This is a genomic window from Corynebacterium sp. 32222D000AT (genome assembly GCF_053546955.1).
The window spans coordinates 1-55,324 of sequence record NZ_JBPPVW010000014.1 but is presented as its reverse complement, the minus strand read 5'-3'; the positions used below and the strand labels follow the sequence as shown (position 1 = coordinate 55,324).

The window sequence follows — 55,324 nt, the reverse complement described above, 5'->3', positions numbered from 1 at the left end:
TCCGGCTCGGGCCTGGCCGGGGTCCTGGGTGCGCTGGCCGTTCTAGCGCTGGTGGCCGCCGGCGCGCTGTTCTTCCTGTGGCGCAACGCCGCCAGCGAGGCGGACAAGCCCGCGCCGAAGCCGGTGACCGAGACGGTCACCCACACCACGCAGCAGCCGACCACCGTCACCGAAACCGAGACCACCACGGATAGCTCCGGCGAGGGCGAGAGCCTCCGGGACCGCGGCCGGGATCTGATCCCGTCGGAGGTGCCGGATGACCTGTTGCCGGAGAACACCGAAGACATGGATGTCGAGGGCTGGCTGCAGGATCTCTTCGGCGAAGGCGGAGCACTGGAAAACCAGTAGAGGCAGCTAGACTTAGCCACTATGACTGGCACGCAAGACAATTCCCCCGCCCGCGCGACCGACGCCACCGAGGTGGCGCGGGCAGTCGCAAGCGAACTAGCTAATCACCTCACCGACGTGGTCATCTGCCCGGGCTCCCGCAACGCGCCGCTGTCGCTGGCGCTGATTGCCCAGCCGGGCATCCGCGTCCACACCCGCCTGGACGAGCGCGCCGCCGCCTTCCTGGCGCTGGGCATGGCGCGCGTCCAGCGCCGCGCGGTCGGGGTCGTGATGACCTCTGGCACCGCGGTGGCGCACACGCTGCCGGCGATGATCGAAGCCTCCTACGCGCACCTGCCCCTGGCCGTGATTTCGGCCGATCGCCCCGCGCGCCTAGTCGGCACGGGTGCCTCCCAGACCATCGAGCAGCAGGGGATTTTCGGCCGCTACGCCGAGACCACCCAGGTCACCACGGTCGAAGACGCCGCCAACATCGGCGAGCGCTTCGCCCGCGACCAGCAGGTCCACATCAACGTCGCGCTGGACAACCCGCTGGTGGGAGAGCAGCTGCCGGAGCCGGGCGCTGCCCCGGCGAGCGCGCCGCGGGCATCGAGCGCGGGCTGGGTCGACCACGGCGAGGTGGAGATCGACTTGAGCCGCAACACCCTGGTCATCGCCGGCGACGAGGCCTGGGCCGTGGAGGGCCTGGAAGACGTGCCCACCATCGCCGAGCCCAGCGCCCCGGCGCCGTACCACCCGGTGCACCCGGCGGCGGCGCACATCTTCCGCCGCGCCCAGGTCAGCGCGAACGACTACGTGGTCAACACCAAGGTCGATCAGGTCATCGTGGTCGGCCACCCGACCCTGCACCGCGCGGTGCTGGCGCTAATCAATGATCCGGACATCGAGCTGGTCACCCTCTCGCGCACCGCGGACTTCACCAACCCGCGCGGGGAGCACGCCCGCCGCGGCACCCGGGTGAAGGTCACCGGCGAGGTCAGCCGCGAGTGGTACCGCATCTGCCAGGGCGCGGCCGAGGTCGGCGCCGAGGCGGTGCGCTCCGCGCTGGAGAACGAGGACTACGGATTCACCGGCCTGCATGCGGCCGCCGCCGTCGCCGACACCCTGGCGGTGGGCGACTACTTCGTGGTGGGCGCTTCCAACCCGGTGCGGGACGCCTCCCTGGTGGGGCTGCCCTTCGACGGGGTGGAGACCTACTCCCAGCGCGGCGTCGCCGGCATCGACGGCACCGTGGCCCAGGCCGTCGGCATCGCGCTGGCCGGCCAGTCCCTGCACGCGGACCTGCCGCGGGCCCCGCGCACCGTGGCGCTTCTGGGAGACGTCACCTTCCTCCACGACGCCTCCTCGCTGCTTATCGGGCCTGATAACCCGCGCCCGGAAAACCTGACCATCGTGGTGGCCAACGACGACGGCGGCGGCATCTTCGAGACCCTCGAGGTCGGCCAGGAGGGCCTGCGCGGCTCCTTCGAGCAGGCCTTCGGCACCCCGCACGAGTCGGACATCGAGTCCCTGGTCCACGGTTACGGCGCCGACTACCGCCGCGCCGAGACCCCGCAGGAGCTCCTCGACGTGCTAGCGGAGCTGAAGGAATACTCCGCCGGCGTGACCGTGGTCGAGGCCCGCACGACCCGGGAAACCCGCCGCGGCCTGAACGCGGCCATCCGTTCCCACGCGGGCGAATAGGTAGATCCACCCCATGCAGCAGAGACGCCACCGTCCCGCCATCCTGCGCCGGCGCGGCCGCCAGCTCATCTTAGGCGCCTACGCCGTGATGATCGTCGCCTCGATCGCGCTGGTGATAGGCCCCTGGCTCAACGACCGGGAGATCAACCAGAACCCGGGGCGGGCCCTGGCGACCGTCACGGACATCGACTGGCTGCGCACCACCGTCGACTTCCAGGACGAGTCCGGGCTCTACCACTCCCCGGAGACCGGGCTGCTCTACCCCTCCGGGCTGGGCGAGGGGCAGCGCGTGTGGGTGTCTTATTCCACCGCCGACCCGGAACTGGTCAAGGTGGAGGGCCGCGAGTGGACCCTGGCGGTCATTCCGGCGCTGTCCGTGTGGGCCGTGTCCACGGCGGCGGCTGCCGTATTGTGGTGGTTGTTAAACCGGGCAACCCGGGGTGTTAATAAAAATTAACCTCAAGTTCGCGCCCGGGCCACCAGCGGTTGAGTTTGATGAACAAGGATGAGCGTATGCGAGTAGCCATTGTTGCGGAATCTTTCCTCCCGAACGTCAACGGCGTGACCAACTCGGTCCTGCGCGTGCTCGAGCACCTGCACGCCAACGGGCACGAGGCCCTGGTGGTCGCGCCGGGCGCGCGGGACGGCCAGGAAGAGATCGCAGACTACTTGGGTTTCCGCATTCGCCGCGTGCCCACCGTGCGGGTGCCGCTGGTGGACTCCTTGCCCGTCGGCGTGCCGACCACGGAGGTGCTCGGCAGCCTGCGCGAGTTCCAGCCGGACATCATCCACCTGGCCAGCCCCTTCGTCCTGGGCGCGGCCGGGGCTTTCTCCGCCCGGCAGCTGCGCATCCCGGCCGTGGCGCTCTACCAGACCGACGTGGCAGGCTTTGCCACCAAATACCACGCCTCCGCCCTGGCGCACGGCGTGTGGGAGTGGCTGCGGATCATCCATAACTCCTGCCAGATGACCCTGGCGCCGTCCACGCCCACCATCGAGGACCTGGAAAAGCACAACGTGCGTAACGTCCGCCGCTGGGGCCGCGGCGTGGACGCGGAGCTGTTCCACCCCTCCAAGCGGGATGAGAAGCTGCGCCGCAGCTGGGATGCCAGCGGCAAGAAGAACATCGTCGGCTTCGTGGGCCGCCTGGCCGCCGAGAAGGGCGTGCACCGGCTCAGCGCGCTCAACGACCGAGACGATATCCAGCTGGTCATCGTGGGCGATGGCCCGGAGCGTCCCCTGCTGGAGGCCCAGCTGCCCACCGCGGTCTTCACCGGCGCCCTGAAGGGCGAGGAGCTGGCGCGCGCGTACGCGAGCCTCGACCTGTTCGTCCACGCCGGGGAGTTCGAGACCTTCTGCCAGTCCATCCAGGAGGCCCAGGCCTCGGGCGTGCCGACCATCGGCCCGCGCGCGGGCGGCCCGGTCGACCTCATCGACGAGGGCTACAACGGGCTGCTGCTGGACGTGGACACCTTCATCGAGGATCTGCCGCGCGCGGCCGAGGCCCTGCTCAACCCGGAGATCCACGCGGAGTTGTGCGCCAATGCCCGGGAGTCCATCCGCACCAAGACCTGGGAGGGGCTGTGCGAACAGCTCATGGGCTACTACGCCGAGGTGCTGGAGGAGACCCGCCGGGTGCCGCTGACCATCCTGGGGCAGCGCCCGGAGCTGCCGCGTTGGGCCGCGCGCGCCCTCGGCGCCCGAGTGGCCTAGACTAGACAGCCGTGGCTAAGGCAAATCTGGACAAGCAACCCTTCGACGTCGCGCACATGTTTGACGCGGTCGGGGAGAAATACGATCTGACCAACACGGTCCTGTCCTTCGGGCAGGACGCCGGTTGGCGCAAGCGCACCCGCGAGCGCCTCAACCTGCAGCCGGGCGAGAAGGTCCTCGACCTGGCCGCCGGCACCGCGGTGTCCACCGTGGAGCTGTCCAAGTCCGGCGCCTGGTGCGTGGCGTGCGATTTCTCCCGTGGCATGCTGGCCGCCGGCCGCGACCGCAACGTGCCCAAGGTGGCCGGCGACGGCATGCAGCTGCCGTTCGCGGACAACACCTTCGACGCGGTGACCATCTCCTACGGCCTGCGCAACATCCACGACTTCGAGCTGGGACTGCGGGAGATGGCGCGCGTGACCAAGCCCGGCGGGCGCCTGGCGGTCGCGGAGTTCTCCAAGCCCGTGGTGCCGGTCTTCGGCACGGTCTACAAGGAGTACCTGACCCGCCTGCTGCCGCCCATCGCCCGCGTGGTCTCCTCCAACCCGGAGGCCTATATCTACCTGGCAGAATCCATCCGCGCTTGGCCGGACCAGGAGGAGCTGGCCCAGGCCATCAACGCCAACGGCTGGTCTAACGCCGGCTGGCAGAACCTCACACTCGGCATCGTGGCGCTGCACTCGGCCACCAAGCCGGAGGAATAAACCTTTTAAGCCGCGTCCCAGAGCGGGGAGCCGCGCCGGGCGCTGGAAACGGTGTGGCCGGCTAGCTGCCAGGCGCGGGCGATGAGATCGCGGTCCTGCTCGGTGACCAGGTTGCCCATCAGGCGCGCGGCCGCAGGCATGAGGGCCCGGCCCACCGGCCCGCGCAGGCCCACCGGGCCGACCACGGGCAGGAACTGCGGGTAGGTCAAAAGGCGGGCGGCGGTACGTGCCAGGACGAAGGCCTCGCCGTAATCCGCGCGCAGCCGGTCCGGCCAGGCCAGGGTGAAGTCCTTCGGGCCCAGCATCTCCACCGCGCTCCGGGCGGTTTCCAGCCCGTAGTCGATGCCCTCGCCGTTGAGCGGGTTCACGCAGGCGGCCGCGTCCCCGATGAGCATCCAGTTGTCGCCCGCCACGTGGGAGACCGCCCCGCCCATGGGCAGCAGGGCCGAGGTCACCGCCTGGGTGGGGCCCAGCTGCCAGTCGGCGCGCTGCTGCTCGGCGTAGTGCTCCAGCAGCTTCTTGGTGTTGATCTTGGCCGGACGCTTGTCCGTGGACAGCGCCCCGCAGCCCAGGTTGACCTGGCCGGATTCGGTCCCCAGCGGGAAGATCCAGCCGTAGCCGGGCTGGACGGTGCCGTCGTTGTCCTTCAGCTCCACGTGGGAGTGCATCCAGGGCTCGTCCGCAAAGGGGCTGTCGCAGTAGGAGCGCGCGGCAATGCCGTAGACCTCCCCGCGGTGCCAGGTCCGGCCCAGCTGCTTGCCGAAGGTGGAGCGCACCCCGTCGGCCACGATGACCCAGCGCGGGCGCACCGTCTGCTCGCCCACCCGGAAAGACTCCACGCGGTTGCCGGCCAGCTGCGGATTGGTGGCCGGCGCGCCGAGCAGGGGAGTGGCGCCCGCGGCGACGGCGGCCTCGAAGACCAGGTTGTCGAAGTCGTGGCGCGGCAGGGCGGAGCCCTCCGCGCACGGGTACGTGCTGGGCCAGGGGGCGGTGACGTGCCCGCCGTAGCCGTGCAGCTTTAGCCCAAGGTTGCGGTAGCCCGGGTTGACCGTGATGCCCAGCTGGTCCAGCTGGTGCATGGCCCGCGGGGTGAGCCCGTCGCCGCAGGTCTTGTCGCGCGGGAAGGAGGCGGTATCGACAAGCAGCACCTCGTAGCCGGCGCGGGCGGCGTGGATGGCGGCGGCCGAACCGGCCGGCCCGGCGCCGATGACCGCCACGTCGCAAGTCAGTGGGGAAGATGCGGGGATGTGCTGAGTCTGTGCCGACATGCCCCCTATTGTCGCATGCGCGCTTGCCCGCCGACCCCTCGAGTATGTCTAAAAACGAGTATTGGACTACGGTTGAGGGAGTTAAATTAGAGTATCGACCCCAAGGATCGCCTCCATGACCAACGGCCCGACATCGTCTCACGGCTCCTCGCAGTCCGTGGACTTGGGAGACCCCCAGCTGAACCAGCGCGTGGGGGCAGGCGTGGCAGCCGTCGAAGAATTGCTGCGCACTGAGATTACTCAGGGAGAGGATTTCGTCCACGAAAAGGCTCTCTACCTCGCGGAAGCCGGCGGCAAGCGCTTCCGCCCAGTCATGGCTTTGCTAGCCAGCGAATACGGCCCCGAGCCCGGCTCCGCCCGGGTGGTCAAGGCCGCCACCTCCGTGGAGATGGTGCACGTGGCCACCCTCTACCACGACGACGTCATGGACGAGGCAGAGCGCCGCCGCGGCGTGGAATCCGCCAACTCCCGCTGGGACAACTCCGTGGCCATCCTGGCCGGCGACGCCCTGCTGGCGCACGCCTCCCGCCTGATGAGCCAGCTGGACACCCACACCGTCGAGCACTTCGCGGAGACCTTCCAGACTCTGGTCACCGGCCAGATGCGCGAGACCATCGGGGCGGGCGAGGCGAACGCCATCGAGCACTACCGCGCCGTTATCGAGGAAAAGACCGCGGTGCTCATCGCCTCCGCCGGCTACCTGGGTGCCTACCACGCCGGCGCCGCCCCAGAGCACGCGCAGGCTCTCAAGCGCATCGGCAGTGCCGTCGGCATGATCTTCCAGATCGTCGACGACATCATCGACATCTTCTCCGACCCGGAGGAATCCGGGAAGACCCCGGGCACCGACCTGCGCGAGGGCGTATTCACCCTGCCGGTGCTCTACGCCCTGGAGGAAGACAGCCCCGCGGGCGAGCAGCTACGCGAGCTGCTCACCGGCCCGCTGGAGGACGACGCCACGGTCGAGCGCGCCATCGACCTGCTGCGCCAGTCCGCCGGCCGTCAGAAGGCCCTGGACGACGTGCGCTACTACCTGGACCAGGTGGATACCGAACTGGACCGCCTGCCGGACAACTCCGCCACCACGGCGCTGCGCCAGCTGGCCAGCTACACCGTTAAGCGCGTGGGCTAAGGCCTGCCCGCAAAACTCGTCGCGATAGCCCCCTTGCCTGCCGATTTGTGTCGGGCAGGGGGTTTCGTAGTAGAGTAACTACTCGCACCAAGGTGCACGCCAGGTTGCCCGAGCGGCCAAAGGGAGCGGACTGTAAATCCGCCGGCATTGCCTTCAGAAGTTCGAATCTTCTACCTGGCACCAACAACAACTCCCCTTCACTTTCGTGAAGGGGAGTTTTCTTGTGCCCGCGGATCCGGGACGAGTTCTTCTTTCCTAGCGGGAGCCGGCCAGGCCGCGGCGGACAAGCAGCGGGCGGATGTCCTTGTCGTGCCCGCGCCACTGGCGGAAGGCGTCGGTGAAATCGCGGGAGGCGCCCGCGGACAGGATCTGCTCGCGGAAGGCCTGCCCGGCCTGGCGCAGGGACTCCGCGTCGCGGAAGAGCTCGAAGCCGTCGGCGTCGAGGGCCTCGGCCCACAGGTAGGAGTAGTAGCCCGCGGAGTAGCCGCCGGCGAAGATGTGGTTGAAATACGTCGAGCGGTAGCGCGGGGCGATCCCGGTCTCGTCCAGGCCCACCTTCGCCAGGGCCTCCTGCTCGAAGTCGGCGATGGCCTCCGGCGTGGCGACCAGCTTCTCCGCCTCGGCGGCCGGCAGGCTGTGCCAGGCCAGGTCGATGACGGCCGCGGCGAGGTATTCCACCGTGGCGAAGCCCTGGCCGAACTCGCGGGCGCGCCCCAGCGCCTCCAGCGTCTTGTCGGGGATGGGCTCGCCGGTGTCCACGTGGAAGGCATACGCCTTCACCAGGCGGGGATCCAGCGCCCAGTTCTCATTGATCTGGCTGGGGAACTCCACCCAGTCCCGCGGCACGTTCGTGCCGGAGAAGGTCGGGTAGCGCACGTCGGAGAGCAGGCCGTGGAGGGCGTGGCCGAACTCGTGGAAGACGGTGTGCAGCTCGTCCTGGCTCAGCAGCACCGGCTGGCCGGCCGGCGGCTTGGACAGGTTCATCACGTTGACTACCACCGGGCGGGTGCCAAGCAGGCGGGACTGCTCCACGAACGTGCTCATCCAGGCCCCGCCGCGCTTGGAAGGGCGGGTGAAGTAGTCCGTCAGCAGCAGACCCAGGCCGGTGCCGTCGGCATCCACGACCTCCCAGACGTCCACGTCCGGGGCGTAGCCGACCAAGTCCGGGCGCGGGTGGACCGTCACACCGTAGAGCATGTGCGCGGCCTGGAAGACCCCGTCTCTTAAGACCAGGTCGAGCGGGAAGTACTTGCGCAGCTCCTCCTCGTCGAGGGCGTAGTCGCGCTCGCGCACCCGGGACTGCCAGTAGGGCCAGTCCGCCGGGCCGAAGTCCGCGTCGTGGAAGCCGGCTTCCTCGCTCAACAGCTTGCCTTCGGCGGCGGCGTTGGCCGCGGCCGCCGGCGCCAGGTCCGCCAACAGCTGCCGGGCCGCGTCCGCAGTACCCGCGGTCTCCTCCGCGATGACGTAGTCCGCGTGCGTGGCATAGCCCAAAAGCTCCGCGCGCCGGGCGCGCAGCCGCACCATCTCGGTCAGCACCGCGCCGTTGGATTCCGCCCCGCGCTGCTGGGAGGCCTTCCAGAGCTTTAACCGGGAGGCCGGGTCTGCCAGGCGCGCCTGCTCGGCCTGCTGGGTGGGCAGCTCCAGCGGCAGCACGAAGCCGGTGCGGCCCGCCTGGGCGGCGTAGTCCCGGGCCGCGGCCACGCGTTCTTCCGGCAGGCCGCGCAGCTGCTCGGCGCTGTCGAAGCCCACGGCCAGCCGCTTGGTGTCGTCCAGCAGGTGGCGGCCAAATTCCTCCGACAGCGCGGACAGGCGCTGGTTCAGGCGGGTTAGCTCCTCCTTTCCGGCGGCGTCCAGGTCCGCGCCGCGGCGGGCGAAAGAGCGCAGGAGGTAGTCCAGCAAGCGCTGGGACTCGGGATCCTCGGGCGCGGTGACCGCCTTCAGCCGGGTGTAGAGCTCATCGTTCTGGTAGACGGCGTCGAAGTGGGCCGAGAGCTCCGGGAAGAGCTCGCCGGCCAGCTCCTGCATCTCCGGCGTGGAGTCGGTGCCCAGCAGGTTCGCGAAGTAGCTGACCACCCGCTCGAGGTCGCGGCCAGAGCGCTCCAGCGCCTCGACCGTGTTCTCCCAGCTGGGATCGGCCGCGGCGATAGCGGCCACTTCCGCGTCGTGCCGGCGCAGCGCCTCGTCGAAGGCCGGGCGCACGTGTGCAAAAGAAATCGCGGCGAAATCCGGCAGCTGGTAATCCAGCTTCGAGGGCTCAAGCAGCGGGTTGGCGGCTAACTCCGCGGGATCCGCGGTGCGAGCCTGGGCCGCGGAATCAGAATCGGCGGGGTGGGAGGGTTGGTGAGACACAATCTTTCCTTTCTACGGCGGCGGCGCGGCAAGCAGCTTTCCGGCCTGGGCAAACACCGGCCTTCGTAGCCAGCGCTGCAGCCGCAACGGCAAGGCCACCACGCTACGCCGGGTGCTGGGGCAGGGGCGCTAAAATACATCAAAGCTAGCACAACTGTGACCCGCGCTACACGGACTTCGGGGCGACCCGTAACGCCGGGACGGACGCAGTGCAGCGCGGGGATTTCCGGGACGTGTCCCCGCCCGCGCTCGGCAGTGGCCGGAGGAGGGGCGCAACCAAGGCGAAAACAGGCGTTTTTAGAAGCCGTAAAAATGGTGTCTGTGCTGCCGATTTGTGAAAGTTTTAGGAATCGGGTTATTGTTATCAAGGCTTCAACGCGAGAGGGGCGGTAAGAATTACCGCTTGTCTTAACGAGGCTGTGCCCCCTTAGCTCAGTCGGCAGAGCGTTTCCATGGTAAGGAAAAGGTCGACAGTTCGATTCTGTCAGGGGGCTCTGTTCGTTTCTAGGGTATTATCCAACAGTGCCCTTTAAGGAAGCGGTCACTTGGCGGTGTAGCTCAGTGGTAGAGCAAGCGACTCATAATCGCTGTGTCGCGAGTTCAATTCTCGCCATCGCTACCGGGAACAAAAAGCGCCCTCGGGCGCTTTTTTATTACCGATCTCCACCGAAAATGAGGGCGGTTTATTTATTAACCCGCTACTCTGGTAGGGTAGTCCGTGCTGTTTTAAAAGCAGTACGCTTAGGGGCGTGGCGCAATTGGTAGCGCAACGGTCTCCAAAACCGTAGGTTGCAGGTTCGAGTCCTGTCGCCCCTGCCAAACTTATTTTCTAGCGAGGAGTTTAGACGTCGTGAGCGATAATCAGCGGCCAGATGCTGGCGCACAGCGCCCCACCGGCAAGCGTCAGCGCTCCGGCGCCTCCACGACCTCCTCTGCTGACTACGCCAAGAAGCACGGCGGCCAGGTCGCTACCGCGCGCCCGCAGGATGAAAAGCCGGGCAATGGCGTGGCCTCCTTCCTTCCCGAGGTTGTTACCGAGGTCAAGAAGGTCGTCTGGCCGACCGGTAAGGAAATGGTCCAGTACACCCTGGTGACCTTCGGCTTCCTGATCGTGCTGACCGCTCTGGTCTGGAGCGTCGACACGCTGACCGGCCTCGGAGTTGAGTGGGTACTGACTCCTTAGTACACTAGGTAAACAGCAAGCTAGAAAGCTTAGTCCCGCCGCTTCCCGATGATGGGGAGGGCGGGATAATTTATTAGCCCACCGCCTATAATCGGTGGCACGCGAAACCCCAAGGTGAGGAAGAATCCAGTGAGCGAAGACAACAACCTCGAGAACTCCGTCGAGTCGGCCCTGTTGGAAAGCATCCAGGACAAGGCTGCCGACGCCGCCGAGAGCGCCGAAGGCACCGAGAACGCGGACGGCGTCGACAACGCCGCTACCGCCGAGACCGGCGAGGGCGAGGCCCCGGCCGCGGCCGAGGGTGCCGAGAACGTGGACGGCGCCGCTACCGCCGAGTCCACCGACGCCGCGCAGGCTGAGGGCCAGGCCGAGGAAGGCGCCGAGGGCGAGGAAGAGGTCGACCCGGAGGCGGACTACCGCCGCCGCCTGCGAGCTTTCACCTCCGAGCTGAAGAAGCGCGACGGCAAGTGGTACATCATCCAGTGCTACTCCGGCTACGAGAACAAGGTGAAGACCAACCTGGACATGCGCGCCCAGACCCTGGGCGTGGAGGACTCCATCTTCGAGGTCATCGTCCCGGTCGAGCAGGTGCTCGAGGCCAACAAGGACGGCAAGAAGAAGATCGTCAAGCGCAAGCTGCTGCCGGGCTACGTCCTGGTCCGCATGGAGCTCAACGACGCGGCCTGGTCCGTGGTCCGCGACACCCCGGGCGTTACCTCCTTCGTGGGCAACGAGGGTAACGCCACCGAGGTCAAGCCGCGCGAGGTTGCTAAGTTCCTGATGCCGAACGACACCGCCGCGAAGACCGGCGAGGCCGCCGCCAACGCCGCCGAGGGCGAGCAGGTCGTGGCCATGCCGGAGAAGGAAGCCAAGAAGAAGATCGCCCACGACTTCCAGGTGGGCGAGGCCGTGACTATCCTGTCCGGCCCGCTGGCCTCCGTGTCCGCGACCATCTCCGAGATCGACGAGGAGACCGGCAAGATGCAGGGCCTGGTCTCCATCTTTGGTCGCGAGACCCCGGTCGAGCTGTCGCCGACCGCTATCGAGCGCATCAACTAAAACTCACCCCAGTCTCCCGCTGGCGCGGAGCTCCGTGTCTCGCCAGCGCGGAGACAAACCGGGATTTGGGTCTGACAGGGCCCGTCCCGTAATATTGACCGGCGTGTGTGGCCAAGTGCCGCATACGCCGTTATTCGTTCATCCCCGGTGGCCGAACCGAAAGAGGGGAAGCATCCGGACGGCACCCGTTATTCATCGTGGCGGGCGTGCCGGTAACTAGGAAAGAGGTAATTCGATGGCTAAGAAGAAGGTTTCTGGCTTCATCAAGCTGCAGATCGAGGCTGGCGCCGCTAACCCGGCCCCGCCGGTTGGCCCGGCACTGGGTGCCCACGGCGTCAACATCATGGAGTTCTGCAAGGCTTACAACGCCGCAACCGAGAACCAGCGCGGCAACATCGTGCCGGTGGAGATCACCGTCTACGAGGATCGTTCCTTCGACTTCAAGCTGAAGACCCCGCCGGCAGCGAAGCTGCTGCTCAAGGCCGCCGGCATCAAGAAGGGCTCGGGCGTTCCGCACACCGACAAGGTTGGCTCTGTCACCTGGGATCAGTGCAAGGAAATCGCTCAGACCAAGTTCGAGGATCTGAACGCCCGCGACATCGAGAACGGCGCCCGCATCATCGCCGGTACCGCCCGCTCCATGGGCATCACCGTCGACGGCGCGCCGGCCTAAGAAACAACTGCATGTGGTAGGGCTAGCTCCGGCCCGCCAAAGACCACACCACCCTTTATTCAAGAAAAGGACTGCTAATAATGAGCACCAAATCCAAGGCTTACAAGGCCGCCGCGGAAAAGGTTGACTTTTCCCGCCTGTACCGTCCGCTAGAGGCCGCCAAGCTGGCCAAGGAGACCTCCTCCAAGAACTTCGACGCCACCGTCGACGTTGTCCTGCGCCTGGGCGTTGACCCGCGCAAGGCCGACCAGCTGGTCCGCGGCACCGTCTCCCTGCCGAACGGCACCGGTAAGGACGTCCGCGTGGCCGTCTTCGCCGAGGGCGAGAAGGCTACCGAGGCTGAGCAGGCGGGCGCCGACATCGTCGGCACCGAGCAGCTGCTCGAGGCCGTCAACGCCGGCAACCTGGACTTCGACGTGGCCATCGCCACCCCGGACCAGATGGCCAAGGTCGGCCGCGTGGCCCGCGTCCTGGGCCCGCGTGGTCTGATGCCGAACCCGAAGACCGGCACCGTGACCAACGATGTGGCTAAGGCCATCTCCGAGGTCAAGGGCGGCAAGATCTCCTTCCGCGTGGACAAGGCTGCTAACCTGCACGCCATCCTGGGCAAGGCTTCCTTCGACGCGGAGAAGCTGGCTGAGAACTACGGCGCCCTCATGGACGAGATCCAGCGCCTGAAGCCTTCCTCCGCGAAGGGCGTGTACATCAAGCGCGCCACCATCTCCACCACCTCCGGCCCCGGCATCCCTGTCGATGCCTCCGTGGTGAAGGACTACGCAGCGGAGTAAATCCCCGCCTCGCGTCACGGCGCCATGCTCACAGTGAGCGTGGCGCCTTTTGGCGTTTTGTAGCCCGCCCCGCTTTCCGACGCCGCGCCGGGGGCCTTCCATTCCGCTTCGGCGCCGCGTCCCGCCCTACGCGGCAGGCTCGTCGATTGCGTCGAGGATCCACTCGCCGCCGTCACGGACGACGTTTTTGGCCAAGGGAATCTGGTGCGAGGCGGATTCAAGGATGTGCATGAAGTACCCGGCGGTGTTGGGAATGGCGATGGTATCGCCTACGGCCACGCCCTGTGGGAAGTCCATCTTGCGGCGCATGATGATCTCGTCCTCGATGCAGTAGGCGCCCACCAGGTAACCCGTGCGCGGGTGGCGCTCGCCCTGACCGGTGGGAACGAGGAAGGGGTCCAGCAGGATGTCATCCGCGGCGGTGCGGCACTGCGTGCGGTTCATGGCCACGCCGATGAGCGGCAGCCCGTCGGAGCGCTGCTTGAGGAAGAACACGGTGGTGAGGATCATCCCGCAGCCGTCGAGGAGGCTGCGCCCTGGTTCCAAGTGGAGGGCGATGGAGCGAGAGGACAGCGCCGTGGCGGCAGTGCCATAACCTGCTACCTCGCCGCTGAGCAGCGCACGGAGCCATTCTCCTCGGGTGGGGCTTTGCCAGAACGGGTAGGTGTTACGCAGCGGGTCGGACTTCCAGGTGAATTGCTCACCCTCGCCAGCGCGCTGCTGGTCGATGCGGCTCAGGTAGTGCTCCCACTGTTGTGGGGATTCCAGGTAGCTCATGGGCACGCCGCCACCAATATCGATGAAGGAGGCGGGGTGGCCTTGTGCACGCATAGCCTCGATCAGGGCGACGGCCTCGCCGAGCGCGGTGCGCCGGTCGGCTTCGGAGTAACCGTGCAGGTGCACGTGCACGCCGACCACCGTTACGTTCGCGGGCCAGTCGGCGTGGAGCCAGGTTTCTAAACGCTCGCCGAAGCGCGTGGGCGGCAGGTGCTGCGGGTTGGGGGCGAGTCGCGGGGCGACCTTGGCGGGGCCAAGCTTGCCGATGCTTGCTAGTTCCCCCATGTTGTCGCAAGAGATGACCACCCCGGCCTTAACCGCGGTGCGCAGCAGCTCCTCGTTCTTGATGGCGGCGCTGAGGATGATCTTTTGGGGCGCGACCCCGGCAGCGAGGACTTGGCGCAGCTCATCGAGGCTGGCTACGTCCACGCCGTGCCCGGCCTCCCGCGCGGCGGCGACGAAGGCCAGAGCCTTGTTGGCCTTGCGGGCGAAAAAGACCTTGGTCTCAACGCCAAGGTGGGAGCCGGCATCGACGAGCTCGGCGGCGTTGCGGCGCAGGGCGGAAGTATCCAGGACGTTGACCGGCGAGCCGAAGCGCTGGGTGAGCTCGGCTACCTGGGAGGGATCGGCGAGCAGATCGCGCATCCACGGCTCGAGGCGCGCGGCCAAGGGGACGGTACCGTGGATGGGCAGCGGCGAGTGCGGGTGGGAGGTCATGGCTTTCCTACTTTCTCCGCCCAGCGGGGGATGTCGGTGTGGTTGTCGCGGCTCAAGGAATCGTGGCCAGGGAGGATCTTTTCGTTCCTGCGGCCAATTTCTACCACGCCCGGAACGTCCGAAAAGGGGGTCGGGCGGCCCTGTGGGGCGATGGTGGCGTCGATGAGCAGGTCGATGTCCGGGGCGGGGCCGGTCGAGCCGCCCATCCACTCGTCGATCGTTTCGGGGCGGGCGAGGTAGGTGGTATCCACCTGCCCGGAATCGAGGGCATCGGCGAGCACTTGCGCGGTGATGGGTGGCGGCCCGAACGACACCCGCTCGAGGGTGCGGGCGAGCTCCGCGAACCCGGGGATGACCCCGTCGTGGGCGTGGTGGTCGACGAAGTTATTGAACAGGCCGCGGAAGGCCACGCCGATGGCTCCGGCCGCATGGAGCGGTGCGTCCCCGCGGGCGACGCGGAGGGAATGATGGAATTCGGCAACGGCGTCACCGGTGAAGTCCTCGCCGTCCAGCACGTGGTGCAGCTGCGCGGCGGCAAAATCACCCAGGGTGAGGGCGGCATCGATCAGCACCTTCCGCACTTCGGCGGCGGAGCCGGCGGTGCGGGCCGCGGCGTGCAGGTAAGAGGGGAACTCAGGGAGCGGGGGTTTGACCTCCATGAAGCGGCCGCTGCGGGAGACGGGGTAGATGGTCTCGGCCTCCGGGTAGCGCAGGCACACGTCGATAAAGCTCAGCGCTGCGCCGCGGGTGCCGATTCGCCTAGGGCTGGTGGGGAGGTCGGCGCCGAAGTACAACCCGGTGACCGGCACGGCGCTGGGCCGGTGGTGGAGGGCCGTCGGGTGATCGTGGGCGTGACCCGTGCAGACTAATACCTCGTCGAAGCGTGCCTGCGCGATCTCGGCGGCGGATTCGGGCTCGCCGCTCACGATCACTTGGTAGCGCCCATCGGCATCCTGGTGCACGGCGTGAACGAGGCGGGGGAGATGGCGCAGCTGCAGGTTAGCGGGGCTGCGGTGTACGGCGGCGGCCCAGGCATCTGCCAGGAATTGACCCACGACGGCCCGCGGGGGAAATTCCTCGGCGGGAATGCCGCGGTGGGTGCACCACTCGCCAAAGGTTTCCACAGAGCTGCGCACGATGGACGAGGAGACGTTCAACCGCCAGCACGTGGGTTGATCCGGGCGGTACACCGCACCCGCGCCGGCGGGGTGCGGGTCGAATACCGTGACCGTAAGTTCCGCTCGGGCGCGGTCTATGAGCTCCTCGACCGCCCATAGGCTGCGAGGGCCGCCGCCGATGATCGCTACGTTCCTACTCATGCCTCCACCTTCGCGCGCAGTTGGGCGGCGAGATTTGGAAGTTCTCGGCGACCCACTCGTCGTTGTAGATGGTTTCGAGGTAGGCGTGGCCGGCATCGTGAAGAATCAGCACCAACCGTGAACCCGGCTCTAGCTCGGGGATGCGTCGCAGCGCCGCGGCGACCACGGCGCCGCCCGAAGCGCCCGGCAACAACCCCTCGCGGAAGGCGAGGGTTCGGGCGCCGACGACCGCGTCGAGGTCCGGCACGCGCACCACCTCGGATGGGGTGAAGGCGGTGGAAAGATCGGTGACCACCCCGGCGCCGTAGCCGGGCAATAAGCGGGTGCCGCGGGTACCGCCAAAGAGCACAGAACCCAGGGCATCCACCCCGATGGTGCGGGTATCCGCCCCCACCTCATCGAGTTTGCGCACGCACCCGCCGAGGGTGCCCGTGGTGCTCATGGCCACCATCAGGTGAGAGGGCGCTGCGCCCAATTGTTCGAGGATTTCCTGCATCGTTCCCTCGGCGTGGGCATGGAAGGCGGCCTGGTTGGCGTATTGGTTGAGGTTGTGCGAGCGCGGGATCTCGCGCAGCAGCTCCTGCACGCGGCTGCGGCGGGCAGAAAGCCAATCCCCGGTTTCCGGATCCGGGTGTTCGAGCATCTCCACCGTCGCCCCGAAGGCGCGCATTGTGGCCACGGTGCTGCGATTGACGCGCGGATCCACCACACAGTGAAAGTGCATTCCCTCGAGCGGGGCGAGCCGGGCAAGGGCCATGCCGAGGTTGCCGGAGGAGGATTCCACGAGCGTGGAACCCGGCCCAACCTCGCCGGCCTCCAGCGCTGCGTTGAGAAGCGCGCGGGCGGTGCGATCCTTCGCTGAACCGCCGAGGTTGAATTGCTCGAGCTTGGCATAGATGTGGACGTCCTCGCGCTCGTGCAACCGGTCAAGGCGCATCAAGGGGGTGTTGCCAATCGGCGGGCGGGTCGAACTGCACGGTGGTGGGGTGGTCATTTCCCCAATGCTAGTGCGAATCCGCGGAGCCTGCAGCTGCTTGCTCCTTCATGTCCGCGTAGGCCTCTAGGGCGGCCTGGCGCGATTCCTTTACGTCCACGATGGGAGGGGGAGACAACGGCGGCGTCCAGCGGGCGACGTACTCCCCATCCGGATCGAACTTCTGCTCCTGCGTCAACGGGTTGAAAATGCGGAAGAAGGGCGCGGCGTCGTCACCGCAGCCGGCCACCCACTGCCAATTGAAGGGGTTGGAGGCGGGATCGGCGTCGACAAGCGTCTCCCAGAACCACTCCTCCCCGCGGCGCCAATGAATGCCTAGGTTCTTGGTCAGGAAGGAACCCACCACCATGCGCACGCGGTTGTGCATGTACCCGGTCTCCCACAGCTCTCGCATGCCGGCATCGACCAAGGGAATCCCGGTCTCCCCGCGCTGCCAGGCGGGCAGGTGCTCGCTTTCCGATGCCCAGTCAAAGCCGTCGAACCGCTTTCGCACGTTGCGGGTGGCGAGGTCCGGCAGGTGGTAGAGCCGGTGCCAGGCGAAGTCCCGCCACAGCAACTCGGAGTGGAATTTCGCGGAACCGGGTAGTTCGGCGGCCGCCACCCATGCTTCGCGAGGGGAGATCTCCCCAAAACGCAGGTGTGGGGAGAGCAGGCTGGTGACCTGTTTGGAGGGGAAGTCGCGGCACTTCGCGTAGTCGGTGAGGTCGAGGGCTGCCAGCTTGGCGCGGGCTGCCGGCTCCCCTGGTGTCCAATACTGGGCGAGCTTGTCCTCCCAGGCGGCCTGGTGGGGCGTGCCGGCTTCCTTATCGGCGGGGGCCGGCGCGCCGCGCAGGGTGGGCTCGGGCAGGGGATCGTCGTCACGCAGCTGCTGGCGGGCGGCCTTGACAAACGGCGTGTAGACCCGGTAGGGCTCACCCTTGAGGGTGAGCACCTCCCATGGTTCGACCAGGGTGTGTCCGGGGTGGGAGGTGGCGTTCACGCGGGCATCGGAAAGCGCCTGCTTGACCGCCGCGTCGACCTCCCGCAACGGTTGGTGGTAGCGGCGGGTCCAGGAAACGGAAGTGGCGGCGACCTCGGCGCAGAACTCGGGCACGACGGTGCGGGCGTCGCCCTTGCGGCGCAGCAGCTGCACGCCGTATTCCGCGAGGCGTTCGCGCAGGCTCGACAGGGAACGCTCGCGCCACCACTTGGCGGCCCCGCCGAGCTGGCGGGTGCCTGGGTGCGCCGGTTCATCTACCACGAGGGCGACCACCTCGCCCTGCTCGCTGGCCCAGGTCAGGGCCTGGTTATCGGAAAGGCGGAGATCGTCGCGAAACCACATCACACACGTCATGGGTGCGATGATAGACGCGGAATTTGGTTTTCTACCTGGGCCGCTGTTAGGCTAACCGACGAAGTTTGAACGGCGTTGCGCGCTCGAATCACCTCGAGTTCGGCGGCGCCCGTACAAAGTTCACCGAAGACCGTTGGTCATCCAGGAATGGATCGAAGGTTTCCCACCCGTTGGGAGCGGCCCACGCAGGAGACACTTTGCGACACTAAGCGAAAGCACGTCCTTTCGCCCGCGCCCTGTGCTCTTGCACGGGGCTTTTTGTTGTCCTTTAATCGCCCAACCCATAAGGGGCTGGCGGTAAGGGCGGCGGAGGGCCCCGGCGGAAAACAAAAGAGATGTTTTGGAAGGAGGCGAGAATCAAATGGCAAACCCAAAAAATACTGCAGACCTGAAAGAGCTGAAGGAAAAGCTGGACGGTGCTAACTCTGTCGTGCTGACCGAGTACCGCGGCCTGACCGTATCTCAGCTGCAGGAACTGCGTAATGACTTGGGCTTTGACGTTGATTACTCCGTCGCCAAGAACACCCTTTTCAAGATCGCTGCCGCTGAAGCCGGCATCGAGGGTCTTGACGATCTGCTGACTGGCCCGACCGCTATTGCGTTCATCAAGGGCGAGGCAGTGGATGCTGCGAAGGTCATCAAGAAGTTCGCTGATGACAACAAGGCACTCGTCGTCAAGGGTGGCTACATGGACGGCAACGCGCTTACCGCGGAGCAGGTCCAGGCCATCGCCGAGCTGGACAACCGCGAGACCACTCTCGCGAAGCTGGCTGGCGCCATGAAGGGTTCTATGGCAAAGGCTGCGGCTGTATTCAACGCTCCTGCAACCAAGATGGTCCGCACCGCTGCTGCGCTGCAGGACAAGAAGGAAGCAGAAGCTTAAACCCGCGTAAATCTACGCACCACGTACACACCACAATTCGGAACCGTCTGGGTTCCACACAGAAAGGATGGCCATCATGGCTAAGCTCACCAAGGACGAGCTCATTGAAGCTTTCAAGGAAATGACCCTCATCGAGCTCTCCGAGTTCGTCAAGGAATTCGAAGAGGTCTTCGACGTTGAGGCTGCCGCTCCGGTTGCCGCTGCTGCTCCGGGCGCTCCGGCTGCCGGTGGCGACGCTGCTGCTGAGGAGAAGGACGAGTTCGACGTCGTTCTGACCGACGCTGGCGCCAAGAAGATCGGCGTCATCAAGGCTGTCCGCGAGATCGTCTCCGGCCTGGGCCTGAAGGAAGCCAAGGAGCTCGTTGAGTCCGCTCCGAAGGCCATCCTGGAAGGCGCCAACAAGGACGACGCCGAGGCCGCCAAGACCAAGCTGGAAGAGGCTGGCGCTTCCGTCGAGCTGAAGTAGTCTCAATCAGACTCACTTCGGCTTCGGCCTAAGCCTCCTCAAGGCTTAAACCACCTCCGCCTGCCCCGCATCACCGCGGGAGCAGGCGGAGGTTTTTCATGTTCTCACCCCCTTCCGGGCAGCTTTCGCACGCCGGAAACCGGGTGTTTCATTATCAACCAGCAATTGCTGGGTTGTAAGATGCTGTACCATGCTGCCCAAATCCCGCATCATCTCCGTGATCGTTCTAGGCCTCGGCATCGCTTTGATCGCCGCGGGCGCGCTCGCGCCTGTCTTCCTAGACCTGCGGGCCAAGCTGCCGCTGGACGCCGAGCACACCACGTTTAGCTTCAGCGACCCGGACGGGCGGGCGCAGACCACAAGCGAAGAAGGGACGCAGCCCTACGAGGGCCCGCTGGCCTACCAGCTGCACTACGACACCGTGGATCCCTCCGGCAAGGAGGACGCCTCCCTGCGGGTCGGGCAGACCACCGTGCGCGGCACCGAGGCCGACGCCGGCGACGTTGAGAACCTGGTCAGCGCCCAGGTGTGGAATTTCCCCATCGACCGCGTCAGCGGTGCGGCCCAGGACAAGGCCCGCCTGAACCACACGATCGCCTCGCCGGCGGCGGAGGTGGCCATCGACGGCTACTGGCTGAAATTCCCGTCGGAGGCGGAAAAGACCACCTACCCGGTCTTCGATCCGACCCTGCGGAAGGCAGAAGACGCCGTCTTCGCCGAGGAGCAGGAGATAGACGGCCGGGAGATCTACCGTTACGACCAGGAGATCGCCCCGGTCAATGTCGCCACGCTGTACGCGGGGATGGGTAACACCACCCAGTTCGAGACGCCCGAGGGCGGCACGGAGCCCGGCTACCTGTTCCATTCCGGCAAGCGCAGCATCTACGTCGACCACGCCACGGGCATGGTGGTCGGCATGGACCTAGACATCGACGACTACTATGGCACTCGGGAGGGCGAACGCCGCGAGGACGCCTTCGTCTTCCAGGCCTCCACCTCCGACGAGGATCGCGCCCAGCTCATCGGGCAGGCCGGCCAGATTCCGGATCCGCAGGTCGCGAATATCGCGCGCTGGATTGGCCTCGGCCTAGGCGTTGTCTTGACCATCATTGGGCTGCTGGGAGTCTTCGGGGTTTTCGGTCCGCGCGGCCAGAAGGTTAAGCGGGCCCTCTGAGGCTAAGGCTCAGACCGCGTGGCCCTCGGCGTTCGCGACTAGGAACCCGGGTGGGCACATAGACGATCGCGCGCCTCTTTACAAATCGCCGGAATTGATATAGGCTGTTTCGTTGCGCTGGAATCCGGATCCCCAGTGCACATTTAGCCTTGGCACGTGGTGATGGTAAAGCGACTTGACAAGGTGATTTTGTGCTACCTGAGCCCGCTGATTCCACAGCAGACCGAATGCTAAATCTACCAGCGGTTTTGCTTGCTCGCCCCTCCCAGGCGGGGAAGTGATCCGCGTGAGGTGCTGGAAGGACCCATCTTGGCAGTCTCCCGCCAGACCAAGTCAGTGGCCAATATCCCTGGAGCCCCGAAGCGTTATTCGTTCGCTAAGATTAGCGAGCCGATTGCGGTTCCGGGCCTCCTTGACTTACAACTTGATTCTTTTGCATGGCTCATCGGCACGCCGGAGTGGCGTGAGCGCCAGCAGGCTGAACGCGGCGACGACGCGCGCGTTACCTCTGGCCTGGAGGACATCCTAGAGGAATTGTCCCCGATCGAGGACTACTCGGGCAATATGTCCCTGTCGCTGTCCGAGCCGCGCTTCGAGCCGGTGAAGAACACCGTCGACGAGTGTAAAGAAAAGGACATCAACTACTCGGCGCCGCTCTACGTGACCGCAGAGTTCATCAACAATGACACCCAGGAGATTAAGTCTCAGACGGTGTTCATCGGCGACTTCCCGATGATGACCGACAAGGGTACGTTCATTGTCAACGGCACCGAGCGTGTTGTCGTCTCCCAGCTCGTGCGTTCCCCGGGCGTGTACTTTGACCAGACCATCGATAAGTCCACGGAGCGCCCGCTGCACTCCGTGAAGGTCATCCCGTCCCGCGGCGCCTGGCTCGAATTCGACGTGGACAAGCGCGACACCGTCGGCGTGCGCATTGACCGCAAGCGCCGCCAGCCGGTCACCGTGCTGCTCAAGGCCCTGGGCTGGTCCGAAGAGCAGATCCGCGAGCGCTTCGGCTTCTCCGAGCTGATGATGTCCACCCTCGAGTCCGATGGCGTTGCCAACACGGACGAGGCCCTGCTGGAGATCTACCGCAAGCAGCGCCCGGGTGAGCAGCCGACCCGCGAGCTTGCTCAGTCCCTGCTGGACAACTCCTTCTTCCGTGCGAAGCGCTACGACCTGGCCAAGGTCGGCCGCTACAAGGTCAACCGCAAGCTGGGCCTGGGCGGCGACCACGACGGCTTGATGACCCTGACCGAGGAAGACATCGCCGTCGCGCTGGAGTACCTGGTGCGCCTGCACGTCGGTGAGCGCGAAATGAAGGCGCCGAACGGTGAGATGATCTCCATCAACACCGACGACATCGACCACTTCGGCAACCGTCGTCTGCGCACCGTGGGCGAGCTGATCCAGAACCAGGTCCGCGTGGGCCTGTCCCGCATGGAGCGCGTCGTGCGCGAGCGCATGACCACCCAGGACGCGGAGTCCATCACGCCGACCTCGCTGATCAACGTGCGCCCGGTCTCGGCAGCTATCCGCGAGTTCTTCGGTACCTCGCAGCTGTCCCAGTTTATGGACCACAACAACTCGCTGTCCGGCCTGACCCACAAGCGCCGCCTGTCCGCGCTGGGCCCGGGCGGCCTGTCCCGTGAGCGCGCCGGCATCGAGGTGCGAGACGTGCACCCGTCCCACTACGGCCGCATGTGCCCGATTGAGACCCCGGAGGGCCCGAACATTGGCCTGATCGGCTCGCTGGCGTCCTACGCCCGCGTGAACTCCTTCGGCTTCATTGAGACCCCGTACCGCAAGGTCGTCGACGGCAAGGTCACCGACCAGGTCGAGTACCTGACCGCCGACGAGGAGGACCGCTTCTCCATCGCCCAGGCCGAGGTCGAGCAGGACGCCGAGGGCAACATCGTCGGCGACCGTATCGAGGTCCGCCAGCGCGACGGCGACATCGCCGTGACCGACGCTTCCGGCGTCGACTACGTGGACGTCTCCCCGCGCCAGATGGTGTCCGTGGCTACCGCCATGATTCCGTTCCTGGAGCACGACGACGCTAACCGTGCACTGATGGGCGCGAACATGCAGCGCCAGGCGGTGCCGCTGGTGCGATCCGAGTCCCCGTACGTGGGCACCGGTATGGAGCAGCGCGCGGCTTACGACGCCGGCGACCTGGTCATCACCCCGAAGGCCGGTGTGGTCGAGGACGTGACCGCGGACCTCATCACCATCATGGATGACGAGGGCCAGCGTGACACCTATATGCTGCGCAAGTTCGAGCGCACCAACCAGGGCACAAACTACAACCAGACCCCGCTGGTGTCCATGGGCGACCGCGTCGAGGCCGGCCAGGTGCTGGCCGACGGCCCGGGTACCCACAACGGCGAAATGTCGCTGGGCCGCAACCTGCTCGTGGCGTTCATGCCGTGGGAAGGCCACAACTACGAGGACGCCATCATCCTCAACCAGCGCATCGTCGAAGAGGACATCCTGACCTCCGTGCACATTGAGGAGCACGAGATCGATGCCCGCGACACCAAGCTGGGTGCCGAGGAAATCACCCGCGAGATCCCGAACGTGGCCGAGGACGTGCTCAGCGATCTGGACGAGCGCGGCATCATCCGCATCGGCGCCGACGTCCGCCCGGGCGACATCCTGGTCGGTAAGGTCACCCCGAAGGGCGAGACCGAGCTGACCCCGGAGGAGCGCCTGCTGCGCGCCATCTTCGGTGAGAAGGCCCGCGAGGTGCGCGACACCTCGATGAAGGTCCCGCACGGTGAGGTCGGCAAGGTCATCGGCGTGGCTCGTTTCAGCCGCGAAGACGATGACGACCTGGCCCCGGGCGTCAACGAGATGATCCGCGTCTACGTGGCCCAGAAGCGCAAGATCCAGGACGGCGATAAGATGGCCGGCCGCCACGGCAACAAGGGTGTCGTCGGCAAGATCCTGCCGCCGGAGGACATGCCGTTCATGGCGGACGGTACCCCGGTCGACATCATCCTGAACACCCACGGTGTTCCGCGTCGTATGAACATCGGCCAGGTCCTCGAGGTCCACCTCGGCTGGCTGGCTCACGCCGGCTGGAAGGTCGACGTCGACGACCCGGCTAACGCCGACCTGCTCAAGACCCTGCCGGAAGATCTCTACGACGTCCCGGCCGACTCGCTGACCGCCACCCCGGTCTTCGACGGCGCGACCAACGAAGAGATCTCCCGCCTGCTGGCGTCCTCCCGCCCGAACCGCGACGGCGACGTCCTGGTTGACGGCGAGGGCAAGGCCACGCTGTTCGACGGCCGTTCCGGCGAGCCGTACAAGTACCCGATCTCGGTCGGCTACATGTACATGCTCAAGCTGCACCACCTGGTGGATGAGAAGATCCACGCACGTTCGACTGGTCCGTACTCCATGATTACCCAGCAGCCGCTGGGTGGTAAGGCCCAGTTCGGTGGCCAGCGCTTCGGCGAGATGGAGGTGTGGGCCATGCAGGCATACGGCGCGGCCTACACCCTGCAGGAGCTGCTGACCATCAAGTCGGACGACGTGGTCGGCCGCGTGAAGGTCTACGAGGCCATTGTGAAGGGCGAGAACATCCCGGATCCGGGCATCCCGGAATCCTTCAAGGTGTTGCTCAAGGAGCTGCAGTCGCTGTGCTTGAACGTGGAGGTCCTGTCCACCGACGGCACGCCGATGGAGCTTTCCGGCTCGGATGAAGACGACATGGAATCCGGTTCCTCGCTGGGCATTAACCTGTCCCGCGATGAGGGTTCCGCCGCCGACATCGCCTAGCGACTCTGCTTTAGGTCCGCCGCTGGTTTTTCCAGCGGCGGGCAAGGAAACAAGTTACTTTTTCAAATGCCAACAATTCCTCGTTAAACGAGGATGAAAGGGAGAATTTACGTGTTCGACGTAAACCTCTTCGACGAGCTCCGCATTGGTCTGGCCACCGCTGAAGACATCCGTCGCTGGTCCAAGGGCGAGGTTAAAAAGCCCGAGACCATCAACTACCGAACCCTGAAGCCGGAGAAGGACGGCCTGTTCTGCGAGCGCATCTTCGGTCCGACCCGCGACTGGGAGTGCGCCTGCGGTAAGTACAAGCGCGTGCGCTACAAGGGCATCATCTGCGAGCGGTGCGGCGTCGAGGTCACCAAGTCCAAGGTCCGCCGCGAGCGCATGGGCCACATCGAGCTGGCCGCTCCGGTTACCCACATCTGGTACTTCAAGGGTGTCCCGTCCCGCCTGGGCTACCTGCTGGATCTCGCTCCGAAGGATCTGGAGCGCATCATCTACTTCGCGGCCAACATCATCACCTCCGTGGATGAAGAGGCCCGCCACAACGACATGTCCACCCTCGAGGGCGAGATGCTGCTCGAGAAGAAGGACGTGGAGGACGACACCGAGGCGGAAATCGCCGAGCGCGCGTCCAAGCTCGAGGCCGACCTGGCCGAGCTGGAGGAAGCCGGCGCCAAGGCGGACGCCCGCCGCAAGGTCCAGAACGCTGCGGACAAGGAGATGCAGCACATCCGCGAGCGCGGCGAGCGCGAGGTCGCCCGCCTGGACGAAATCTGGAACACCTTCGTCAAGCTGGCCCCGAAGCAGATGATCATCGACGAGAACATCTACGAAGAGCTCGTCGACCGCTACGAGGACTACTTCACCGGCGGCATGGGCGCGGAAGCCATCCAGACGCTCATCCGCAACTTCGACCTGGAGGCCGAGGCTGAGGTCCTGCGCGAGACCATCAACAACGGCAAGGGCCAGAAGAAGATGCGTGCCCTGAAGCGTCTGAAGGTCGTCGCCGCGTTCCTGCGTTCCGGCAACGACCCGGCCGGCATGGTCCTGGACGCTATCCCGGTCATCCCGCCGGAGCTGCGCCCGATGGTCCAGTTGGACGGTGGCCGCTTTGCCACCTCCGACCTGAACGACCTGTACCGCCGCGTGATCAACCGCAACAACCGCCTCAAGCGCATGATCGATCTGGGCGCGCCCGAGATCATCGTCAACAACGAGAAGCGCATGCTGCAGGAGTCCGTGGACGCCCTGTTCGACAACGGCCGCCGCGGCCGTCCGGTCACCGGCCCAGGCTCCCGCCCGCTGAAGTCCCTGTCTGACCTGCTCAAGGGCAAGCAGGGCCGCTTCCGCCAGAACCTGCTGGGTAAGCGCGTGGACTACTCCGGCCGTTCGGTTATTATCGTCGGCCCGCAGCTGAAGCTGCACGAGTGCGGTCTGCCGAAGCTGATGGCGCTCGAGCTGTTCAAGCCCTTCGTCATGAAGCGCCTGGTGGAAAACGACTACGCGCAGAACATCAAGTCCGCTAAGCGCATGGTCGAGCGCCAGCGTTCCGAGGTCTGGGACGTGCTGGAGCAGGCCATTTCCGAGCACCCGGTGCTGCTGAACCGCGCGCCGACCCTGCACCGCCTGGGCATCCAGGCCTTCGAGCCGAAGCTGGTGGAGGGCAAGGCCATTCAGCTGCACCCGCTGGCTTGTGAGGCCTTCAACGCCGACTTCGACGGTGACCAGATGGCAGTCCACCTGCCGCTGTCCGCCGAGGCCCAGGCCGAGGCCCGCGTCCTGATGCTGGCCTCCAACAACATTCTGTCCCCGGCCTCCGGTAAGCCGCTGGCTATGCCGCGCCTGGATATGGTCACCGGTCTGTACTACCTGACCATGGACAAGGCCGAGGACGAGATCGGCGGCGAGGGCCGCTTCCACGCCGCGGAGACCGACAAGCCGGCCACCGGCGTCTACTCCTCCTACGCGGAGGCGCTCATGGCGCGCGACCGTGGTGTGGTGGGCCTGCAGGCGCCGATCAAGGTGCGCATCGACCACCTGCGTCCGCCGGAGGACATCGAGGCCGAGCAGTTCCCGGACGGCTGGGAGCGCGGCCAGGCCTGGCTGGCGGAGACCACCATCGGCCGCATCATGTTCAACGAACTGCTGCCGTGGAACTACCCGTACCTCGAGGGCGTCATGGTCCGTAAGGGCGGGTCCGGCAACAAGGTGCTGCTGGGCGACGTGATCAACGATCTCGCCGTCAAGTACCCGATGATCACCGTGGCTCAGGTCCTGGACAAGATGAAGGACGCTGGTTTCTACTGGGCTACCCGTTCCGGCGTGACCATCACCATGTCCGACGTTCTGGTTCTGCCGAACAAGACCGAGATCCTGGAGTCCTACGAGAAGGAAGCCGAGCGGATCGAGCGCAAGTACTGGGAGCAGGGCGCCCTGACCGAGCGCGAGCGCTACGACCGCCTGGTTGAGCTCTGGAAGGACGCCACCGACACCGTGGGTAACGCGGTGGAGAACCTCTACCCGGATGACAACCCGATCCCGATGATCGTTAAGTCCGGTGCGGCCGGTAACATGCGCCAGATCTGGACGCTGGCCGGCATGAAGGGCATGGTCGTCAACTCCAAGGGTGACTACATCACCCGTCCGATCAAGACCTCCTTCCGTGAAGGCCTGTCGGTGTTGGAGTACTTCAACAACTCGCACGGTTCCCGTAAGGGCCTGGCGGATACCGCACTGCGTACCGCCGACTCGGGCTACCTGACCCGTCGTCTGGTCGACGTGGCCCAGGACGTCATCGTCCGCGAGGAAGACTGTGGCACCCGCCAGGGCGTGCGCGTGCCGGTAGGCACCGAGGTCGCCGAGGGCCAGTACGCGGTTCACGAGCTGTGGGAGACCTCCGCTTCCGGCCGCGTGGTGGCTACCGACGTCAAGGACGCCGACGGCAACGTGCTGGCTGAGGCCGGCTCCGACCTGACCGAGAGCCTGACCAACAAGCTGGTCCAGGCTGGCGTGCAGGAGATCAAGGTCCGCTCCGTGCTGACCTGCCAGACCCCGGCTGGTGTCTGTGCTAAGTGCTACGGCAAGTCCATGGCTTCCGGCCACCTGGTCGATATCGGCGAGGCCGTCGGTATCGTGGCCGCCCAGTCGATTGGTGAGCCGGGTACCCAGCTGACCATGCGTACGTTCCACCAGGGCGGTGTCGGCGGCGATATTACCGGCGGTCTGCCGCGTGTGCAGGAGCTCTTCGAGGCCCGCAACCCGAAGAACCGCGCCCCGATCGCCTCCGTGGACGGCACCGTGTCCCTGTCGGACGAGGGCAACTTCTGGACCCTGACCATCACCCCGGACGATGGTTCGGACAACGTGGTCTACGAGAAGCTGTCGAAGCGCCAGGGCCTGGCCCAGGTGCGCCGCCCGATGGAGTCCAACCCGGACGCCATGATCGAGCGTTCCCTGCGCGACGGCGACCACGTCGAAACCGGCGAGCGCCTGATGCGCGGTGCGGCCGACCCGCACGACGTCCTGGAGGTTCTGGGCCGCCGTGGCGTGGAGAAGCACCTCATCGACGAGGTCCAGGCCGTGTACCGGACCCAGGGTGTGGCCATCCACGACAAGCACATCGAGATCATCATCCGCCAGATGCTGCGCCGTGGCACGGTCATCGATGCCGGCTCGACCGAGTTCCTGCCGGGCACCCTGGTGGACCTGTCCGAGGCCAAGCAGATCAACGCCGCGCAGGTGGCCGAGGGCGGCGAGCCCGCACAGCTGCGCAGTGAGATCATGGGTATCACCAAGGCCTCCCTGGCTACCGAGTCCTGGCTGTCGGCCGCCTCCTTCCAGGAGACCACCCGCGTGCTTACCGATGCCGCTATCAACAAGCGCTCCGATAAGCTCATTGGTCTCAAGGAGAACGTGATCATCGGTAAGTTGATCCCGGCTGGTACCGGTATTTCCCGCTACCGCAACATCACTGTGAAGCCGACGGAGGCCGCCCGCAACGCGGCGTACTCCATCCCGACCTACAGCGATACCATCTACAGCGACGACAGCTTCGGTGAGTTCACCGGCGCCTCTGTCCCGCTGGAGGAGGACTTCTTCTAGAGGAAGTACTCCCGCGGTCTAACCGCACACATTCGGTCTGCACAGCGGCCCCGCACCTCCTTCACGGGAGGCCGCGGGGCCGCTGTCTTTGTGCGCCGTCCTTAACCCCGCCAGGGCCTCTGACGCCCGGCCCGAGGGAGGGCCGCTAGAGCCAGCCGTTGTCCTCGGCCGCAGCAACGGCGGCGTGCCGGTTGCCGGTGGCGGTCTTGGTCATGATGGCGGACAGGTGATTGCGCACGGTGCCCTCGCTCAAATGCAGGGCCGCGGCGATGTCGCGCACGCTGTGGTGCTCAGTCGCGGCGTGGCAGACCTCTACCTCGCGCTGGGTGAGCGGGTTGGGCGGGCTGAAAAGGGCCCGCTCCGCCAGCCCCGGATCGATAACGCGATGGCCGGCGTGGATGCGGCGTACGGCGTCGGCGAGGGAATCCGGCGGGGTGTCCTTCATAATGAAGCCGGAGGCCCCGGCGGCCAGTGCGCGCTGCAAGTAGCCGGTGCGTCCGAAGGTGGTGACGATAAGAACGTGGGCCTTGCCGGCTCCCAGCAGTCCTGCGTCGCGCAGCTCTTTGGTCGCTTCCAGGCCGCTGGTGCCGGGCATCTCAATATCCATGATGAGCACGTCTGGCCGGCACTGGCGTACCTGGGAGACGATCTGCGCGCCGTCGGCGGCCTCGCCCACGACCTCGAGGTCGCCCTGCAGACTCAGCAGCGCGGCGAGCGCCCCGCGGACCAGGTGCTGGTCGTCGGCGATGAAAACCTTGATGGGGGCCTTGGCTCCACAGTCTTTAGTCACGGCATTTCCACCTCAATCCGGGTGCCCCGGCCTGGTTGGGAAGTGATGCTCAACGTCCCGCCGGCATCTTCGACCCGGGCGCGCAGGCCCGCTAGCCCGTTGCCCGGGGAGATGGTGTGGCCGATGCCGTCATCGCCGACGACGAGACGCGTGGGCGTGACCTCGATCCAGGCCCGGCGGGCCCCGGCGTGGCGGAGGATATTGGTCGTGGCCTCTCGTACCGCCCAGGCATACAAGACTTGGTGCTTAGCGGCGATCTCCTGGGCGTGGGAGGGCTCCGGGACGCGGGCGGCGATGCCCGCGGCGTGCAGCGCATTTTCGGCATTGGCTAGCTCCACCGCCAGCTGCGGCTGGCGCAGAGCGGTAACGGTCGCGCGTACCTCGTCCAGGGACGATCGCGTCAGCTCGCTAATGGCGCGCAGCTCCTCCTCGGCCTTTTCCGGAGCGAACTGGAGCTGCCGCCGGGCCAGCTCGGACTTGAGGTTGATGACGGTCAGGGACTGCCCCAACAGATCGTGGATGTCGCTGGCGATGGCCTCGCGCTCGCGCGCCAGCCGGAGACGGCTCTCGGCGCTGCGCTCCGCGGCCTTCCTATCCTCGAGGCTCTTGTTGAGCGCCATGAACGCCGGGGTGCACAAGGCGAGGCCGGCCAAGGCGAAGGCGTTCGGCGGCTGGAAGACGATCAGGAGGATCACTGTGAAACCGGCTCCGCAACCGACCATGGCGTAGCCGGTCATCCCAGGCGTGACGTAGAGAAAGACGGCCATGAAATAGGGCAGGAAGACCAGCACGTACCAGCCGATCAGCGGCAGGAGGGCTAGCGGACCGATCAGCAGGACGGCGCACCAGACGAGCACGAAGAGGGGCAGGCGCCGGCGGGGCACTGATGCGTGGTAGCCGGAGCCTAGGGCGTAGGCGAGGGCGAAAAACGCAAAGCCGGCAGCGACGCTTGCTAGGGCAGTGCCGTTGAGTCCTGAGAACAGGAAGGGCACGAAGGAAAACAGCAGGAAGACCAGCCAGATGCTGCTCTTGGTGGCGTCGCTGCGGGAGAAGTGCATGAGGCGGTTTAGCGTCCCTTCTGGCGGCGGTTGAGCAGTATGAAGGTGATTACAAAGATAGCAGTCCAGGCGGCAATATTTGCTAGGGCGTTGGGGAGGGCTTCTTCGTGGTAGTAAGGTTCGTCGGAGATTATTTGTACCCCGTCGGTGAGGGGGTAGTTGGCTAGGGCGTTGGCGCCGTAGAGGGGCGTGAAGCGCCCGAAATCGAGCATACCGGCGCTCAGCGGCATGAACATGTTGGCGGCGAAGGCGAAGACCACGATGAGCGTGGAGGCTATCGTAATCGCGCTGTCGGAGCGGAAAAGCTCCCCAAAGGCCATGCCGTAGACGCCGAAGGGCAGGGAAACGGCGATGCAGACAAAGAAGCAGGCGGCCCACGCGCTCACGGTCATGGTGGCACCGGTCAGGGCGCCGGCGATAAAAACAGCCACCACGGGGAGGGTGCAGCGCAGCACCAAGGACAGCACCTGGGCGGTCAGGTAATGGCCCGGGGTGGTGGGGGTAAGCGCTAGTTGGCGGCCCCAACCACTGCGGCTTTCAACGACCGTGCCGCCGGCCGCCGCGGTCGCGGCGATGACCGCGCCGTAGAGCGCCATGGAGACCATGACGAAGGCTTTAGGGTTGCCGTGCGCAAAGTCCGGCATGGACGAATAGTCCTGCAGGGCGCCGAAGAGCAGGTAGAAGCCGACCGGCATGAAGACGGTGAAAAAGAGGTTGGTGAAGTCCCGGGAGGCGCGCTTGAGGTTTAGCGCCGTCAGGGAGCGGACAGGCGCGGCAGCGGCTGCGGTAGTGGTCATTCCTGTAATTCCTTTCTAGGCCCGTCGCGTAGGCCAGGCCGTGACTTCGGAGTTCTTCGCGTTGGTTTCCTCCGGCCGCAGACCGGCGTTGAGGTCGGCGGTGAAATCCGGGGCGATGTAGCGCAGTACCGCCTCGTCGAGGCTCGGGTAGCCGCCTTGGACTTCCGCGACGGTGCCGTTGGCGGTGACTCGGCCGTCCTGGAGGATGACCACCCGGTCGGCGTAGCGCTGGGCCTCCTCGAGGTAGTGGGTGGCGAAAATGATGGTTTGACCTTCTCGTGCCTGGTGGCGCAAGGTGTGCCAGAATTCGTGGCGGGCGTAGATGTCCATACCGGTGGTCGGCTCGTCCAGGATGAGGAGGTCGGGGCGGGGCAGGATGGCCAGCGTGAAACGCACGCGCTGCTGCTCCCCGCCGGAGCACAACCGGACCTTACGGTCCTGGATCTCAGTCAGCCGGGTCTCCTCCATGACTTCGCGCTCGACCTCATCTAGTGGAGCGGACCGCGGGTGCAGCCCGGCTATAGCGCGTACGGTCTCCTCGACCGTGATGTCGGGGAGAAGCCCGCCGGACTGCAGCACCGCGCCCACGCGGGACGTCTTCGCGGCCCGGGCGGGCGGCCCGCCGAAGAGTTCGATGGCGCCGCTGGTTGGTTCCGTCAGTCCTAGCACCATGTCGAAAAGCGTTGTCTTGCCCGCGCCATTGGCGCCTACCAAGGCCACAACTTCCCCAGCGGGGATGGTTAGGTCAAGGTCCCGGATGGCGTTGACCCGCTTCTTGCCGCGCCCAAAGGCTTTAGTCAGGTGCTGAATCTCAATAGCTGGGGTGGGCTTGTTGTTCGTGCTCGCGTGCATGCCCCGAGTATCGGCGAGAAGGACAAGGGGTGCGTAGGCCAAAGATCCAGACATAGGCATGACAAATGTCAGGGGTCGGGGTCTCTACCCCCGCCCGTGCAGGTGATTTTGTCGTGCGCAGGGGCTTGCTATGCTAAACGCCTGTACAACTAAACAAACGCGGGAGCTGCTGGAGGCAATGTCCAGCGGCTGAGATGGCCTTGGGGCCGAACCGTAGAACCTGATCCGGGTAATGCCGGCGCGAGGGAGGAAAAATGCCGAATAGGCTTCATTGGCGTGTTGTAGACATCGTGGTTGCATCCATCTTGGGTGTGGCCTGCGGTCTGATTTTCTTGCTGTGGAACACCGTGGGGTACGCGTGGTTCATGGCCATGGATAGCCTCACACCGGGGTTCGGGGGACTGGCCACCGGTATCTGGCTGCTGGGCGGCGTCATTGGCGGCTTGGTGATTCGCAAGCCGGGCGCGGCCATCTTCGTCGAGGTCCTGGCGGCCTCGGTCTCCGCGGCGCTGGGCAGCCAGTGGGGCATCGAGACGCTCTACTCCGGCCTGGCCCAGGGCCTGGGCGTCGAGATCGTCTTGGCGATCTTCGCCTACCGGAACTTCAAGCTGCCGGTGGCGGCGCTGTCCGGCATCGGCGCGGGCATCGGCGCGTTCATCCTGGAGCTGTTCACGTCCGCCAACCTGGCCAAGTCGCTGGAATTCAACCTCATCTACCTGTCCTGCCTGGTGGTCTCCGGGGCCATCCTGGCCGGCGTGCTCGGCTACTACCTGGTCCGCGCCCTGGCGCGCACCGGCGCCCTGGACCGCTTTGCGGTAGGCCGGGAAGCCCGTGCCTAGTCCCGCTGCCAGTCACCCGACGGGACTTCACGCGCGGGGCTTCGGCTGGCAGCACGCCGGGCGCAACCGGGCGGCGCTGAAAGACATTGAGCTCGACATCGGGCCGGGCGAGCGCGTCCTGCTGTGCGGTGACTCCGGCTCCGGCAAGTCGACGCTGCTGGCCGCCTTCGCGGGCGTGCTGGGCGGCGATGACGAGGGCGAGCAGACCGGCGAGCTGACGCTCTACTACGGGGCCGGCCACCGCGAGGCGCCCGGGCGTACCGTCCCGGTGGGGCTGGTGCTCCAGGACCCGGACGCGCAGGTGATCGCCTCCCGCGTGGGCGACGACGTCGCCTTCGGGTGCGAGAACCTCGGCGTGGAAAGGGAAGAGATCTGGCGCCGGGTGCGCCACGCCTTGGACGTGGTGGGCCTGGACGTCGCCCTTGACCACCCGACGCAGCGCCTGTCCGGCGGGCAAAAGCAGCGCCTGGCGCTGGCCGGGATTATTGCCATGGGCGCGGGGCTCATCCTGCTCGATGAGCCCACGGCCAACCTGGACCCGCAGGGCGCCCGGGACGTTATCGCCGCGGTGCGCGATACCGTCGTAGCCACCGGCGCGACGCTCGTCGTGGTCGAGCACAACTACTCCGGCTGGGAAGACCTGCTGGACCGCGCGATTATGCTCAGCGATGGGCGCGTGAGCGCGGATTCGACCGTCGCGGAAGTGGCCGCCGCCCGGGCGGTGACTGGTCTGCCGGAAGGCCGGCCGGTTGCCGCACACGCGCCGGCCGCGATGTTCTCCCGCGACCTGGTCACCCGCTTCGGCCCGCCGCGCAGCTACGAGATCCCGGCCGGGGCCTCTACCGTGGTTACCGGGCCGAACGGCTCCGGCAAGACCACCTGGTTGATGACCATGGCCGGCCTGCTCGCCCCGGTCAGCGGCCAGATCGGCATGTCGGAGGAGGTCGCCCGCGGGCTGCCGCCCACCCCGCGGAAGTGGAAGTCGCGGCAGTTGGCGCACCGCATTGGCTACGTCTTCCAGAACCCGGAGCACCAATTCGTTGCCCGCAGCGTGGCCGAGGAGCTGCGCGTGGGCCCAACGGTGATGGGCGAGGAGGTGCCGACCACGCGCATCGACGAACTGGTGGAGCGCCTCCGCCTCGGGCACCTGCTGGAGGCCAACCCGTTCACGCTCTCCGGCGGGGAGAAGCGCCGCCTGTCCGTGGCCACCGCCCTAGTGACCGCGCCGGCGGTGGTCCTCCTCGACGAGCCCACCTTCGGCCAGGATCCGTCTACCTTCGCCGAGCTAGTCGTCATGCTGCGCGAGCTCGTCGACGCCGGCACCACGATCGCCTCTATCACCCACGACGAGATGTTCATCGCGGCGCTGGGTGATGCCCATATCCGAGTCACGGCCCCCGAGGCCGCGCCCAGCGTGCTAGCGAGTCGCGCCCGCGGGCCCCGGCGAAGGGAGGGGCGAAATGCCTAATATCCTGGCGACTGTCAACCCGGTGACCCGGCTGGCGCTGATGGTCATCATCACCACGCCGCTGCTGCTGAGCCTGGATTGGGTCAGCGCGACCGTCTCCCTGGGCCTGACAGTGCTGCTCGCCCCGCTGTGCGGGGTGCCCTGGCCTCGGCTGGTCCGGCTGGCCTGGCCCCTGCTGATTATCGCCCCGCTGTCGGGTATTTCCATGCTGCTGTACGGTCGGCCGGGCGGGAAGGAGTACTTCTCCATCTGGCTGGCGGTGGTCACGGAGAACTCGGTCGAGCTGGCCATCGCGGTGATGATCCGTGTCCTGGCTGTCGCCCTGCCCGTGGTGGTGCTGGCGCGCGACATCGACCCGACGGAGCTGGGCGACGGACTGGCCCAGGTGCTGCGGCTGCCCGCGCGCTTTGTCATCGGCGCGGTGGCCGGCGTGCGCATGGCCACGCTCTTCAAGAACGACTGGGCGTCCATGGAGCGGGCCCGCCGGGCTAGGGGGCTGACCGACCGCGGCCGGATTGCGCACATGGCCTCGATGTCCTTTGGCCTGCTGGTCGTGGCCCTGCGGCGCGGCGGCAAACTCGCCACGGCGATGGAGGCCCGCGGTTTTGGCCGCACCCCGCCGCACGGCAGGAGCCGGACCTGGGCCCGCGAATCCCGCCTGCGCACCCAAGACTGGCTGGTCATGGCCGGTGCCGTAGTGCTCGCGGCCGTCCCGGTGGTAGTTTCGGTAATCACGAACTCTTGGCGATTTTTTGGATTGTGATAGCTTCTATGCCCTCTGACCAGCCCGAGCAACCTGCTAGTGGCGTCGCGGACGAGCCCTTGCCGTCCGCGGCGGCGCTAAAACACTTGAGCATCGACCGGCAGCAGGCCTACGTGGTCGCGCGGGTGATAGAGCTCGCCGCCGAGACCAAGCGGCCGATGAAGCCCGTCACCGTGCTCATCGATGGCCCGTCGGGGGCGGGCAAGACCTGGCTCTCGGCCCGTCTGGCCGAGCGCGACAACTGCCAGGTGGTGCACCTGGACGAGTTCTACCCGGGCTGGCACGGCCTGGACCGCGGCTCGGAGATGGTCTACGAGCACGTGCTGCGCCAGATGAACCCCGGCTACTGGCGGTGGGACTGGGAGGCCAACGCCCCCGGCGAATGGATGAGCCTGGACGCCCGCGACGACCTCATCGTCGAGGGCGTGGGCTCGGTAACCCCGGAGTCGCTGGCCACCGCCCGTCAGCGCGGCAGCGTCGTGGCCGTCTGGGTCACCGGGCCGCGCGAAGAGCGCAAGGAGCGCGCGCTGAGCCGCGATCCGTATTACGCCGAGTGGTTCGAGGCCTGGGAGGACCAAGAAAAGGTGCACTTCGCAGAACTCGAGGCCGCCGGAATTGAATTCGACGTCCACTGGGACTGGACCCCGGCGCAGGACTAGCGGAGGAAGAAAGCCTGCCGCACCAGCCGCCTAACCGCGGTAATAGCCCTCGGCGTCGCAGCCGCGGGCGGCCTGGACCACCAGCTCGCATCCCCGCGCCCGCGCCGCGGCCTTAAGCTGCGGCAGGTGGCTTTCCACCACGGACCCGGGCCAGGAGGTGGTGCGCAGCTGCAGCCCCATGCCGTAAGAGCGGGCGGTGTCCGCGGCGATATCCAGGCTCTGCCACATCCGGTGAGCTACCGCGGAGGTCACCCCGGCCACGGTGGGTAAGTCCCCGGGCAGGCCTTTGACGTCCAGGCCTATCCAGTCCGGCCGGGTGTCCGGATCCGCCAGCAGGCGCCGCAGCCGCGCCGGGCTATAGCCGCTGGTGTGCAGCCCCACCGGGAAACCGGCGGCGTGGGTGCGGCGGATGGCATCGGCCAGCCCGGGCACCGCCAGCGGCTCCCCGCCGGAGACGACCAGGGCATCGATAAGCCCCCTGCGCGCGTCCAACAGGTCGAGCACCTCCTCGAAGCCTGGGACGCCCTCGAAGCCTTGGTCGCCGCCGCCGTTTCCGAGGGGCTGGAGCGCCGGGTTGTGGCAGTAGCGGCAGCGCAGCGGGCAGCCCTGCACGAAGGCCGTGACCGTGAGCTTGCCCGGCCAGTCGCAGGTGGAAAAGGGGATGACCCCCGCGATGGGCAGCGAGGAGCTAGCCGGCCCGGCGGAAGCGCCCGGGGGATTAATGAGCTGGGCCGACATAAGACTCCGCGAAGTACTCGCGCTCGTGGAACTCGCCCTGCTTGCCGGTGTTGAAGCTGGACACGGGCCGGAAATAGCCCATCACGCGGGTCCACATCTCCGTAGCCTCGCCGCACTCCGGGCACTGCGGGTGCTCACCGGAGATATAGCCGTGCGAGGCGCAGATGGAAAACGTCGGCGTGATGGTGATATACGGTAGGCGGAACGTGCTCAGCGCTCGCTTGACCAGCGTGGCGCAGGCATCGCCGGAGGACATGGCCGCACCCATGTACAGGTGCAGGACGGTGCCGCCGGTGTACTTGGACTGCAGATCCTCCTGGGCGGCCAGGGCGCCGAAGGGATCCGGGGTGTGGGCCACCGGCAGCTGCGAGGAGTTGGTGTAGTAGGGCTGCGCCGCGGTGCCGGCCTGCAGGATGTCCGGGAAGCGCTCCTTGTCCTCGCGGGCAAAGCGGTAGGTAGCGCCCTCGGCCGGGGAGGCCTCCAGGTTGTAGAGGTGCCCGGTGCGCTCCTGGGCCTGGGTCAGCAGGGCGTTGACGTGGTCCAGCAGGCGCGCGACCTGGTCGTGGCCCTGCGGATCGGTGAGATCGTAGGCGTCCTGGGTGAAGTTGCGGATCATCTCGTTGCAGCCGTTGACGCCGATGGTGGAGAAGTGGTTGTCCAGGCTGGGCAGCCAGCGCCGCGTGTACGGGTAGAGGCCGCGGTCCAGGTTTTCCTGGACGAAGGCGCGGCGGCGTTCCAGGGTGTCCACGGCCAGGTCGACCAGCTCGTCCACGCGGGCCAGCAGCGCCTCCTCGTCGCCGCGGTAGAGGTAGCCCAGCCGCGCGCAGTTGAGGGTGACCACGCCGATGGAGCCGGTCAGTTCCGCCGAGCCGAACAGGCCGTTGCCGCGCTTGAGCAGTTCGGTCAGGTCGAGCTGCAGCCGGCAGCACATGGAGCGCACCATGCCGGGATCCAGATCCGAGTTGAGGAAGTTCTGGAAATAGGGCAGCCCGTAGCGCGCGGTCATGGTGAACAGGGCCTGGGCGTTCGGGCTGTCCCAGTCGAAGTCCTCGGTGATGTTGTAGGTCGGGATGGGGAAGGTAAACGGGCGGCCGTCGGCGTCCCCGGCGGACATGACCTCCAGGAAGGCGCGGTTGATAAGGTCCATCTCCGCCTGTAGGTCCCCGTAGCTAAAGTCGACGGGCTCGCCGCCGATAAGAGGGGTGATATCCGCCAGGTCGGCCGGGCAGGTCCAGTCGAAGGTGAGGTTGGTAAAGGGTGTTTGCGTGCCCCAGCGCGAGGGCACGTTGAGGTTGAAGACGAACTCCTGCAGGGTCTGCTTCACCTGCTCGTAGCTCAAGTTGTCCAGCCGCACGAAGGGGGCCATGTAGGTGTCGAAGCTGGAGAAGGCCTGCGCGCCCGCCCATTCGTTCTGCAGCGTGCCCAGGAAGTTGACGGCCTGGCCGCACGCGGACGACAAGTGCTTGGGCGGGGCGGAGCTGACCGTGGCGGGCACGCCGCCGAAGCCTTCCTCCAGCAGCTGGCGCAGCGACCAGCCGGCGCAGTAGCCGGAGAGCATGTCCAGGTCGTGGATGTGGAGATCGCCGGCCCGGTGCGCGTGCCCGGCGGCGGGGGAGAAGACGTGGTTGAGCCAGTAGTTGGCGGTGACCTTGCCGGAGGTGTTGAGCACCATCCCGCCCAGGGAGTAGTCCTGGTTGGCATTGGCGTGGATGCGCCAGTCGGCGCGCTCGAGGTACTCGTCCAGGGTGGACTGCACGTCGATGGTCGTGTGCTGCGCAGGGTGTGCGGGAGGCTGGTAAGCCATGGGTGTCCTTTCGGTTCAGGGAAGTGGTGCAGCCGTCGCGGCAGGGCCGGTGCCGCGAGCCCAGGGGTGGGCGAAATAAAAAGCGCTTTCGATGGACAACATAGCTGTAATTTCGAGGGTGTGAGTTAGCCGAAACTCCATATATTCTGGTGCGGTAGCTCACGAACCCAACATGTTGTGGTTTGGGGTCAGGGTTCGCTGCGTGAACCGGAGGCCATGTAGTGGCCGTGACGTCCGCCCCAATCCGCCGTTCGGCCTACCCCTTTGGAGGGGAGGGGGAAGTTCCGTGCACTTTGTCACTGAACTTTCGGTCCGGCGAGTTACAAAATTTTCGGCCCGGCGGTGATTTTTCTTTTTGGCGTGTTATCCGGTAAGGTTCTAAAGGTCTCGTCGTATACGTGCGACGAAGAAGTCTGATCCTTAAACTGGCCGCGGCTAGGGTGAGGTTCTGGACGTGCGGCAGGGCCCCGGAAAAGAGCCCTCATTTTTGCATGTTCAGTCCTCTTATCCGGCGGCCGGCCGTAGAAGTCAACAGAAAGACTGAAAATATGCCAACTATTCAACAGCTGGTCCGCAAGGGCCGCCACAGCAAGCGCGGCGAGGTGTCCACCGCTGCGCTGAAGGGCTCCCCGCAGCGTCGTGGCGTGTGCACCCGCGTGTACACCACCACGCCGAAGAAGCCGAACTCGGCACTGCGTAAGGTCGCCCGTGTTCGTCTGACCTCCGGCATCGAGGTTTCCGCCTACATCCCGGGTGAGGGCCACAACCTGCAGGAGCACTCCATGGTGCTGGTGCGCGGTGGTCGTGTGAAGGACCTTCCGGGTGTCCGTTACAAGATCATCCGTGGCGCGCTGGATACCCAGGGCGTCAAGGACCGTAAGCAAGCTCGTTCCCGTTACGGCGCGAAGAAGGGACAGTAATAAAAAATGCGTAAGAATGCTGCTCCGAAGCGTCCGGTTGTAAAGGATCCCGTTTACCAGTCTGAGCAGGTTACTCAGCTGGTCAACAAGGTCCTTAAGGACGGTAAGAAGTCGACCGCAGAGCGTATCGTCTACGGTGCGCTGGAAATGTGCCGCGAGAAGACCGGTACCGAGCCGGTTGACACGCTGGAAAAGGCTCTGGGCAACATCCGCCCGGATCTCGAGGTTCGCTCCCGCCGTGTCGGTGGCGCTACCTACCAGGTGCCGGTGGAGGTCCGCCCGGGCCGCGCCAACACCCTGGCCCTGCGTTGGCTGGTGACGTTTACCCGCCAGCGTCGTGAGAACACCATGATTGAGCGTCTGGCCAATGAGATCCTGGACGCCTCCAATGGTCTGGGTGCTTCCGTGAAGCGTCGCGAAGACACCCACAAGATGGCCGAGGCCAACCGCGCCTTCGCCCACTACCGCTGGTAATTTCCAGCAGACTGCACGCACATGCCCGAGTAACGACAACCTAGTTTCCGCGCCGTCGCACGGCGCCCATAACTTGATAATCGTTGCTCGGGCATTTGTCTAGCAGGCCACTTTGGGTGTTTTAGGCGCCCATGTGCTGCTAAAGCGGCTTATTAGTGGCACAATTGACCGAGAACTATCCGTTTAACGACTATGAGTTGGGGTAAAGACTGTGGCACAAGAAGTGCTTAAGGATCTGAAGAAGGTCCGCAACATCGGCATCATGGCCCACATCGATGCTGGTAAGACCACCACGACCGAACGTATCTTGTTCTACACCGGTATTAACCGCAAGGTAGGCGAGACCCACGATGGTGCCTCCACGACTGACTGGATGGAGCAGGAGAAGGAGCGCGGCATCACCATTACCTCCGCCGCCGTCACCTGTTTCTGGGAAGGCAACCAGATCAACATCATCGACACCCCGGGCCACGTGGACTTCACCGTTGAGGTGGAGCGTTCCCTGCGTGTTCTGGACGGTGCCGTCGCCGTCTTCGACGGTAAGGAAGGTGTCGAGCCGCAGTCCGAGCAGGTGTGGCGTCAGGCTGCTAAGTACGACGTTCCGCGTATCTGCTTCGTCAACAAGATGGACAAGCTGGGCGCTGACTTCTATTTCACCGTGCAGACCATCATCGACCGCCTGGGCGCTAAGCCGTTGGTCATGCAGCTGCCGATCGGCGCTGAGGATGACTTCGACGGCGTAGTTGACCTGCTCGAGATGAAGGCCATCACCTGGCGCGGCAAGGTCGAGACCGGTGCTGAGCCGACCATCGAGGAGATCCCGGACGACCTCAAGGACAAGGCCGCCGAGTACCGCGAGAAGCTGGTCGAGGCCGTCGCCGAGTCCGACGAAGAGCTGATGGAAAAGTACTTCGGCGGCGAAGAGCTGACCATCGAGGAGCTCAAGGCCGGCATCCGTAAGCTGACCATCAACTCCGAGGTTTACCCGGTCCTGTGCGGTACCGCTTACCGCAACAAGGGTGTCCAGCCGCTGCTGGACGCCGTCATTGACTACCTGCCGACCCCGATGGACGTCGGCGAGGTGCACGGCCACGCCGTGGGCAACGAGGACGAGGACATGACTCGTAAGCCGTCCAAGGACGAGCCGTTTTCCGGTCTGGCCTTCAAGATTGCTGCCCACCCGTTCTTTGGTCAGCTGACCTTCGTGCGCGTCTACTCCGGTCGCGTGGCCCCGGGCGACGAGGTCATCAACTCCACCAAGGGTAAGAAGGAGCGCATCGGCAAGATCTTCCAGATGCACGCCAACAAGGAAAACCCGGTGGATGAGGCCGTGGCCGGCAACATCTACGCCATCATTGGCCTGAAGGACATCACCACCGGTGACACCCTGTGTGCCAAGGATGCCCCGATCATCCTGGAGTCCATGGACTTCCCGGATCCGGTTATCAAGGTCTCCATTGAGCCGAAGACCAAGGCCGACCAGGAGAAGCTGGGTACCGCCATCCAGAAGCTGGCGGACGAGGACCCGACCTTCACCGTCGAACTGGACGAAGAGTCCGGCCAGACCGTCATCGGCGGCATGGGCGAGCTCCACCTGGACGTCCTGGTTGACCGCATGAAGCGCGAGTTCAAGGTCGAGGCCAACATTGGTAACCCGCAGGTCGCTTACCGCGAGACCATTAAGAAGCCGGTGAAGTCCCTGGACTACACCCACAAGAAGCAGACCGGTGGTTCCGGCCAGTTCGCAAAGGTCATCGTCTCCATCGAGCCGTACAACCCGGACCCGGAGACCCTGGAAGAGGGCGAGAACCCGCAGTACCTGTTCGTCAACGAGGTCACCGGTGGCCGTATTCCGAAGGAGTACATCCCGTCCGTCGACGCTGGTATCCAGGACGCCATGCAGTACGGCTACCTGGCAGGCTTCCCGCTGGTCAACATCAAGGCCACCCTGGAAGACGGCGCTTACCACGACGTAGACTCCTCGGAGATGGCCTTCAAGCTGGCCGGCTCCCAGGTCCTGAAGGAGGCCGTCGCCAAGGCGAAGCCGACCCTGCTCGAGCCGCTGATGGCCGTCGAGGTCGTCACCCCGGAGGAGTACATGGGCACCGTCAACGGTGACATCAGCTCCCGCCGTGGCCAGGTCTACGCTATGGAAGACCGCGCCGGCGCCAAGGTCGTCAAGGCCAAGGTCCCGCTGTCCGAGATGTTCGGCTACATCGGCGACCTGCGTTCCTCGACCGCCGGCCGTGCGAACTTCACCATGGTCTTCGACTCCTACGCTGAGGTTCCCTCCAGCGTGGCCCAGGAGATCATCGCTGAGCGCACCGGCAACGCCAGCTAGGGGTATCCACCCCGGCTACCACTTGGGGTTTTCTGACCCCAAAATCCTAGGAAGAGAGCGGGTTTGGTATTCTGCGCTAGGGAATGCCAGGCCCTTCCTAGGGGCTAGGTTGGGTCGGTAGCGGTCGGGCTGAGCCTTGTAATCTCGCAGTGTTAACGCCGCGATAGTGCAGGCTGAGCCGGCCGTTACCGCTCACCTAGGATCCGCAAAGATTCTTGTCGAGAGATAACGTCCGCACTAACTTCCGCGGACAGACTTCCCGCAAGGGCGGTTTGAAATATCCGCGGCATAAATCTAGGATCGTGTAACTGGCACGTAAAGAAAGCGTCATAAGCACGCGGTTACAACCCACGTGCCTATGGCAACTGTCAACCACGTGGCTGCGAAGGTCGTAGCCACCATATAGTCCAGGAGGACATACAGTGGCAAAGGAGAAGTTCGAGCGTTCGAAGCCGCACGTTAACATCGGCACCATCGGACACGTCGACCACGGCAAGACCACCACTACCGCAGCGATCACCAAGGTGCTGGCTGACGAGTACCCGGAAGAGAACACCGCTTTCGCTTTCGACATGATCGATAAGGCTCCGGAGGAGAAGGAGCGCGGTATCACCATCAACATCTCCCACGTTGAGTACTCCACCCCGAAGCGCCACTACGCACACGTGGACGCCCCGGGCCACGCCGACTACATCAAGAACATGATTACCGGCGCTGCTCAGATGGACGGTGCTATCCTGGTCGTCGCCGCTACCGACGGCCCGATGCCGCAGACCCGCGAGCACGTTCTGCTGGCTCGCCAGGTTGGCGTTCCGTACATCCTCGTTGCACTGAACAAGTGCGACATGGTCGATGATGAGGAAATCATCGAGCTGGTCGAGATGGAGATCCGCGAGCTGCTGGGCGAGCAGGACTTCGACGAGGAAGCCCCGATCGTTCACATCTCCGCTCTGAAGGCTCTCGAGGGCGACGAGAAGTGGGTTAAGTCCATCGTCGAACTGATGGATGCCTGCGACGAGTCCATCCCGGACCCGGAGCGCGAGACCGACAAGCCGTTCCTGATGCCGATCGAGGACATCTTCACCATTACCGGCCGCGGCACCGTCGTGACCGGCCGTGTTGAGCGTGGCCGTCTCGAGGTCAACGAGGACGTCGAGATCATCGGTATCAAGGAAAAGTCCATGTCCACCACCGTCACCGGTATCGAGATGTTCCGCAAGATGATGGACTACACCGAGGCTGGCGACAACTGTGGTCTGCTGCTGCGTGGTACCAAGCGCGAAGAGGTCGAGCGTGGCCAGGTCGTCATCAAGCCGGGCGCTTACACCCCGCACACCAAGTTCGAGGGTTCCGTCTACGTCCTGAAGAAGGAAGAGGGCGGCCGCCACACCCCGTTCATGGACAACTACCGTCCGCAGTTCTACTTCCGTACCACCGACGTCACCGGCGTCATCAAGCTGCCGGAAGGCACCGAGATGGTTATGCCGGGCGACAACGTTGAGATGAGCGTCGAGCTGATCCAGCCGGTCGCTATGGACGAGGGCCTGCGCTTCGCTATCCGCGAGGGCTCCCGCACCGTCGGCGCTGGCCGCGTTACCAAGGTCATCGAGTAATCGATACCCCTAACGCGCCGCGCTAAGGCGTAATAGATTGAGCCGCTTCCCCTTTCGGGGAGGCGGCTTTTTCGCGTCTTAGGGCTGGCCGCGTCCCGCGCCGAGGGTGGGCGGGGAAGGCGCATTCCGCGGTGTAATAGAGTTGGACGGGTGCATGATCCAACCCGTATTGAAAAGACCTTGGGCGCGCTCCAGGAGGCCTGGGAGGGCCGGCCGGAGGAGTCCCTGGCCACCATCTTCGCGAAGCTAGCCGAGCGGGGGATTGGCTGGGGCACCAGCGACGAGGACCTGGTTTCTGCGTTGGAGGAGATGTCCCGGCAGCGGCCCGCCCTGCTACCTACCGAGGGCGGGGTGGCTCAGGGCTGCTGGCTGGTCGCCACGCAGGCGCCCACCGCGCGCGTGATGGTCTACCCGGAGCGTATAGTCGTGCGCTCCTTCCGGGATTCGGGCGGGCAGGCGCGCGCCCTGCAGCCGGTCGTCTGGGACTATTCCCGCCTGCGCGCCACCGGACCCGCCCGCCCGCTGGTGGTGGCCGACGCCGAGGGCATAGAGCACCGCCTGGGCGTGTGCGAGTCCCTTAAGCGGGTGGACGACAGGCAGATTGCCAAGGCGCGGGAAATGCTTTCCTGCGCGACCCGGGAGAAGCCCCTGCGGCGCCGGGACGTCGGCAATGTGGTCTGGGTGATAAAGACCGACCAGGGCGAGACGCTGGTGTTAGGCCACGGCCTGCGGGTCTATTCCGCCGGCCGCCGGGACCTGCAGCAGCGAAGCCTCAAATGGGAGAAGATAGAACAATGCCGCCCGGGCGGGCAGATGGTGGTCTGCCTGCCGGGCGGCGAGGTGGCGCGCTTCGGCGCCATCGAGGACGTGCTCGTCGCGGAGTGCTAGGGCCGGGTAACCGGCCCTAGGCCCGCGGCCGGCTAGCGCGCCTTCAGCTTGGAGTAGTGGAGCTTGTACGTGGTGTCCACGTCCATCTCCGGGAAGGCCAGGCGGAAGTCGCTCTCGCACTGCTCGATCTCTGCGCGCAGGTCCGCCAGGGGCTTTTCCGCGCTGCTGATGACGGTGTAGGCGATGGTCGGCCGCTTGCGGTCGTAGGTCACGCGCCGGTCCACGGTCTCCACGCCGTCGAGGTTTTCCAGGGCGCTGGCGATGCCGCCGGCAATCGGGTTCATCGACATGGTCACCTGGCCCTCGTCGTTGGAGGCCGAGGAGGTCAGCTTGTTGAAGCGGTGCGGGCGGGAGTTCGCCACGATGATCCAAAGGCCCAGGATGAAGGCCACGACGGCGGTGCCGGCCAGGACGTAGACCCACCAGGACTGCTCGTTGAGGCTGCCCCAGGCGTCGTGGTTGACCCACTCGGCGGCCTGGTTGGCGAAGCCGACGTCGAAGTGCATCAGGATGGGCCACAGGCCCAGCACGACGAGGACGACGCCCAGCAGGAAAAACAGTAGGCGGTCGACGGTAGCTAGTGCTCTAGACATTGGTTTCGACCTCCTGGACCGGCTCGACGGTCACGCTGACACGCGGGGTGGAATACAGCTCCTGCAGCGCCTGGCTGACGGCCTCTTCCACGCGCGGGGCCAGTGCCGGGTCTTCGGTGTCGCCGTTGACGGTGATCTTGACGTTCTTGTCCGTGGCCTGGGTGCGGGCGGCCGCAACTCCCGGGACCTGGCGGGCCACCGCACTGGAGCGGCGGGCCACATCCACGGCGCGCAGCCAGACCGAGGACCGCTCGGACTCGAGGCGCATGTGGGTCTTCCGGCGCGGCTTGAAGGCCACGATGAGGAAGATTAGCCCCACCACGACAGCGGCCACGCCGGCCCAGACCATCCAGGTCTCCAGGTTCTCCCGGGCCACCAGGTCGGTGACCGGGGTGACCCAGGAGCTGGCGTTGGCGTCCGTGGCCACGAGCCAGGTCTCCCGGCCGGCCACGACGGCCAGCGCGAGCAACAACAGGCCCAGGAAGATGGCCCAGCCGCGCGCGGCGGGGGAGGCCTTGGGCTGCTGGCCCAGGCCGACGATTTCCTTGTTATCGGACTTAGCGGACATCGTAGCCTCCCTTCTGCGGTTGCGGGCGGGACGCCTTCCGGCGGGTATGGAACGGGACGATTTCGGGGCTGCGGACCGTCAGCGGCGTGACCTCGATCTGGCGCAGCGGCTCCGGGCGTGGCGCGTAGACGTGCGCCGGCGACGGATTGGCGGGCCGGATCTCGATGCGGCGCAGCGGCTGGCTGGACGCGGTGCGCACCGGGCGCGGCCAGTGTTCGAAGGCCTCGCCGTGGGCGCGCAAGCGTGCCGGGGCAGGCGCCTGCACCGAGCGCGGGGTGACCGGCTCCGGGGTGACCGGGCTGGTAACCCGTGGCTGGCGCGGCTGCGCAATCTGGCGCGGGCGGAACGGGGAGGCGTCCGCAGACACGGAACGTACCTCCGGCTCGCTGCCGGCGTCGATGGAACGCAGGCGGACCGGCTCAGGGGAGTGGATCTCCGCGAGCTTGTCGATACCGCGGACCGTCTCCGGCTGCCACACCCGGTGCGGGTTGACCTGCGGGCTGAACGCCGCGGCGTGCGGGCGGGCGGCCACGCTGGTCGGGGCGATGCGCTCGCCCGGGACCACGGTGCCCACGGAGACGTTGACCCGGGTGGTCTCGTAATCCGTGTAGGTGCGCGCGGCCTCGGCGATAGCGGCACGGACCTGCTCCGCCACCTGGGTTACGGGCGCGGGCCAGGTCACCGCGATGGAAGCCTCCACCGCCAGGACGCGGCGGTAGGAATCCACCTGGGTGTGCACGCGCGGGAAACCGCGGCCGGCGATACCGGCGAGTTTGGAGTCCACGTCGCAGGTTCCGGGCACGGAACGGATGGCTGCCGTGACCAACTTGTCGAAAGTGCGGATGGAGATATCCGTCGCGCCAGCGTTATCCGCCCCGGCCCCAGTGGGGTTGTTCGGGGTGTCGGTCATTAGCCTTGGCCCTTGTCTTTGCCGATGATGTTGTACCAGATTTCGGAAAGATTAATGCGGCCATCAAAGTGCGCACCGATGACACCGCCGATGGCGCCGAACAGGATCAACAGCAGCACCAGGGGCAGGTTGCCCAGAATGATGGCGAAGGCCAAAACAACACCGGCGATGATGCCGTAAGTGGTGTAGTTGTTCATAGGTTTACCCTTCGTTGGGAAATTAAGAAGTCGGGCGGGTCGCTCGTCTACGAGGTCGGGCCGTCAGCCGGTGGGGTAGCGGAAGAATCCGCGCTTGCTACAGCGGAAGCGTTCGCGACGGCATCAGCGATGCGGACATCCACGCGTTGCAGCTCAGGAACGGTCTCCCGGGCCTTATCGCGCACGCGGTCGGCCAAATCATGGAGATCTGTGGTGCCGGAGAGATCCGCAACCACCTGGATTTCGATCTGGGTGTCGTCGCGCTGGTGCAGTTGGCGGATACCCGGGACGCGTTGGCCAGGGAAATACAGGGAGACTTCCCCGAAGCGTCCGCCGAAGAGCTCGGCGACGCCGGGAAGTCCTTCCAGTGCTGCAGCTAGCCCTTGGGCCTGGTCTGCCTCTAGGAGGAAGCGAGAACGGGGGCTGGGCATGAGTTACTACGCCTGGTTGCCAGCGATGGCCTGCTGCTCGTTGTCGTCGTTATCTTCCTCCGGCAGCTTAACGTCGTGGACGATGACGTCGACGCGGTCAACGTTCAGGCCGGTCATGCGCTCCACGGCGTTCATGATGTTGCGGCGGATGGCCTCGGCCAGCTCGTGGATGGCCACGCCGTACTCGGCGATGATGGCGACCTCGACGGAAGCGGTGCCCTCGGAAACCTCGACGGACACGCCCTGGCGGACGTCCTCGGAAGCACCGAAGGATTCGCGGATGGAGCCCAGCATGCGAGCGCCGCCGCCACCCAGGGCGGAAACGCCGGAGACCTCGCGGGCGGCGATGCCGGAGATCTTGGCAACGACGTCGTCGTCAATGGTGGTGGTGCCGTACTCGGTCTCCAGGTTGGAGTTCACCTTGCGCTGGGAGACCTCCTCGCCGCCAACCTTCTGGGCCGGGGCGTTCTGGGAAGCGGAATCCTGCACCTTGGTCACGTCAGTCTTGGTCTCGTTAGCCGAGTTGTTGTTGGAGTTCTTGCCGGAGTTTGCGGTGTTGTTAGCCACAGCTATTTCCCTTTCAATAATGGGGTTTTGTTTACGACCCAAAGTATACGGAGATTTCCCGGAACCGGCCCGTTATTAATGCAGGGATAGACAAATCTTTATGCAAAGGTGATTTTTAGCACTGTTTGGGCAGTGGTTTGGAAAAAGCGAGTCTACGTGCTTTAATACAAGGGTTGCTTTAACACGGCAGCGTGTCCTTTGGACAGACGGAATGGCCGCGATAGGAAACTACGGCGGAGCTTCCAGAACGAAGAAGGAAGACGCTGGCGCTGGTAAGGCGAACATGACGCTTTCGCATAGGGCCTGCTCCGGCAGGTGCTAACGAAGGTCTAAGGATCGGGCTAGGTCCGCGTTTGAGCAGAGACATCCCGAGAATTAGAACCGGAGAAGGGGCATGGCAAATAAACAGCGGCAGTATAGTAAATCGGTTCGGATTGCCACGTGTAATGCGTGAAAACCGTCCTCGAGTAGCTTGAATTGACTTCGGGTCTTGTACCCCGAAAAGAAGTCGGTGCCTGTTTTTGCCAGGCCGAGCACTTCTTCGTCGTCATGGCAGTCAAGACAACTGGCGTTGCGCCCAGGCCCCTGGCCCGGACAACGTTATAGAGAAATCGAGAAGCAAGTTTCCACCGCTTCACGCCCCGGAAGAACCGGGTATGTGAAAGTGGGAAAGCGAGAAAGAGGATAAGCGTGGCGGGACAAAAAATCCGCATTCGGCTGAAGGCCTATGACCACGAGGCTATCGACGCTTCTGCCAAGAAGATCGTCGAAACTGTCACCCGCACGGGTGCCCGTGTCGTTGGCCCGGTGCCGCTGCCGACCGAAAAGAACGTATACGCCGTTATTCGTTCTCCACACAAGTACAAGGACTCTCGCGAGCACTTCGAAATGCGCACCCACAAGCGCCTGATCGACATTCTCGACCCGACGCCGAAGACCGTTGACGCCCTGATGCGCATCGATCTTCCGGCAAGTGTCGACGTGAACATTCAGTGATCGACGAATAGAACTTTGGTGGAGAAATACTAATGAGTGAAAACGAGATCAAGGGCATTCTGGGCCGCAAGCTCGGCATGACCCAGGTCTTTGACGAGGAGAACCGCGTTGTGCCGGTCACCGTCGTCGAGGCTGGGCCGTGCGTTGTCACCCAGATTCGTACCGCAGAAACCGATGGCTACAACGCCATCCAGATCGCCTTCGGCGACATGGATCCCCGCAAGGCTAAGAAGCCGGCCGCTGGCCACTTCAAGAAGGCTGGCGTGACCCCGCGTCGCCACGTGGCCGAGATCCGCATGGACGACACCTCCGCTTACGAGGTCGGCCAGGACGTGACCGTTGAGATCTTCGAAGGCGTTGACTTCGTGGATGTCACCGGCACCACCAAGGGCCACGGCTACGCCGGCGCCATGAAGCGCCACGGCTTCGCCGGCCAGGGCGCTGCCCACGGTAACCAGGCTGCTCACCGCCGCGTCGGCGGTATCGGCGGCGCTGCTACCCCGGGCCGCGTCTTCAAGGGTAAGCGCATGGCTGGCCGCATGGGCCAGGACCGCGTTACCACGCAAAACCTGAAGGTTCAGAAGATCGATGCCGAGTCCAACCTGCTGCTCATCAAGGGTGCTATCCCGGGTGCGCGCGGCGGACTCGTCACCGTTAAGACCGCAGTGAAGGGCGGTGCACACGCATGAGCAACCTTAAGCTAGACGTCCAGACCGCTGAGGGTAAGACCAACGGCTCCGTGGAGCTGCCGGCTGAAATCTTTGACACCGAGGCATCCATCGCTTTGATGCACCAGGTCGTCACCGCTCAGCTGGCCGGCGCCCGTCAGGGCACCCACGCCACCAAGACCCGCGGCGATGTCCGCGGCGGTGGCCGCAAGCCGTTCCGCCAGAAGGGCACCGGCCGAGCTCGTCAGGGCTCCATCCGCGCCCCGCACTACACTGGCGGCGGCACCGTGCACGGTCCGCAGCCGCGTAACTACGCGCAGCGTACCCCGAAGAAGATGATCAAGGCTGCTCTCTTCGGCGCACTGTCCGACCGTGCTCGCAACGAGCGCATCCACGTCATCGAAGAGCTGGTTCCGGGCCAGAAGCCGTCCACCAAGTCGGCTAAGGCCTTCCTCGAGCGCCTGACCGACCGCAAGAACGTGCTGCTGGTCATCGGCCGCGAGGACCTGAACGCTCGCCGCAGCGCCAACAACCTGGAAAACGTCCACATCCTGGACGCTGGCCAGCTGAACACCTACGACGTCCTGAACGCGGACGACGTTGTGTTCTCCGTTGAGGCTCTGCATACCTTCGTCAACCGTGTCAACGGCGCTGACGAGGCCAAGGAGGTCAACAATGGCTAAGACCGTTAACCCGCGCGATATCATCATCGCCCCGGTCGTCTCTGAAAAGTCCTACGGCCTGATGGAGCAGAACGTCTACACGTTCTTCGTCGCCAAGGACTCCAACAAGACCCAAATCAAAGATGCCGTAGAGCAGATCTTCGGCGTGAAGGTCGACTCCGTCAACACCGTTAACCGCGAGGGCAAGCTGAAGCGCACCCGCACCGGTTTCGGCCGACGCAAGTCCACCAAGCGCGCCTACGTGACGCTCCGTGAGGGCAGCGACTCCATCGACATCTTCGGCGCTGGCGCCTAAGAGGAAAGTCGAGAAGTAAGGAAGAATTATGGCTATTCGTAAGTACAAGCCGACAACTCCGGGTCGCCGCGCATCCTCCGTGTCTAAGTTCGAGGAAATCACTCGTTCTACTCCGGAGAAGTCCCTGCTGCGTCCCCTGAGCAAGACCGGCGGCCGTAACAACTACGGTCGCATCACCACCCGCCACATCGGCGGTGGCCACAAGCGCCGTTACCGTCTGATCGACTTCCGTCGTAACGACAAGGACGGCATCCCGGCAAAGGTCGCTCACATCGAGTACGACCCGAACCGCACCGCAAACATCGCTCTGCTCCACTACGTGGACGGCGAGAAGCGCTACATCATCGCACCGAAGGGCCTGAAGCAGGGCACCATGGTCGAGTCTGGCGCCAACGCCGATATCAAGACCGGTAACAACTTGCCGCTGCGCAACATCCCGACCGGTACCATCATCCACGCTGTAGAGCTGAAGCCGGGCGCCGGCGCTAAGCTGGCCCGCTCCGCTGGTGCTTCCATCCAGCTGCTGGGTAAGGAAGGCAAGTACGCAGTCCTGCGTATGCCGTCTTCCGAAATCCGCCGCGTGGACATCCGCTGCCGCGCCACCGTCGGTGAGGTCGGCAACGCTGACCAGATGAACATCCGCTGGGGCAAGGCCGGCCGTCTGCGTTGGAAGGGCGTTCGCCCGACCGTCCGTGGTGTTGTTATGAACCCGGTCGACCACCCGCACGGTGGTGGTGAGGGTAAGACTTCCGGTGGTCGCCACCCGGTTTCCCCGTGGGGCCAGAAGGAAGGCCGGACCCGCAACCCGAACCGTTACTCCAACAACATGATCGTGCGCCGTCGTCGCCCGAACAAGAAGCGCTAAGAGGAGGTAAAAAATGCCACGCAGCCTAAAGAAGGGCCCCTTCGTCGATGAGCACCTCCTCAACAAGGTAGATGCTCAGAACGAGGCAGGCACCAAGCAGGTCATCAAGACCTGGTCCCGCCGTTCGACCATTTTGCCGGACTTCATTGGCCACACCTTCGCCGTCCACGACGGCCGGAAGCACGTGCCGGTGTTTGTCGACGACTCCATGGTCGGCCACAAACTGGGCGAGTTCGCCCCCACCAAGACCTTTAAGGGTCACGTCAAGGATGACAAGAAGGGACGTCGATAAGCGATGAGTGACACCATCACCAACGCCAGCGCTACGGCCCGTTACGTCCGCGTAACCCCGATGAAGGCGCGCCGCGTTATCGACCTGGTACGCGGTAAGTCCGTATCCGAGGCACTGGCAATCCTGAAGTACGCCCCGCAGGGCGCTGCTAAGCCGGTCGCTAAGGTCGTTGCCTCGGCCGCTGCTAACGCTGAGAACAACTTCGGGCTCGACCCGAAGACCCTGGTCATCTCCGAGGCTTACGCCAACGAGGGTCCGACCATGCGTCGTTTCCAGCCGCGCGCCCAGGGCCGCGCATTCATGATCCGTAAGCGCACCAGCCACATCACCGTGGTGGTCGAGAGCCAGCAGGAAGGGGCCAAGTAATGGGCCAGAAAATCCATCCTCACGGCCTACGTTTGGGCATCACTTCCGACTGGAAGACCCACTGGTACGCCGATAAGGACGACTACGCAAAGTACGTAGCCGAAGACATCAAGATCCGCGAGTACCTGTCCACGGGTCTCGAGCGCGCCGGCATCGCCGACGTCGTCATCGAGCGCACCCGTGACCGCGTCCGCGTCGACATTCACACCGCCCGCCCGGGCATCGTGATCGGTCGCCGCGGTGCTGAGGCCGACCGCATCCGCCGTGGGCTGGAAAAGCTCACCGGCAAGATGGTTGCCCTCAACATCCTCGAGGTCAAGCAGGTCGACGCCAACGCCACCCTGGTTGCTCAGTCCATCGCTGAGCAGCTGGTCAACCGCGTTGCTTTCCGTCGCGCCATGCGCAAGGCCATCCAGTCCGCTATGCGCCAGCCGCAGGTCAAGGGCATCAAGGTCCTCTGCTCTGGTCGTCTGGGCGGCGCCGAGATGTCCCGCACCGAGCGCTACCACGAAGGCCGCGTTCCGCTGCACACCCTGCGTGCGGAAATCGACTACGGGACCGCAGAGGCCCACACCACCTTCGGCCGCATCGGCATCAAGGTGTGGATCTACAAGGGTGACGTTGTCGGCGGCGTACGCGAATCCGAACTGAACGCTCCGGCGCAGGGCCGCGGCCGCGACCGTGGTGGTCGTTCCCGCCGTGGCGGCCAGCGCCGTCAGCGCGCACAGCAGAAGCAGGAGGGCTAATCCATGCTGATTCCTAAGCGCGTCAAGTACCGTCGTCAGCACCGCCCGGGTCGGCGCGGTGTCTCCAAGGGCGGTAACCGCATCAACTTCGGTGATTTCGCCATCCAGGCTCTGGAGCCGGCTTATATCACCAACCGTCAGATTGAGGCCGCACGTATTGCCATCAACCGCCACGTCAAGCGCGGCGGCAAGGTGTGGATCAACATCTTCCCGGACCGTCCGTTGACCCAGAAGCCGCTCGGCGTTCGTATGGGTTCCGGTAAGGGCCCGGTCGAGAAGTGGGTGGCTAACGTCAAGCCGGGCCGCGTTCTTTTCGAGATGAGCTACCCGAACGAGGCCACCGCTATCGAGGCTCTGCGCCGTGCCGGCCAGAAGCTTCCGTGCAAGGTCCGCATCATCAAGAAGGAGGACCAGTTCTAATGGCTACCGGTACCCCCGCCCACGAGTTCCGCGAGCTCGACAATTCCGAGCTGGAAAACCGCCTGAAGGATGCGAAGGAAGAGCTGTTCAACCTCCGTTTCCAGAAGGCAACTGGCCAGCTGACCAACAACCGCCGCGTCAGCGTTGTAAAGCGCGACATCGCCCGCATTTACACCGTTCTGCGTGAGCGCGAGTTGGGCCTGTCCGTTGCTCCGGGAGCTGAGGCTTAATCATGAGTGAGGCAAACGTGACTGAATCCAAGAAGCAACCGACTCCGAAGAAGGAGAAGGAAAAGGGCGCCCGCAAGGTCCGCACCGGCTACGTGGTTTCTGACAAGATGCAGAAGACTATTGTCGTCGAGCTCGAAGACCGTAAGCAGCACGCCCTGTACGGCAAGATCATGCGCTCCAACTCCAAGGTGAAGGCGCACGACGAAGACGAGATCGCCGGCGTCGGCGACCGCGTCCGCATCGCCGAGACCCGCCCGCTGTCCAAGGACAAGCACTTCCGTCTCGTCGAGATCGTCGAGAAGGCTAAGTAAAACCTAGCCCTTTCGCTATTACGCGATGAAGGCCCGCAGCAACCATGTGGTTGACTGCGGGCTTTTTGCATTCCCGCTTCCCGCACCTGCGCAAACAGGCCGGCGGCGTGTGGCAGAATGAAAAGATGAGGGATTTGAGTTAAGGGGCCGGCATGTGGTTGAATATTAGGGTTGCTAAAAGCTTGGTCGGCGCGCGGTGCGTTCCGAACCGCAGCCCCGAGACCCCTCGACATGTTCGTTGTAAGGCTTTAGCTCCAATCATGTAAGTAGACCAGGTGTGGCAAGGACGGAAATCTTGTCGCACGTTAATCCAGGTCAGGAGACCCATAGTGATTCAGCAAGAATCGCGCCTGCGCGTCGCCGATAACTCGGGTGCACGAGAGCTGCTCGTCATCCGCCCACTCGGCGGCTCCGTACGTCGCTTCGCTGGCATCGGTGACGTCGTCGTCGCCACTGTCAAGGAAGCCGTACCAGGCGGAAACGTTAAAGAAGGTGACGTCGTCAAGGCCGTCATCGTCCGCGCCAAGAAGGAAACCCGTCGTCCGGACGGCTCCTACATCCGCTTTGATGAGAACGCTGCTGTCATCCTGAAGGGTGAGAGCGAGCCCCGCGGTACCCGTATCTTCGGGCCGGTCGCTCGTGAGCTGCGTGACAAGCGCTTCATGCGCATCGTTTCTCTCGCCCCGGAGGTGATCTAGTCTTATGAAGATTCATAAGGGAGATATGGTCGTTGTCATCTCGGGCCCGGATAAGGGTGCCCAGGGCAAGGTCATCGAGGCATACCCGAAGCGCGAGAAGGTCCTCGTCGAGGGCGTCAACCGCATCAAGAAGCACGTCGCCAACTCCGCTACCGAGCGCGGTGCTGAGTCCGGCGGAATCGTGACCCAGGAGGCTCCGATCCACGTGTCCAACGTTGCGATCCTGGACTCCGAGGGCAAGCCGACCCGCGTGGGCTACCGTTTCGACGAAAACGGCAAGAAGGTCCGTATCGCGCGTAGCAACGGGAAGGACATCTAAACATGAGCGAGAACTACACCCCGCGCCTGAAGGCGCGCTACCGCGACGAAATCAAGAACACCCTCAACGAGGAGTTCCACTACGACAACGTCATGCAGATTCCGGGCGTGACCAAGGTTGTGGTCAACATGGGCGTCGGCGACGCTGCCCGTGACTCCAAGCTGATCAACGGTGCACTGGAAGACTTGGCCCTGATCACTGGCCAGAAGCCGCAGCTGCGCCGCGCCCGCAAGTCCATCGCAAACTTCAAGCTGCGTGAGGGCATGCCGATCGGCGCCCGCGTCACCCTGCGTGGCGACCGCATGTGGGAGTTCCTGGACCGCCTGCTGACCATCGCGCTGCCGCGTATTCGCGACTTCCGCGGTCTGTCTGATCAGCAGTTCGACGGCCACGGCAACTACACCTTCGGCCTGTCCGAGCAGTCCATGTTCTACGAGATCGACATCGACAAGATCGATCGCCCCCGTGGTATGGACATCACGGTCGTGACCACCGCTACCAACGACGACGAAGGCCGCAAGCTCCTGCGCGAGCTGGGCTTCCCGTTCAAGTAAGGTAGCCAGCCGAGCTCTCAGTCCAACCAAGGCTAGGAACTCGGGCTAAGCAAGAACCCCGGCGGGTACTCACACGAAGTGAACTGGCCCCCGAAAGTTGGACTGGTTTTAATTCTAGGCGGTTAGGGCTTCAAGGGTCTGATTTCGATATTGCA

56 protein-coding genes and 4 tRNA genes (1 of these 60 cut by a window edge) are annotated in these 55,324 nt (G+C 65.1%); 42 read left to right on the top strand and 18 right to left on the bottom strand.

Features of this window, described 5'->3' with window-relative positions:
- The 5 genes in view from ACEE23_RS09000 to ACEE23_RS08980 are tightly spaced (at most 56 nt apart) and all read left to right on the top strand, a layout consistent with a single transcriptional unit that may run on beyond the window.
- Positions 1–348, top strand: the 3' portion of a protein-coding gene (locus ACEE23_RS09000) for a hypothetical protein (protein ID WP_368534665.1). The gene continues 300 nt to the left of window position 1, outside the view; only the last 348 of its 648 coding nucleotides appear in the window; its start codon lies beyond the left edge, outside the window; the stop codon is at positions 346–348.
- A 21-nt stretch (positions 349–369) separates the two neighbouring features.
- Positions 370–2,031, top strand: a complete 1,662-nt coding sequence (gene menD, locus ACEE23_RS08995; protein WP_448871591.1) for a 2-succinyl-5-enolpyruvyl-6-hydroxy-3-cyclohexene-1-carboxylic-acid synthase — start codon at positions 370–372, stop codon at positions 2,029–2,031.
- Positions 2,032–2,044: 13 nt separating this feature from the next.
- The gene (locus ACEE23_RS08990) at positions 2,045–2,488 is read left to right on the top strand and encodes a DUF3592 domain-containing protein (RefSeq protein WP_368534663.1); all 444 of its coding nucleotides are present in this window, start codon (positions 2,045–2,047) and stop codon (positions 2,486–2,488) included.
- Positions 2,489–2,544: 56 nt separating this feature from the next.
- A complete protein-coding gene (locus ACEE23_RS08985) occupies positions 2,545–3,744 on the top strand; it encodes a glycosyltransferase family 4 protein (protein WP_368520744.1) in 1,200 nt (399 codons plus the stop codon).
- 11 nt (positions 3,745–3,755) lie between these two features.
- Complete coding sequence (locus tag ACEE23_RS08980; RefSeq protein WP_368520745.1) at positions 3,756–4,448, top strand: demethylmenaquinone methyltransferase; 693 nt, start codon at positions 3,756–3,758, stop codon at positions 4,446–4,448.
- A gap of 5 nt (positions 4,449–4,453) precedes the next feature.
- Here ACEE23_RS08980 and ACEE23_RS08975 read toward each other — a convergent pair whose 3' ends face one another.
- A complete protein-coding gene (locus ACEE23_RS08975) occupies positions 4,454–5,716 on the bottom strand; it encodes a geranylgeranyl reductase family protein (RefSeq protein WP_448871588.1) in 1,263 nt (420 codons plus the stop codon).
- 115 nt (positions 5,717–5,831) lie between these two features.
- Between ACEE23_RS08975 and ACEE23_RS08970 the strand changes: the two genes are divergently transcribed.
- Both ACEE23_RS08970 and ACEE23_RS08965 read left to right on the top strand, forming a co-directional pair.
- On the top strand, positions 5,832–6,848 hold the full coding sequence (locus ACEE23_RS08970) for a polyprenyl synthetase family protein (protein WP_448871586.1): 1,017 nt from the start codon (positions 5,832–5,834) through the stop codon (positions 6,846–6,848).
- Positions 6,849–6,946: 98 nt separating this feature from the next.
- Positions 6,947–7,031, top strand: a tRNA-Tyr gene (locus tag ACEE23_RS08965).
- Between the two features lie 72 nt (positions 7,032–7,103).
- Here the strand turns inward: ACEE23_RS08965 and ACEE23_RS08960 are convergent.
- Positions 7,104–9,110: a M3 family metallopeptidase gene (locus tag ACEE23_RS08960; protein WP_448871612.1), complete on the bottom strand. Its 2,007-nt coding sequence runs from the start codon at positions 9,108–9,110 to the stop codon at positions 7,104–7,106.
- Between the two features lie 508 nt (positions 9,111–9,618).
- Here ACEE23_RS08960 and ACEE23_RS08955 point away from each other — a divergent pair.
- From ACEE23_RS08955 to rplA, 7 genes are all read left to right on the top strand, one after another.
- A tRNA-Thr gene (locus ACEE23_RS08955) sits at positions 9,619–9,691 on the top strand.
- A gap of 53 nt (positions 9,692–9,744) precedes the next feature.
- Positions 9,745–9,816 (top strand) — tRNA-Met (locus ACEE23_RS08950).
- Between the two features lie 124 nt (positions 9,817–9,940).
- A tRNA-Trp gene (locus ACEE23_RS08945) sits at positions 9,941–10,016 on the top strand.
- A gap of 31 nt (positions 10,017–10,047) precedes the next feature.
- On the top strand, positions 10,048–10,380 hold the full coding sequence (gene secE / locus ACEE23_RS08940) for a preprotein translocase subunit SecE (RefSeq protein ID WP_368520748.1): 333 nt from the start codon (positions 10,048–10,050) through the stop codon (positions 10,378–10,380).
- A 129-nt stretch (positions 10,381–10,509) separates the two neighbouring features.
- A complete protein-coding gene (gene nusG / locus ACEE23_RS08935) occupies positions 10,510–11,439 on the top strand; it encodes a transcription termination/antitermination protein NusG (protein WP_448871584.1) in 930 nt (309 codons plus the stop codon).
- Between the two features lie 235 nt (positions 11,440–11,674).
- A complete protein-coding gene (gene rplK / locus ACEE23_RS08930) occupies positions 11,675–12,112 on the top strand; it encodes a 50S ribosomal protein L11 (RefSeq protein ID WP_290224617.1) in 438 nt (145 codons plus the stop codon).
- An 80-nt stretch (positions 12,113–12,192) separates the two neighbouring features.
- Entirely contained in the window at positions 12,193–12,900 is a 708-nt protein-coding gene (gene rplA, locus ACEE23_RS08925) for a 50S ribosomal protein L1 (RefSeq protein ID WP_368520750.1), read from the top strand.
- Between the two features lie 126 nt (positions 12,901–13,026).
- Here rplA and ACEE23_RS08920 read toward each other — a convergent pair whose 3' ends face one another.
- From ACEE23_RS08920 to ACEE23_RS08905, 4 genes are read right to left on the bottom strand one after another with little or no spacing between them, the layout of a single operon-like run.
- Positions 13,027–14,394 carry a Y4yA family PLP-dependent enzyme gene (locus tag ACEE23_RS08920; RefSeq protein WP_368520751.1) on the bottom strand — a complete coding sequence of 456 codons (1,368 nt, stop codon included), beginning with the start codon at positions 14,392–14,394 and terminating at the stop codon, positions 13,027–13,029.
- Positions 14,391–15,713 carry an FAD/NAD(P)-binding protein gene (locus ACEE23_RS08915; protein WP_368520752.1) on the bottom strand — a complete coding sequence of 441 codons (1,323 nt, stop codon included), beginning with the start codon at positions 15,711–15,713 and terminating at the stop codon, positions 14,391–14,393. The genes ACEE23_RS08920 and ACEE23_RS08915 overlap by 4 nt, the downstream gene beginning before the upstream one ends.
- On the bottom strand, positions 15,706–16,707 hold the full coding sequence (locus ACEE23_RS08910; protein ID WP_368520753.1) for a pyridoxal-phosphate dependent enzyme: 1,002 nt from the start codon (positions 16,705–16,707) through the stop codon (positions 15,706–15,708). The genes ACEE23_RS08915 and ACEE23_RS08910 overlap by 8 nt, the downstream gene beginning before the upstream one ends.
- A 10-nt stretch (positions 16,708–16,717) precedes the next feature.
- The gene (locus ACEE23_RS08905; RefSeq protein ID WP_368520754.1) at positions 16,718–18,040 is read right to left on the bottom strand and encodes a cryptochrome/photolyase family protein; all 1,323 of its coding nucleotides are present in this window, start codon (positions 18,038–18,040) and stop codon (positions 16,718–16,720) included.
- Between the two features lie 361 nt (positions 18,041–18,401).
- Between ACEE23_RS08905 and rplJ the strand changes: the two genes are divergently transcribed.
- The 5 genes from rplJ to ACEE23_RS08880 all read left to right on the top strand — a co-directional run bounded on the left by rplJ (position 18,402) and on the right by ACEE23_RS08880 (position 28,456).
- A complete protein-coding gene (gene rplJ / locus ACEE23_RS08900; protein WP_368520755.1) occupies positions 18,402–18,923 on the top strand; it encodes a 50S ribosomal protein L10 in 522 nt (173 codons plus the stop codon).
- A gap of 76 nt (positions 18,924–18,999) precedes the next feature.
- Positions 19,000–19,389, top strand: a complete 390-nt coding sequence (gene rplL / locus ACEE23_RS08895) for a 50S ribosomal protein L7/L12 (RefSeq protein WP_368520756.1) — start codon at positions 19,000–19,002, stop codon at positions 19,387–19,389.
- Between the two features lie 190 nt (positions 19,390–19,579).
- Positions 19,580–20,563 carry a DUF3068 domain-containing protein gene (locus ACEE23_RS08890; RefSeq protein WP_368520757.1) on the top strand — a complete coding sequence of 328 codons (984 nt, stop codon included), beginning with the start codon at positions 19,580–19,582 and terminating at the stop codon, positions 20,561–20,563.
- 291 nt (positions 20,564–20,854) lie between these two features.
- The gene (gene rpoB / locus ACEE23_RS08885) at positions 20,855–24,352 is read left to right on the top strand and encodes a DNA-directed RNA polymerase subunit beta (RefSeq protein ID WP_448871579.1); all 3,498 of its coding nucleotides are present in this window, start codon (positions 20,855–20,857) and stop codon (positions 24,350–24,352) included.
- Positions 24,353–24,463: 111 nt separating this feature from the next.
- A complete protein-coding gene (locus ACEE23_RS08880; protein ID WP_448871577.1) occupies positions 24,464–28,456 on the top strand; it encodes a DNA-directed RNA polymerase subunit beta' in 3,993 nt (1,330 codons plus the stop codon).
- Between the two features lie 145 nt (positions 28,457–28,601).
- Here ACEE23_RS08880 and ACEE23_RS08875 read toward each other — a convergent pair whose 3' ends face one another.
- The 4 genes from ACEE23_RS08875 to ACEE23_RS08860 are packed head-to-tail and all read right to left on the bottom strand — an operon-like array spanning position 28,602 to position 31,953.
- Positions 28,602–29,246, bottom strand: coding sequence for a response regulator (locus tag ACEE23_RS08875; RefSeq protein WP_368520760.1), 645 nt, complete (start codon positions 29,244–29,246; stop codon positions 28,602–28,604).
- The gene (locus ACEE23_RS08870) at positions 29,243–30,304 is read right to left on the bottom strand and encodes a sensor histidine kinase (protein ID WP_368520761.1); all 1,062 of its coding nucleotides are present in this window, start codon (positions 30,302–30,304) and stop codon (positions 29,243–29,245) included. The genes ACEE23_RS08875 and ACEE23_RS08870 overlap by 4 nt, the downstream gene beginning before the upstream one ends.
- Before the next feature lie 8 nt (positions 30,305–30,312).
- Positions 30,313–31,101 carry an ABC transporter permease gene (locus ACEE23_RS08865; RefSeq protein ID WP_368520762.1) on the bottom strand — a complete coding sequence of 263 codons (789 nt, stop codon included), beginning with the start codon at positions 31,099–31,101 and terminating at the stop codon, positions 30,313–30,315.
- A 15-nt stretch (positions 31,102–31,116) separates the two neighbouring features.
- On the bottom strand, positions 31,117–31,953 hold the full coding sequence (locus tag ACEE23_RS08860) for an ABC transporter ATP-binding protein (protein ID WP_368520763.1): 837 nt from the start codon (positions 31,951–31,953) through the stop codon (positions 31,117–31,119).
- 254 nt (positions 31,954–32,207) lie between these two features.
- Between ACEE23_RS08860 and ACEE23_RS08855 the strand changes: the two genes are divergently transcribed.
- Genes ACEE23_RS08855 through ACEE23_RS08840 form a run of 4 tightly spaced genes read left to right on the top strand, consistent with a single transcriptional unit; the run spans position 32,208 to position 35,682 of the window.
- Positions 32,208–32,792 (top strand): ECF transporter S component, encoded by a 585-nt coding sequence (locus ACEE23_RS08855; RefSeq protein WP_448871574.1) that lies wholly within the window; start codon positions 32,208–32,210, stop codon positions 32,790–32,792.
- Positions 32,785–34,260: an ABC transporter ATP-binding protein gene (locus ACEE23_RS08850; RefSeq protein ID WP_448871572.1), complete on the top strand. Its 1,476-nt coding sequence runs from the start codon at positions 32,785–32,787 to the stop codon at positions 34,258–34,260. Before ACEE23_RS08855 ends, ACEE23_RS08850 begins: the two co-directional genes overlap by 8 nt.
- A complete protein-coding gene (locus ACEE23_RS08845; protein ID WP_448871570.1) occupies positions 34,253–35,023 on the top strand; it encodes an energy-coupling factor transporter transmembrane component T family protein in 771 nt (256 codons plus the stop codon). Before ACEE23_RS08850 ends, ACEE23_RS08845 begins: the two co-directional genes overlap by 8 nt.
- A gap of 8 nt (positions 35,024–35,031) precedes the next feature.
- Complete coding sequence (locus ACEE23_RS08840) at positions 35,032–35,682, top strand: hypothetical protein (RefSeq protein WP_448871568.1); 651 nt, start codon at positions 35,032–35,034, stop codon at positions 35,680–35,682.
- A gap of 30 nt (positions 35,683–35,712) precedes the next feature.
- Here the strand turns inward: ACEE23_RS08840 and ACEE23_RS08835 are convergent, their stop codons facing one another.
- Together ACEE23_RS08835 and ACEE23_RS08830 are read right to left on the bottom strand one after the other, a co-directional pair.
- Positions 35,713–36,420 carry an anaerobic ribonucleoside-triphosphate reductase activating protein gene (locus ACEE23_RS08835; RefSeq protein WP_448871566.1) on the bottom strand — a complete coding sequence of 236 codons (708 nt, stop codon included), beginning with the start codon at positions 36,418–36,420 and terminating at the stop codon, positions 35,713–35,715.
- Complete coding sequence (locus ACEE23_RS08830; protein WP_448871564.1) at positions 36,401–38,224, bottom strand: ribonucleoside triphosphate reductase; 1,824 nt, start codon at positions 38,222–38,224, stop codon at positions 36,401–36,403. The genes ACEE23_RS08835 and ACEE23_RS08830 overlap by 20 nt, the downstream gene beginning before the upstream one ends.
- A gap of 548 nt (positions 38,225–38,772) precedes the next feature.
- Between ACEE23_RS08830 and rpsL the strand changes: the two genes are divergently transcribed.
- From rpsL to ACEE23_RS08805, 5 genes are all read left to right on the top strand, one after another.
- Positions 38,773–39,144 (top strand): 30S ribosomal protein S12, encoded by a 372-nt coding sequence (rpsL, locus tag ACEE23_RS08825; RefSeq protein ID WP_070768184.1) that lies wholly within the window; start codon positions 38,773–38,775, stop codon positions 39,142–39,144.
- A 6-nt stretch (positions 39,145–39,150) separates the two neighbouring features.
- Positions 39,151–39,618, top strand: coding sequence for a 30S ribosomal protein S7 (gene rpsG / locus ACEE23_RS08820; RefSeq protein WP_070768185.1), 468 nt, complete (start codon positions 39,151–39,153; stop codon positions 39,616–39,618).
- A gap of 211 nt (positions 39,619–39,829) precedes the next feature.
- A complete protein-coding gene (gene fusA, locus ACEE23_RS08815; RefSeq protein WP_448871562.1) occupies positions 39,830–41,959 on the top strand; it encodes an elongation factor G in 2,130 nt (709 codons plus the stop codon).
- A gap of 422 nt (positions 41,960–42,381) precedes the next feature.
- Positions 42,382–43,572 carry an elongation factor Tu gene (gene tuf / locus ACEE23_RS08810; RefSeq protein ID WP_448871560.1) on the top strand — a complete coding sequence of 397 codons (1,191 nt, stop codon included), beginning with the start codon at positions 42,382–42,384 and terminating at the stop codon, positions 43,570–43,572.
- 150 nt (positions 43,573–43,722) lie between these two features.
- On the top strand, positions 43,723–44,460 hold the full coding sequence (locus ACEE23_RS08805; protein WP_448871558.1) for a hypothetical protein: 738 nt from the start codon (positions 43,723–43,725) through the stop codon (positions 44,458–44,460).
- 32 nt (positions 44,461–44,492) lie between these two features.
- Here ACEE23_RS08805 and amaP read toward each other — a convergent pair whose 3' ends face one another.
- The 6 genes from amaP to ACEE23_RS08775 are packed head-to-tail and all read right to left on the bottom strand — an operon-like array spanning position 44,493 to position 47,648.
- The gene (amaP, locus tag ACEE23_RS08800) at positions 44,493–45,053 is read right to left on the bottom strand and encodes an alkaline shock response membrane anchor protein AmaP (RefSeq protein WP_448871556.1); all 561 of its coding nucleotides are present in this window, start codon (positions 45,051–45,053) and stop codon (positions 44,493–44,495) included.
- A complete protein-coding gene (locus ACEE23_RS08795; RefSeq protein WP_448871554.1) occupies positions 45,046–45,621 on the bottom strand; it encodes a DUF6286 domain-containing protein in 576 nt (191 codons plus the stop codon). Before ACEE23_RS08795 ends, amaP begins: the two co-directional genes overlap by 8 nt.
- The gene (locus ACEE23_RS08790) at positions 45,611–46,531 is read right to left on the bottom strand and encodes an Asp23/Gls24 family envelope stress response protein (RefSeq protein ID WP_448873579.1); all 921 of its coding nucleotides are present in this window, start codon (positions 46,529–46,531) and stop codon (positions 45,611–45,613) included. The genes ACEE23_RS08795 and ACEE23_RS08790 overlap by 11 nt, the downstream gene beginning before the upstream one ends.
- Positions 46,531–46,728, bottom strand: coding sequence for a hypothetical protein (locus ACEE23_RS08785; protein WP_448871550.1), 198 nt, complete (start codon positions 46,726–46,728; stop codon positions 46,531–46,533). The genes ACEE23_RS08790 and ACEE23_RS08785 overlap by 1 nt, the downstream gene beginning before the upstream one ends.
- Positions 46,729–46,775: 47 nt before the next feature.
- The gene (locus ACEE23_RS08780; RefSeq protein WP_448871548.1) at positions 46,776–47,159 is read right to left on the bottom strand and encodes a hypothetical protein; all 384 of its coding nucleotides are present in this window, start codon (positions 47,157–47,159) and stop codon (positions 46,776–46,778) included.
- Positions 47,160–47,165: 6 nt separating this feature from the next.
- A complete protein-coding gene (locus ACEE23_RS08775; RefSeq protein WP_448871610.1) occupies positions 47,166–47,648 on the bottom strand; it encodes an Asp23/Gls24 family envelope stress response protein in 483 nt (160 codons plus the stop codon).
- A gap of 768 nt (positions 47,649–48,416) precedes the next feature.
- Between ACEE23_RS08775 and rpsJ the strand changes: the two genes are divergently transcribed.
- The 14 genes from rpsJ (at position 48,417) to rplE (ending at position 55,169) form a co-directional block, all read left to right on the top strand.
- Entirely contained in the window at positions 48,417–48,722 is a 306-nt protein-coding gene (gene rpsJ / locus ACEE23_RS08770) for a 30S ribosomal protein S10 (RefSeq protein ID WP_003848085.1), read from the top strand.
- A gap of 32 nt (positions 48,723–48,754) precedes the next feature.
- Positions 48,755–49,411, top strand: coding sequence for a 50S ribosomal protein L3 (gene rplC / locus ACEE23_RS08765; protein ID WP_448871546.1), 657 nt, complete (start codon positions 48,755–48,757; stop codon positions 49,409–49,411).
- Positions 49,408–50,073, top strand: a complete 666-nt coding sequence (gene rplD / locus ACEE23_RS08760; protein ID WP_448871544.1) for a 50S ribosomal protein L4 — start codon at positions 49,408–49,410, stop codon at positions 50,071–50,073. Before rplC ends, rplD begins: the two co-directional genes overlap by 4 nt.
- Positions 50,066–50,368 carry a 50S ribosomal protein L23 gene (gene rplW / locus ACEE23_RS08755; RefSeq protein WP_070768196.1) on the top strand — a complete coding sequence of 101 codons (303 nt, stop codon included), beginning with the start codon at positions 50,066–50,068 and terminating at the stop codon, positions 50,366–50,368. The genes rplD and rplW overlap by 8 nt, the downstream gene beginning before the upstream one ends.
- A 28-nt stretch (positions 50,369–50,396) precedes the next feature.
- On the top strand, positions 50,397–51,233 hold the full coding sequence (rplB, locus tag ACEE23_RS08750) for a 50S ribosomal protein L2 (RefSeq protein ID WP_368520780.1): 837 nt from the start codon (positions 50,397–50,399) through the stop codon (positions 51,231–51,233).
- Between the two features lie 13 nt (positions 51,234–51,246).
- The gene (gene rpsS, locus ACEE23_RS08745) at positions 51,247–51,525 is read left to right on the top strand and encodes a 30S ribosomal protein S19 (protein WP_040084843.1); all 279 of its coding nucleotides are present in this window, start codon (positions 51,247–51,249) and stop codon (positions 51,523–51,525) included.
- Between the two features lie 3 nt (positions 51,526–51,528).
- Entirely contained in the window at positions 51,529–51,891 is a 363-nt protein-coding gene (gene rplV / locus ACEE23_RS08740) for a 50S ribosomal protein L22 (protein WP_070768198.1), read from the top strand.
- Entirely contained in the window at positions 51,891–52,637 is a 747-nt protein-coding gene (rpsC, locus tag ACEE23_RS08735) for a 30S ribosomal protein S3 (protein WP_070768199.1), read from the top strand. The genes rplV and rpsC overlap by 1 nt, the downstream gene beginning before the upstream one ends.
- 3 nt (positions 52,638–52,640) lie before the next feature.
- Positions 52,641–53,057 (top strand): 50S ribosomal protein L16, encoded by a 417-nt coding sequence (gene rplP / locus ACEE23_RS08730; RefSeq protein ID WP_448871540.1) that lies wholly within the window; start codon positions 52,641–52,643, stop codon positions 53,055–53,057.
- Positions 53,057–53,287, top strand: coding sequence for a 50S ribosomal protein L29 (rpmC, locus tag ACEE23_RS08725; RefSeq protein ID WP_070768201.1), 231 nt, complete (start codon positions 53,057–53,059; stop codon positions 53,285–53,287). Before rplP ends, rpmC begins: the two co-directional genes overlap by 1 nt.
- A 2-nt stretch (positions 53,288–53,289) precedes the next feature.
- Positions 53,290–53,598 carry a 30S ribosomal protein S17 gene (gene rpsQ, locus ACEE23_RS08720; protein ID WP_070768202.1) on the top strand — a complete coding sequence of 103 codons (309 nt, stop codon included), beginning with the start codon at positions 53,290–53,292 and terminating at the stop codon, positions 53,596–53,598.
- 329 nt (positions 53,599–53,927) lie between these two features.
- Positions 53,928–54,296: a 50S ribosomal protein L14 gene (gene rplN, locus ACEE23_RS08715; protein ID WP_070768203.1), complete on the top strand. Its 369-nt coding sequence runs from the start codon at positions 53,928–53,930 to the stop codon at positions 54,294–54,296.
- A gap of 4 nt (positions 54,297–54,300) precedes the next feature.
- The gene (rplX, locus tag ACEE23_RS08710) at positions 54,301–54,615 is read left to right on the top strand and encodes a 50S ribosomal protein L24 (RefSeq protein WP_070768204.1); all 315 of its coding nucleotides are present in this window, start codon (positions 54,301–54,303) and stop codon (positions 54,613–54,615) included.
- Between the two features lie 2 nt (positions 54,616–54,617).
- Positions 54,618–55,169 carry a 50S ribosomal protein L5 gene (gene rplE, locus ACEE23_RS08705; protein ID WP_070768205.1) on the top strand — a complete coding sequence of 184 codons (552 nt, stop codon included), beginning with the start codon at positions 54,618–54,620 and terminating at the stop codon, positions 55,167–55,169.
- The last annotated feature ends 155 nt before the right edge of the window (positions 55,170–55,324 follow it).

What these genes read in the sequence shown, in the direction of transcription:
- rplX (WP_070768204.1), top strand. Translation starts at nt 54,301, where the DNA reads ATGAAGATTCATAAGGGAGATATGGTCGTTGTCATCTCGGGCCCGGAT.
- menD (WP_448871591.1), top strand. Translation starts at nt 370, where the DNA reads ATGACTGGCACGCAAGACAATTCCCCCGCCCGCGCGACCGACGCCACC.
- ACEE23_RS08835 (WP_448871566.1), bottom strand. Translation starts at nt 36,420, where the DNA reads ATGTCGGCCCAGCTCATTAATCCCCCGGGCGCTTCCGCCGGGCCGGCT.
- ACEE23_RS08990 (WP_368534663.1), top strand. Translation starts at nt 2,045, where the DNA reads ATGCAGCAGAGACGCCACCGTCCCGCCATCCTGCGCCGGCGCGGCCGC.
- rpsQ (WP_070768202.1), top strand. Translation starts at nt 53,290, where the DNA reads ATGAGTGAGGCAAACGTGACTGAATCCAAGAAGCAACCGACTCCGAAG.
- rplC (WP_448871546.1), top strand. Translation starts at nt 48,755, where the DNA reads ATGAGTGAAAACGAGATCAAGGGCATTCTGGGCCGCAAGCTCGGCATG.
- rplB (WP_368520780.1), top strand. Translation starts at nt 50,397, where the DNA reads ATGGCTATTCGTAAGTACAAGCCGACAACTCCGGGTCGCCGCGCATCC.
- rplK (WP_290224617.1), top strand. Translation starts at nt 11,675, where the DNA reads ATGGCTAAGAAGAAGGTTTCTGGCTTCATCAAGCTGCAGATCGAGGCT.
- ACEE23_RS08795 (WP_448871554.1), bottom strand. Translation starts at nt 45,621, where the DNA reads ATGTCCGCTAAGTCCGATAACAAGGAAATCGTCGGCCTGGGCCAGCAG.
- rpsC (WP_070768199.1), top strand. Translation starts at nt 51,891, where the DNA reads ATGGGCCAGAAAATCCATCCTCACGGCCTACGTTTGGGCATCACTTCC.
- ACEE23_RS08920 (WP_368520751.1), bottom strand. Translation starts at nt 14,394, where the DNA reads ATGACCTCCCACCCGCACTCGCCGCTGCCCATCCACGGTACCGTCCCC.
- ACEE23_RS08905 (WP_368520754.1), bottom strand. Translation starts at nt 18,040, where the DNA reads ATGACGTGTGTGATGTGGTTTCGCGACGATCTCCGCCTTTCCGATAAC.
- ACEE23_RS08840 (WP_448871568.1), top strand. Translation starts at nt 35,032, where the DNA reads ATGCCCTCTGACCAGCCCGAGCAACCTGCTAGTGGCGTCGCGGACGAG.
- ACEE23_RS08845 (WP_448871570.1), top strand. Translation starts at nt 34,253, where the DNA reads ATGCCTAATATCCTGGCGACTGTCAACCCGGTGACCCGGCTGGCGCTG.
- ACEE23_RS08785 (WP_448871550.1), bottom strand. Translation starts at nt 46,728, where the DNA reads ATGAACAACTACACCACTTACGGCATCATCGCCGGTGTTGTTTTGGCC.
- rplA (WP_368520750.1), top strand. Translation starts at nt 12,193, where the DNA reads ATGAGCACCAAATCCAAGGCTTACAAGGCCGCCGCGGAAAAGGTTGAC.
- ACEE23_RS08910 (WP_368520753.1), bottom strand. Translation starts at nt 16,707, where the DNA reads ATGACCACCCCACCACCGTGCAGTTCGACCCGCCCGCCGATTGGCAAC.
- rplD (WP_448871544.1), top strand. Translation starts at nt 49,408, where the DNA reads ATGAGCAACCTTAAGCTAGACGTCCAGACCGCTGAGGGTAAGACCAAC.
- rpsG (WP_070768185.1), top strand. Translation starts at nt 39,151, where the DNA reads ATGCGTAAGAATGCTGCTCCGAAGCGTCCGGTTGTAAAGGATCCCGTT.
- ACEE23_RS08780 (WP_448871548.1), bottom strand. Translation starts at nt 47,159, where the DNA reads ATGCCCAGCCCCCGTTCTCGCTTCCTCCTAGAGGCAGACCAGGCCCAA.
- rplV (WP_070768198.1), top strand. Translation starts at nt 51,529, where the DNA reads ATGAGTGACACCATCACCAACGCCAGCGCTACGGCCCGTTACGTCCGC.
- ACEE23_RS08970 (WP_448871586.1), top strand. Translation starts at nt 5,832, where the DNA reads ATGACCAACGGCCCGACATCGTCTCACGGCTCCTCGCAGTCCGTGGAC.
- rplW (WP_070768196.1), top strand. Translation starts at nt 50,066, where the DNA reads ATGGCTAAGACCGTTAACCCGCGCGATATCATCATCGCCCCGGTCGTC.
- ACEE23_RS08855 (WP_448871574.1), top strand. Translation starts at nt 32,208, where the DNA reads ATGCCGAATAGGCTTCATTGGCGTGTTGTAGACATCGTGGTTGCATCC.
- ACEE23_RS08975 (WP_448871588.1), bottom strand. Translation starts at nt 5,716, where the DNA reads ATGTCGGCACAGACTCAGCACATCCCCGCATCTTCCCCACTGACTTGC.
- rpmC (WP_070768201.1), top strand. Translation starts at nt 53,057, where the DNA reads ATGGCTACCGGTACCCCCGCCCACGAGTTCCGCGAGCTCGACAATTCC.
- amaP (WP_448871556.1), bottom strand. Translation starts at nt 45,053, where the DNA reads ATGTCTAGAGCACTAGCTACCGTCGACCGCCTACTGTTTTTCCTGCTG.
- ACEE23_RS08830 (WP_448871564.1), bottom strand. Translation starts at nt 38,224, where the DNA reads ATGGCTTACCAGCCTCCCGCACACCCTGCGCAGCACACGACCATCGAC.
- ACEE23_RS08865 (WP_368520762.1), bottom strand. Translation starts at nt 31,101, where the DNA reads ATGACCACTACCGCAGCCGCTGCCGCGCCTGTCCGCTCCCTGACGGCG.
- rplP (WP_448871540.1), top strand. Translation starts at nt 52,641, where the DNA reads ATGCTGATTCCTAAGCGCGTCAAGTACCGTCGTCAGCACCGCCCGGGT.
- rplL (WP_368520756.1), top strand. Translation starts at nt 19,000, where the DNA reads ATGGCTAAGCTCACCAAGGACGAGCTCATTGAAGCTTTCAAGGAAATG.
- ACEE23_RS08860 (WP_368520763.1), bottom strand. Translation starts at nt 31,953, where the DNA reads ATGCACGCGAGCACGAACAACAAGCCCACCCCAGCTATTGAGATTCAG.
- ACEE23_RS08890 (WP_368520757.1), top strand. Translation starts at nt 19,580, where the DNA reads ATGCTGCCCAAATCCCGCATCATCTCCGTGATCGTTCTAGGCCTCGGC.
- rpsL (WP_070768184.1), top strand. Translation starts at nt 38,773, where the DNA reads ATGCCAACTATTCAACAGCTGGTCCGCAAGGGCCGCCACAGCAAGCGC.
- ACEE23_RS08790 (WP_448873579.1), bottom strand. Translation starts at nt 46,531, where the DNA reads ATGACCGACACCCCGAACAACCCCACTGGGGCCGGGGCGGATAACGCT.
- ACEE23_RS08870 (WP_368520761.1), bottom strand. Translation starts at nt 30,304, where the DNA reads ATGCACTTCTCCCGCAGCGACGCCACCAAGAGCAGCATCTGGCTGGTC.
- rplJ (WP_368520755.1), top strand. Translation starts at nt 18,402, where the DNA reads ATGGCAAACCCAAAAAATACTGCAGACCTGAAAGAGCTGAAGGAAAAG.
- rplE (WP_070768205.1), top strand. Translation starts at nt 54,618, where the DNA reads ATGAGCGAGAACTACACCCCGCGCCTGAAGGCGCGCTACCGCGACGAA.
- ACEE23_RS08915 (WP_368520752.1), bottom strand. Translation starts at nt 15,713, where the DNA reads ATGAGTAGGAACGTAGCGATCATCGGCGGCGGCCCTCGCAGCCTATGG.
- ACEE23_RS08985 (WP_368520744.1), top strand. Translation starts at nt 2,545, where the DNA reads ATGCGAGTAGCCATTGTTGCGGAATCTTTCCTCCCGAACGTCAACGGC.
- rpsS (WP_040084843.1), top strand. Translation starts at nt 51,247, where the DNA reads ATGCCACGCAGCCTAAAGAAGGGCCCCTTCGTCGATGAGCACCTCCTC.